Origin of the sequence: Mycobacterium arosiense ATCC BAA-1401 = DSM 45069, from assembly GCF_002086125.1 — a bacterium.
GTDB lineage: Bacteria > Actinomycetota > Actinomycetes > Mycobacteriales > Mycobacteriaceae > Mycobacterium > Mycobacterium arosiense.
The window spans coordinates 1-45,303 of the sequence record NZ_MVHG01000035.1 but is presented as its reverse complement, the minus strand read 5'-3'; the positions used below and the strand labels follow the sequence as shown (position 1 = coordinate 45,303).

39 protein-coding genes, 1 tRNA gene and 1 pseudogene are annotated in these 45,303 nt (G+C 68.2%); 24 read left to right on the top strand and 17 right to left on the bottom strand.

The window, feature by feature from the left end; all coding sequences use genetic code 11:
• The 10 genes and pseudogenes from BST14_RS15240 to BST14_RS15195 form a co-directional block, all read left to right on the top strand.
• Nucleotides 1–96 (top strand): annotated as a pseudogene (locus BST14_RS15240) (type VII secretion protein EsxI); the annotation flags it as partial.
• A gap of 292 nt (nt 97–388) precedes the next feature.
• Nucleotides 389–1,162 carry a response regulator transcription factor gene (locus BST14_RS15235; protein WP_083065186.1) on the top strand — a complete coding sequence of 258 codons (774 nt, stop codon included), beginning with the start codon at nt 389–391 and terminating at the stop codon, nt 1,160–1,162.
• Nucleotides 1,159–2,688, top strand: coding sequence for a sensor histidine kinase (locus BST14_RS15230; protein WP_083065185.1), 1,530 nt, complete (start codon nt 1,159–1,161; stop codon nt 2,686–2,688). The genes BST14_RS15235 and BST14_RS15230 overlap by 4 nt, the downstream gene beginning before the upstream one ends.
• Before the next feature lie 224 nt (nt 2,689–2,912).
• On the top strand, nt 2,913–2,996 hold the full coding sequence (locus tag BST14_RS15225; protein ID WP_083065184.1) for a potassium ABC transporter ATPase: 84 nt from the start codon (nt 2,913–2,915) through the stop codon (nt 2,994–2,996).
• On the top strand, nt 2,993–3,082 hold the full coding sequence (locus BST14_RS15220; RefSeq protein ID WP_066871739.1) for a potassium-transporting ATPase subunit F: 90 nt from the start codon (nt 2,993–2,995) through the stop codon (nt 3,080–3,082). Before BST14_RS15225 ends, BST14_RS15220 begins: the two co-directional genes overlap by 4 nt.
• Nucleotides 3,083–4,753, top strand: a complete 1,671-nt coding sequence (gene kdpA / locus BST14_RS15215; RefSeq protein WP_083065183.1) for a potassium-transporting ATPase subunit KdpA — start codon at nt 3,083–3,085, stop codon at nt 4,751–4,753.
• A complete protein-coding gene (gene kdpB, locus BST14_RS15210) occupies nt 4,753–6,906 on the top strand; it encodes a potassium-transporting ATPase subunit KdpB (protein ID WP_083065182.1) in 2,154 nt (717 codons plus the stop codon). Before kdpA ends, kdpB begins: the two co-directional genes overlap by 1 nt.
• A 1-nt stretch (nt 6,907) precedes the next feature.
• Nucleotides 6,908–7,831, top strand: coding sequence for a potassium-transporting ATPase subunit C (locus BST14_RS15205; protein WP_083065181.1), 924 nt, complete (start codon nt 6,908–6,910; stop codon nt 7,829–7,831).
• Nucleotides 7,832–7,843: 12 nt separating this feature from the next.
• Nucleotides 7,844–10,420: an ATP-binding protein gene (locus BST14_RS15200; RefSeq protein ID WP_083065180.1), complete on the top strand. Its 2,577-nt coding sequence runs from the start codon at nt 7,844–7,846 to the stop codon at nt 10,418–10,420.
• The gene (locus BST14_RS15195) at nt 10,417–11,097 is read left to right on the top strand and encodes a response regulator (protein WP_083065179.1); all 681 of its coding nucleotides are present in this window, start codon (nt 10,417–10,419) and stop codon (nt 11,095–11,097) included. Before BST14_RS15200 ends, BST14_RS15195 begins: the two co-directional genes overlap by 4 nt.
• 80 nt (nt 11,098–11,177) lie before the next feature.
• Here BST14_RS15195 and BST14_RS15190 read toward each other — a convergent pair whose 3' ends face one another.
• From BST14_RS15190 to mfd, 8 genes are all read right to left on the bottom strand, one after another.
• Nucleotides 11,178–11,483: a hypothetical protein gene (locus BST14_RS15190; protein ID WP_083065178.1), complete on the bottom strand. Its 306-nt coding sequence runs from the start codon at nt 11,481–11,483 to the stop codon at nt 11,178–11,180.
• Nucleotides 11,484–11,584: 101 nt separating this feature from the next.
• Entirely contained in the window at nt 11,585–12,541 is a 957-nt protein-coding gene (locus tag BST14_RS15185; RefSeq protein ID WP_083065177.1) for a Ppx/GppA phosphatase family protein, read from the bottom strand.
• On the bottom strand, nt 12,535–13,023 hold the full coding sequence (locus BST14_RS15180) for a DUF501 domain-containing protein (protein WP_083065176.1): 489 nt from the start codon (nt 13,021–13,023) through the stop codon (nt 12,535–12,537). Before BST14_RS15180 ends, BST14_RS15185 begins: the two co-directional genes overlap by 7 nt.
• Nucleotides 13,016–13,720 carry an FtsB family cell division protein gene (locus tag BST14_RS15175; protein WP_083065175.1) on the bottom strand — a complete coding sequence of 235 codons (705 nt, stop codon included), beginning with the start codon at nt 13,718–13,720 and terminating at the stop codon, nt 13,016–13,018. Before BST14_RS15175 ends, BST14_RS15180 begins: the two co-directional genes overlap by 8 nt.
• Before the next feature lie 20 nt (nt 13,721–13,740).
• Nucleotides 13,741–15,030, bottom strand: a complete 1,290-nt coding sequence (eno, locus tag BST14_RS15170) for a phosphopyruvate hydratase (protein ID WP_083065174.1) — start codon at nt 15,028–15,030, stop codon at nt 13,741–13,743.
• A gap of 58 nt (nt 15,031–15,088) precedes the next feature.
• A complete protein-coding gene (locus BST14_RS15165; RefSeq protein WP_142279416.1) occupies nt 15,089–15,817 on the bottom strand; it encodes a lytic transglycosylase domain-containing protein in 729 nt (242 codons plus the stop codon).
• 334 nt (nt 15,818–16,151) lie between these two features.
• On the bottom strand, nt 16,152–17,177 hold the full coding sequence (locus tag BST14_RS15160; RefSeq protein ID WP_083065172.1) for a nucleoside triphosphate pyrophosphohydrolase: 1,026 nt from the start codon (nt 17,175–17,177) through the stop codon (nt 16,152–16,154).
• A 73-nt stretch (nt 17,178–17,250) separates the two neighbouring features.
• A complete protein-coding gene (gene mfd, locus BST14_RS15155) occupies nt 17,251–20,901 on the bottom strand; it encodes a transcription-repair coupling factor (protein WP_169926093.1) in 3,651 nt (1,216 codons plus the stop codon).
• Nucleotides 20,902–21,032: 131 nt separating this feature from the next.
• Between mfd and lysA the strand changes: the two genes are divergently transcribed.
• The gene (lysA, locus tag BST14_RS15150) at nt 21,033–22,373 is read left to right on the top strand and encodes a diaminopimelate decarboxylase (RefSeq protein ID WP_083065170.1); all 1,341 of its coding nucleotides are present in this window, start codon (nt 21,033–21,035) and stop codon (nt 22,371–22,373) included.
• 88 nt (nt 22,374–22,461) lie between these two features.
• On the opposite strand, the gene BST14_RS15145 is transcribed toward lysA, so the two are convergent.
• Nucleotides 22,462–23,055: a TetR/AcrR family transcriptional regulator gene (locus BST14_RS15145; protein ID WP_142279415.1), complete on the bottom strand. Its 594-nt coding sequence runs from the start codon at nt 23,053–23,055 to the stop codon at nt 22,462–22,464.
• A gap of 168 nt (nt 23,056–23,223) precedes the next feature.
• Here BST14_RS15145 and BST14_RS15140 point away from each other — a divergent pair.
• The 8 genes from BST14_RS15140 (at nt 23,224) to pth (ending at nt 29,295) form a co-directional block, all read left to right on the top strand.
• Nucleotides 23,224–23,295, top strand: a tRNA-Gln gene (locus BST14_RS15140).
• Between the two features lie 104 nt (nt 23,296–23,399).
• On the top strand, nt 23,400–24,896 hold the full coding sequence (gene glmU / locus BST14_RS15135) for a bifunctional UDP-N-acetylglucosamine diphosphorylase/glucosamine-1-phosphate N-acetyltransferase GlmU (protein WP_083065168.1): 1,497 nt from the start codon (nt 23,400–23,402) through the stop codon (nt 24,894–24,896).
• Between the two features lie 103 nt (nt 24,897–24,999).
• The gene (locus tag BST14_RS15130) at nt 25,000–25,980 is read left to right on the top strand and encodes a ribose-phosphate diphosphokinase (RefSeq protein ID WP_083065167.1); all 981 of its coding nucleotides are present in this window, start codon (nt 25,000–25,002) and stop codon (nt 25,978–25,980) included.
• Nucleotides 25,981–26,325, top strand: coding sequence for an arsenate reductase (glutaredoxin) (arsC, locus tag BST14_RS15125; protein ID WP_083065166.1), 345 nt, complete (start codon nt 25,981–25,983; stop codon nt 26,323–26,325).
• A complete protein-coding gene (locus tag BST14_RS15120; protein WP_083065165.1) occupies nt 26,322–26,981 on the top strand; it encodes an LpqN/LpqT family lipoprotein in 660 nt (219 codons plus the stop codon). The genes arsC and BST14_RS15120 overlap by 4 nt, the downstream gene beginning before the upstream one ends.
• A gap of 51 nt (nt 26,982–27,032) precedes the next feature.
• The gene (locus BST14_RS15115; protein ID WP_083065164.1) at nt 27,033–27,902 is read left to right on the top strand and encodes an oxidoreductase; all 870 of its coding nucleotides are present in this window, start codon (nt 27,033–27,035) and stop codon (nt 27,900–27,902) included.
• 136 nt (nt 27,903–28,038) lie between these two features.
• On the top strand, nt 28,039–28,707 hold the full coding sequence (locus BST14_RS15110) for a 50S ribosomal protein L25/general stress protein Ctc (protein WP_083065163.1): 669 nt from the start codon (nt 28,039–28,041) through the stop codon (nt 28,705–28,707).
• A gap of 12 nt (nt 28,708–28,719) precedes the next feature.
• A complete protein-coding gene (gene pth, locus BST14_RS15105; protein ID WP_083065162.1) occupies nt 28,720–29,295 on the top strand; it encodes an aminoacyl-tRNA hydrolase in 576 nt (191 codons plus the stop codon).
• A gap of 7 nt (nt 29,296–29,302) precedes the next feature.
• Here pth and BST14_RS15100 read toward each other — a convergent pair whose 3' ends face one another.
• The 5 genes from BST14_RS15100 to BST14_RS15075 form a co-directional block, all read right to left on the bottom strand.
• Nucleotides 29,303–30,937: a fatty acyl-AMP ligase gene (locus BST14_RS15100; protein WP_083065161.1), complete on the bottom strand. Its 1,635-nt coding sequence runs from the start codon at nt 30,935–30,937 to the stop codon at nt 29,303–29,305.
• Between the two features lie 338 nt (nt 30,938–31,275).
• A complete protein-coding gene (locus BST14_RS15090; protein ID WP_083065160.1) occupies nt 31,276–32,232 on the bottom strand; it encodes a 4-(cytidine 5'-diphospho)-2-C-methyl-D-erythritol kinase in 957 nt (318 codons plus the stop codon).
• An 89-nt stretch (nt 32,233–32,321) separates the two neighbouring features.
• Nucleotides 32,322–33,233 carry a 16S rRNA (adenine(1518)-N(6)/adenine(1519)-N(6))-dimethyltransferase RsmA gene (gene rsmA / locus BST14_RS15085; protein WP_083065159.1) on the bottom strand — a complete coding sequence of 304 codons (912 nt, stop codon included), beginning with the start codon at nt 33,231–33,233 and terminating at the stop codon, nt 32,322–32,324.
• On the bottom strand, nt 33,197–34,324 hold the full coding sequence (locus BST14_RS15080) for a resuscitation-promoting factor (protein WP_211280726.1): 1,128 nt from the start codon (nt 34,322–34,324) through the stop codon (nt 33,197–33,199). The genes rsmA and BST14_RS15080 overlap by 37 nt, the downstream gene beginning before the upstream one ends.
• Before the next feature lie 157 nt (nt 34,325–34,481).
• Nucleotides 34,482–35,324, bottom strand: a complete 843-nt coding sequence (locus BST14_RS15075; protein ID WP_083065157.1) for a TatD family hydrolase — start codon at nt 35,322–35,324, stop codon at nt 34,482–34,484.
• 32 nt (nt 35,325–35,356) lie between these two features.
• Here BST14_RS15075 and metG point away from each other — a divergent pair, with 32 nt between their 5' ends.
• Entirely contained in the window at nt 35,357–36,901 is a 1,545-nt protein-coding gene (metG, locus tag BST14_RS15070) for a methionine--tRNA ligase (protein ID WP_083065156.1), read from the top strand.
• 187 nt (nt 36,902–37,088) lie between these two features.
• Nucleotides 37,089–37,451 (top strand): PAS domain S-box protein, encoded by a 363-nt coding sequence (locus BST14_RS15065; RefSeq protein WP_083065155.1) that lies wholly within the window; start codon nt 37,089–37,091, stop codon nt 37,449–37,451.
• Nucleotides 37,452–37,715: 264 nt separating this feature from the next.
• Here the strand turns inward: BST14_RS15065 and BST14_RS15060 are convergent, their stop codons facing one another.
• The 3 genes from BST14_RS15060 to BST14_RS15050 all read right to left on the bottom strand — a co-directional run bounded on the left by BST14_RS15060 (nt 37,716) and on the right by BST14_RS15050 (nt 41,439).
• A complete protein-coding gene (locus BST14_RS15060; protein WP_083065154.1) occupies nt 37,716–38,426 on the bottom strand; it encodes a TetR family transcriptional regulator in 711 nt (236 codons plus the stop codon).
• Nucleotides 38,427–38,548: 122 nt separating this feature from the next.
• Nucleotides 38,549–39,226 carry a TetR family transcriptional regulator gene (locus tag BST14_RS15055; RefSeq protein WP_083065153.1) on the bottom strand — a complete coding sequence of 226 codons (678 nt, stop codon included), beginning with the start codon at nt 39,224–39,226 and terminating at the stop codon, nt 38,549–38,551.
• 539 nt (nt 39,227–39,765) lie between these two features.
• Nucleotides 39,766–41,439, bottom strand: coding sequence for a hypothetical protein (locus tag BST14_RS15050; RefSeq protein ID WP_083065152.1), 1,674 nt, complete (start codon nt 41,437–41,439; stop codon nt 39,766–39,768).
• 392 nt (nt 41,440–41,831) lie between these two features.
• Between BST14_RS15050 and BST14_RS15045 the strand changes: the two genes are divergently transcribed.
• The 3 genes from BST14_RS15045 to BST14_RS15035 are packed head-to-tail and all read left to right on the top strand — an operon-like array spanning nt 41,832 to nt 45,232.
• Nucleotides 41,832–43,019, top strand: a complete 1,188-nt coding sequence (locus BST14_RS15045) for an NAD(P)/FAD-dependent oxidoreductase (protein WP_083065151.1) — start codon at nt 41,832–41,834, stop codon at nt 43,017–43,019.
• The gene (locus BST14_RS15040; protein ID WP_083065150.1) at nt 43,016–43,930 is read left to right on the top strand and encodes an RNA polymerase sigma-70 factor; all 915 of its coding nucleotides are present in this window, start codon (nt 43,016–43,018) and stop codon (nt 43,928–43,930) included. The genes BST14_RS15045 and BST14_RS15040 overlap by 4 nt, the downstream gene beginning before the upstream one ends.
• Before the next feature lie 51 nt (nt 43,931–43,981).
• A complete protein-coding gene (locus BST14_RS15035; protein WP_083065149.1) occupies nt 43,982–45,232 on the top strand; it encodes an aminodeoxychorismate synthase component I in 1,251 nt (416 codons plus the stop codon).
• Nucleotides 45,233–45,303: the final 71 nt, after the last annotated feature.

Sequence of the window (45,303 nt, the reverse complement as noted above, 5' to 3'; positions counted from 1 at the left end):
ATCTACGAGCAGGCCAACTCCCACGGACAGAAGGTCCAGTCCGCGGGCAGCAACATGGCCAGCACCGACAGCGCCGTCGGGTCCAGCTGGGCCTGACGCCTTCTCTCGATGCCGGGGCCGCGCACCGATCTGGTGTGCGGCCCCGGTTTTCGTATCCCGATGACGAATGCGCTTGTACCGCAACGGTAGTGGATACACCTGGTACTCCGGGCGCTGATGGATGCGTAATCGGCAAGGTTCTCAACGCAATCCGACGCACCGCGGCTGCGGGTTCGCCTCGCATTGCGTGCGAGCGTGGTCCGGGCCGAGGCCATCGATGGTTTGCCACATTTGAGAACCCTATGAACTCCGTGACAATTCCGTATGCGCCTTGCCAGAATGTAGGAACATGACCGTGATGTCGGGATCCTCCAGCGCGCAGCGCCCACGCCAAGCCATCCTGGGCCAGCTGCCCAGGATCTCCCGCGCCGACGGATCACCCATCAGGGTTTTGCTGGTTGACGACGAGCCGGCGCTGACCAATCTGGTGAAGATGGCGCTGCACTACGAGGGCTGGGTTGTCGACATCGCCCACAACGGGCGCGAGGCCATGGCCAAGTTCGAGCGGGTCAGCCCCGACGTCCTCGTCCTCGACATCATGCTTCCCGACGTGGACGGATTGCGGATCCTGGAACGCGTGCGCCAGTCCGACGCCTACATCCCCGCCCTCTTCCTCACCGCGCGTGATTCGGTGATGGACCGGGTCACGGGTCTGACCGCGGGCGCAGACGACTACATGACCAAGCCGTTCAGCCTCGAGGAACTGGTCGCCCGGCTGCGCGGATTGCTACGCCGTTCCGGCCAGCAACCCACGCCGACCGCCGAAACCCTCAAAGTCGGCGACCTCAAGGTCGACAGTGCCAGCCGGGAGGTCACCCGTGCCGGAGACAAAATCTCGTTGTCCTCCACCGAGTTCGAACTGCTGCGCTTCCTCATGCGCAATCCCCGCCGCGCGCTGAGCCGCACCGAGATCCTGGACCGCGTCTGGAATTACGACTTCGCCGGGCGCACCAGCATCGTGGATCTCTACATCTCGTACCTGCGAAAGAAGATCGACTCCGGGCGCGAACCGATGATTCATACCGTCCGCGGGGTGGGGTACATGCTGCGGCCGGCGGAATGACCCGAGACCGAGGCAGCACCCCCGGGAACTTTTCCCGTTGGTTTCCCCACTCGCTGCGCCGCCAGCTGTTGCTGGGTGTGTTGGCCGTGGTCAGCGTGGTGCTGGTGACGGTCGGAATCGTCTCGGTGCTGAGCCTGCGCGGCTATGTCAACATCATGAGCGATGCCGACGTCGCTGCGTCCCTGGACGCGCTGGGCCACCAGTACACGAAATACCGGCACGGCGAACATGTTTCGTCGCATCCCGGCACCCCGTCGATCGCCCAGGCGATGCTGGAGTTCACCGGGCAGACGCCGGGCAACCTCATCGCCGTGCTGCACAACGGCACCGTGATCGGGTCGGCCGTGTTCTCCGAGGACGAACCGAAACCCGCACCGGCCGACGTCGTCCGCGACCTGCAGGCGCAATCGTGGGGCGACGGACCGCCGCGCACCGAAATCCTCGGCCGGCTCGGACCGCATCGCGTCGACAGCACCGTCGTCGGGTCCGACGTCCTCGTCGTCGGGGTGTCGCAGAACCTCGCCGACCGCATCATCGCGCGCAAACAGCTCACCACCACCGTGCTCACCGCGATCGCCTTGGTGATCACCGCCGGGCTCACCGTGTGGGTGGTGGGCTACACGCTTCGCCCGCTGCGCCGGCTGGCGGCCATCGCCGCCGATGTCGCCGCCATGTCACTCACCGGCGACGACCACCAAATCAGCGTCCGGGTCCCCCCGCAGGACACCAACCCGCAAAATGAGGTCGGTATCGTCGGGCATACGTTAAACCGCTTGTTGGACAACGTCGATAGCGCTCTGGCGCACCGGGTCGAGTCCGATCTGCGGATGCGCCAGTTCATCACCGACGCCAGCCATGAATTGCGCACACCGCTGGCCGCGATTCAGGGCTATGCGGAATTGACCCGCCAGGACAGTTCGGCGCTGCCGCCCACCACGGAATACGCTTTGGCCCGCATCGAGTCCGAGGCCCGGCGGATGGCCCTGCTCGTCGACGAATTGCTGCTGCTGTCCCGACTGGGCGAAGGCCAAGACCTGCAGTCCGAGGACGTCGACCTGGCCGAGGTGGTCAGCGATGCGGTCAACGACGCGAGGGTGGCCGCGCTGACGCACCACTGGGTCAAAGAACTGCCCGACGAGCCGGTCTGGGTGCGCGGCGATCATGCCCGGTTACATCAACTGGTCAGCAACCTGCTCAACAACGCCCGCGTGCACACCCCGCCCGGCGTCACGGTGACGACCGGAATCATTTGTCGCCGTGACGGTCCCGGCGCACCGTGCGCGGAGTTGACCGTCACCGACGACGGCCCGGGCATCGACGAGGACCTGCTGCCCAGGTTGTTCGAACGGTTCGTGCGGGCCAACACATCGCGATCCAACGGCTCGGGCAACGGGCTGGGTCTGGCCATCGTCAGCTCGATCGTCAAGGCCCATCATGGTTCGGTCACGGCCGATTCCACTGAGGGGAGCACGGTTTTCCGGGTACGGCTGCCGCTGATCCCGGCCGCCGAGAACCCGGCGCGTTAGCTTCCGCTGCGTCAACATCGCGGCGGGCAGCGGCGGCCCGCTCGCGGTCCTCGGGGGCGTCAAGAAACCGTAAAGGTGCACTGCGCGCCCGTTAGGAAACCGTCAACCGAACACCCCGGCGGATGACACCGGAGTTAATTTCGAGCCGACCTTGGCTGGCGGCCGCGGCCGGCTCGTCGAGGTCCTTTCGTATGCATGCACGGGACGGAGAAGACGGAGAAGTAGTGGGCGTGGTGGTGTATGTCGTGCTGACCGTGGCGGTGTTCGCCGCACTCGGCGCGGCCCAGAAGTTGGTCGAGCGGCTGTGAATTACCAGAACGCGGTCGGCCTTGTCCTGTCCATCCTCATCGCGCTCTACCTCGGGGGCGCGCTGCTGTTCCCGGAGAGGTTCTAAGTGAACGCGACGACGGCCGGGGTCCTGTTCTTCGTCGTTCTCGTCGCGGCGCTGATAGTGGTGCACGTCCCCCTCGGCGACTACATGTTTCGCGTGTACGCGTCAAAAAAAGACCTTCACGTCGAGCGGGTGATCTACCGAATGATCGGCGTCGACGCCCGCTCCGAGCAGACGTGGGGCGCCTACGCCCGAAGCGTGTTGGCGTTCTCGTCGCTCAGCATCTTATTCCTGTTCGGATTTCAACTGGCGCAGGATATGTTGCCGTTGCATCTGCACGATCCGGCCACCAGGATGACGCCGTCACTGGCATGGAACACCGCGGTCAGCTTCGCCACCAACACGAACTGGCAGGCGTACTCCGGCGAAACGACCCAAGGCCATCTGGTGCAGATGGCCGGCCTGGCGGTGCAGAACTTCGTTTCGGCCGCCGTCGGAATGGCGGTGGCCGTCGCGTTGGTGCGCGGGTTTGCCCGCAGGCGCAGCGGCGAGCTGGGTAATTTCTGGGTTGACCTAGTGCGTGGGACGCTGCGCATACTGCTGCCCATCGCCATCGTCGGGGCGATCCTGCTGGTGGCCGGCGGGGCGATCCAAAACTTCCACCTGCACGACCAAGTGGTCACCACCCTGGGCGGCGCCCAGCAGACCGTCACCGGCGGCCCGGTGGCCAGCCAGGAGGCCATCAAGGAGCTCGGCACCAACGGCGGCGGCTTCTACAACGCGAACTCCGCGCACCCGTTCGAGAACCCGACCGCCTGGACCAACTGGCTCGAGATCTTTCTGATCCTCGTGATCGGCTTCTCGCTGCCCCGCACCTTCGGGCGCCTGGTGGGTAACACCAAGCAGGGCTTCGCGATCGCTGCCGTGGTGGCGACGCTCTACACCGTCAGCACGGCGTTCATGCTGTGGTTCCAGGTGCAGCACCACGGCACGGTGCCGGCCTCGGTCGGCGCGGCGATGGAGGGGGTCGAGCAGCGCTTCGGCGTCCCCGATTCCGGGGTGTTCGCCGCCGCGACCACGCTCACTTCCACCGGGGCCGTCGACTCCACGCACGATTCCCTCACCAGCCTCGGCGGCCTGATCGCGATGTTCAACATGCAGTTGGGCGAGGTCGCCCCCGGCGGCACCGGGTCCGGCCTGTACGGCATCCTCGTGCTGGCCGTGATCACCGTCTTCGTCGCCGGGCTAATGGTCGGGCGCACGCCGGAGTACCTCGGCAAGAAGATCACCCCGCGCGAAATCAAGCTAGCCGCAAGCTATTTCCTGGTCACCCCGTTGATCGTGCTGACCGGCACCGCGATCGCGATGGCCCTGCCAGGCGAGCGGGCCGGAATGCTCAACGGCGGACCGCACGGGCTCTCCGAAGTCCTATACGCGTTCACCTCCGCGGCCAACAACAACGGCTCGGCGTTCGCGGGCCTGAGCGCCAACACCGACTGGTACAACACGGCTCTCGGCCTGGCCATGGCCTTCGGCCGGTTTCTGCCCATCGTCCTCGTTCTGGCGTTGGCCGGGTCGCTGGCCAGGCAGGGCAGCACACCGGACTCCGCGGGCACCTTGCCCACGCACCGGCCGCAGTTCGTGGGCATGGTCGCCGGCGTCACGTTGATTGTCGTTGCCCTCACGTTCTTGCCCATGCTCGCGCTCGGGCCCCTCGCCGAAGGAATCCACTGATGACCGCGACCGCGATCCACCCCGCCGAGCAGCAAACCCAGCTGGCGGCGCCAACCGACAGAAGGCGGGTGCAGGGCGGGCTGCTCGACCCCAAGATGCTGTGGAAGTCCACCCCCGATGCGCTGCGCAAGCTCGACCCGCGCACCCTGTGGCGCAACCCCGTGATGCTCATCGTGGAAATCGGCGCCGCCTTCAGCACCGCGTTGGCGGTCATCGACCCGACGTGGTTCGCCTGGCTGACCGTGATCTGGTTGTGGCTGACGGTGTTGTTCGCCAACCTCGCCGAAGCGGTGGCCGAAGGCCGGGGCAAGGCCCAGGCCGAGACGCTGCGACGGGCCAAGACCCAAACCGTGGCCCGCCGCCTCAAGGACTGGGCACCCGGCGCGGCCGCGGTCGAGGAAGCGGTCGCCGCGCCACAGTTGCAGCAGGGCGACATCGTCGCGGTGGAGGCGGGCCAGGTGATCCCGGGCGACGGTGACGTGGTGGAAGGTATTGCGTCGGTGGATGAATCGGCCATCACCGGTGAGTCGGCCCCGGTGATCCGCGAGTCCGGCGGCGACCGGTCGGCGGTCACCGGCGGCACCACCGTGCTCAGCGACCGCATCGTCGTGCGGATCACCCAGAGGCCCGGGGAGAGCTTCATCGATCGGATGATCGCGCTCGTCGAAGGGGCCAACCGGCAGAAGACGCCGAACGAGATCGCGTTGAACATCCTGTTGGCCGCGCTGACGATCATCTTCGTCTTCGCCGTCGCGACCCTGCAGCCGTTGGCGATCTACGCGAAGGCGAACAACCCCGGTGTGCCGGATGGCCAGGCGTTGGGCGCAGGCGGCGTGACCGGCATCGTGATGGTCTCGCTGCTGGTGTGCCTGATCCCGACGACGATCGGCGCGCTGCTGTCGGCCATCGGCATCGCCGGCATGGACCGGCTGGTGCAGCGCAACGTGCTGGCCATGTCCGGGCGGGCGGTGGAGGCCGCCGGGGACGTCAACACCCTGCTGCTGGACAAGACAGGCACCATCACGCTGGGCAACCGGCAGGCCGCGGCCTTCATCCCGCTCGACGGCGTCTCTGCCGAGCGGCTGGCCGACGCCGCGCAGCTGTCCAGTCTGGCCGACGAAACACCCGAGGGCCGTTCGATTGTCGTGTTCGCCAAGCGGCACTTCGGCCTGCGTGCGCGCACGGCGGGCGAGCTGTCCCAGGCCGAATGGGTGACGTTCTCGGCCACCACCCGGATGTCGGGTGTCGACCTGGACGGTCACCGGCTGCGCAAGGGCGCGGCGAGCTCCGTCGCGGAATGGGTGCGCGCCCAAGGGGGCAAGGTTCCTCCGCAGCTCGGTCAGGTCGTCGACGGCATCTCCGCCGGCGGCGGCACACCGCTGGTCGTCGGGGAGTGCGTCAATGGCGAAGCGGCGGTGCTCGGAGTCATCCACCTCAAGGACGTCGTCAAGCAGGGCATGCGCGAGCGGTTCGACGCGATGCGGCGGATGGGCATCCGGACGGTGATGATCACCGGCGATAACCCGTTGACGGCCAAGGCAATCGCCGACGAGGCGGGTGTGGACGACTTTCTGGCCGAGGCCACTCCCGAGGACAAGCTCGACTTGATCAAACGCGAGCAGGCGGGCGGCAAGCTGGTCGCGATGACGGGCGACGGCACCAATGACGCACCCGCGTTGGCTCAAGCCGACGTGGGCGTGGCGATGAACACCGGCACGTCGGCCGCCAAAGAGGCCGGCAACATGGTGGACCTGGACTCCGATCCCACCAAGCTCATCGAGATCGTCGAGATCGGCAAGCAGCTGCTGATCACCCGGGGCGCGCTGACCACCTTCTCGATCGCCAACGACATCGCGAAGTACTTCGCGATCATCCCGGCGATGTTCGTCGCACTGTTTCCCGGCCTGGACCTGCTCAACGTGATGCGGCTGCACAGCCCGCGATCGGCGATCCTGTCCGCGGTCATCTTCAACGCGATCATCATCGTGGCACTGATCCCGCTGTCGCTGCGGGGCGTGCGATACACGCCAAGCAGTGCCTCAAAGCTGTTGAGCCGCAACCTCTATATCTACGGCCTCGGCGGCATCGTCGCCCCGTTCATCGGAATCAAGGCGATCGACCTGATCGTCCAATTCATCCCAGGGATGTCCTGACATGACGTTGTCGAATCTGGTCCGCCCGCACGGGGCGGCATTGCGCGCGCTGCTGGTGCTGACCGTGATCACCGGCCTGGCCTATCCCCTGTTCGTCTGGGTCATCGCGCAGTTTCCCGGGTTGCGCGACCAGGCCGAGGGGTCGATCCTGTCCGCCGAGGCAAAACCGGTGGGCAGCAGACTGATCGGCCAATCGTTCACCGACTCCGGTGGCAACGCGCTGCCGCAGTACTTCCAGAGTCGTCCGTCGGCGGCCGGCGACGGATATGACCCGATGTCGTCGGGCGGCAGCAACCTGGGGCCCGAAAGCGTCGTCGACACGCCCGCCGATCCGCGGAAACTGGCGGCCGGCAAGTCGGCGTCGGACGCGGGCTTCAAACCGAGCCTGTTGACGACGGTGTGCTCGCGCAGCGCCGCTGTCGGGAAACTGGAGGGGATCGACGGATCGCGACCGTTCTGCACGGGCGGCGGCGTGGGTGCGGTGCTGTCGGTGATCGGCCCGCGCGACGCGCGCGGCAACGTCATCCGCCCGACCCGGGTGGTCAGCGTCAACGAGCCGTGCGGATCGACGTCCGCCCCTTTCCTCGCCAGCTACCAGGGTGTGCGCGTCGAATGCGCCAATTACGGCGACGACTATTCGAGCGGGCAGATCGTGCCGATCCGCGGCGCCGCACCGGCCACCCCGGCGGTACCGGCCGACGCGGTGACGGCCAGCGGCAGCGGCCTGGACCCGAACATCTCGCCCGCCTACGCCGAGATCCAGGTGGCGCGGGTGGCCAAAGTCCGTCACGTCAGCCCAGATCAGATCCGTGCGGTGGTTGCGCAGAACCAGAGCGGGCGCGGACTCGGGTTCTTCGGTGAACCGTGCGTCAATGTGCTGCAACTCAACCTGCAACTCGACCACCGGTACCCGGTCACGAGTTAGCGCCGAGGGTGGATGATGGTTGACGTGAGTGACGTCAACCTCCGCGCCCGCCACCCCAGGCGGGGTGAGCTGCGCATCTATCTCGGTGCGGCGCCGGGCGTGGGTAAGACGTATTCGATGCTGGGTGAGGCGCATCGGCGGCTGGAGCGCGGCACCGATCTGGTGGCGGGCGTGGTCGAAACCCACGGTCGCGCGAAAACCGCTGAGCTGCTTAAGGCCATCGAGATCATTGCACCGCGCTATATCGAATACCGCGGCGGTCGCTTCCCCGAGCTCGACGTGCCGGCCGTTTTGGCGCGACACCCCCAGGTCGTGCTGGTCGACGAACTCGCGCACACCAACACGCCGGGCAGCAAGAACCCCAAGCGGTGGCAGGACGTCGAGGAACTGCTCGACGCCGGGATCACCGTGATCTCCACGGTCAACGTCCAGCACCTGGAAAGCCTCAATGACGTCGTCGCGCAGATCACCGGCATCGAGCAGAAGGAGACCATACCGGACTCCATCGTGCGCCAGGCGTCGCAGGTAGAGCTCATCGACATCACGCCGGAGGCGTTGCGGCGCAGGTTGTCTCACGGCAACGTCTACGCGCCCGATCGCATCGATGCCGCGTTGTCCAACTACTTCCGCCGCGGAAACCTGACCGCCTTAAGGGAATTGGCGCTGTTGTGGCTGGCCGACCAGGTCGACACGGCGCTGGCAAAATACCGGGCCGAGAACAAGATCACCGACCTGTGGGAGGCCCGCGAGCGCGTCGTCGTCGCTGTCACCGGCGGTCCCGAGTCCGAAACGCTGGTACGACGGGCGTCGCGGATCGCCTCGAAGTCGACCGCCGAGCTGATGGTGGTGCACGTCATCCGCGGTGACGGGCTGGCCGGGCTATCGGAGTCACGGATGGCCAAGATCCGGGAACTGGCCGCCAGCCTGGACGCGTCGATGCACACCGTGGTCGGTGACGAGGTGCCCACGGCCCTGCTCGAATTCGCCCGGGAGATGAACGCCACGCAGCTGGTGATCGGCACCTCCCGCCGGTCGCGCTGGGCGCGCCTGTTCGAGGAGGGAATCGGCCCGCGGATCGTCGAGCTGTCGGGAAAGATCGACGTGCACCTGGTCACCCACGAGGAGTCCAAGCGCGGCTTCCGCGCGTCCTCGCTGGCGCCCCGCGAACGGCGGGTCGCGTCGTGGCTGGCGGCCCTGATCGTGCCGTCGGCCATCTGCGCGATCACGGTGACGACGCTGGACCCGTATCTGGACACCGGCGGCGAGAGCGCGCTGTTCTTCGTCGGCGTGCTGCTGGTCGGGCTGTTGGGAGGCATTGCGCCGGCGGCGCTTTCGGCGGTGCTGTCCGGGTTGCTGCTGAATTATTTCCTGATCGCCCCGCGGCACAGCTTCACGATCGCCGAACCCAACAGCGCCATCACCGAATTGGTGTTGCTGCTCATCGCGGTCGCGGTCGCGGTGCTGGTCGACTTCGCGGCCAAACGCACCCGGGAAGCCCGTCGCGCGTCGCAGGAGGCCGAGCTGTTGACCCTGTTCGCGGGCTCGGTACTGCGTGGCGCCGATCTCGAGACGCTGCTCGAGCGGGTGCGTGAGACCTACGCCCAGCGCGCGGTCAGCATGCTGCGGGAGCCCGACGACCAAGCCCGCGCCGGCGCTAAGCACAGCGAGGTGGTCGCGTGTGTGGGCCGTGATCCTTGTGTGGCAATCGATTCCGCAGACACCGCGATCGAGGTCGGTGATGACGAGTTCTGGATGCTGCTGGCCGGCAGAAAGCTCTCCGCGCGCGACCGGCGGGTCCTCGGCGCGGTGGCCAGGCAGGCCGCGGGTTTGGTCAGGCAGCGTGAGCTGGCCGAGGAAGCCAGCCGCACCGAGGCGATCGTGCGGGCCGACGAATTGCGGCGCTCCCTGCTGTCGGCGGTCAGCCACGACCTGCGGACGCCCCTGGCGGCGGCCAAGGTCGCCGTCTCCAGCCTGCGCGCCGAAGACGTCGCCTTCTCCCCCACCGACACGGCCGAATTGCTGGCCACCATCGAGGAGTCGATCGACCAGCTGACCGCGCTGGTCGGAAACCTGCTCGACTCATCGCGGTTGGCCGCCGGGGTGATTCAGCCGGATCTGCGCCGGGTGTACTTGGAGGAGACCGTGCAGCGGGCGCTGGTCAGCATCGGCAAGGGCGCCACGGGATTCTTCCGGTCCGCTATCGACCGGGTCAAGGTCGACGTCGCCGATGCCATGGTGATGGCCGACGCGGGGCTGCTGGAACGGGTGCTGGCCAACCTGATCGACAACGCGCTGCGCTACGCGCCCCACTGCGTGGTGCGGGTCAACGCCGGGCGGGTGGGCGATCGCGTGCTGGTCAACGTCATCGACGAAGGCCCCGGAATTCCGCATGAGGCCGAGGATCGGCTCTTCGAGGCGTTTCAGCGGCTCGGCGATCAGGACAACACCACCGGCGTGGGCCTGGGGATGTCGGTGGCGCGGGGCTTCGTCGAAGCGATGGGCGGGACAATTGCGGCCACCGACACCCCGGGAGGCGGGCTGACCGTGATCGTGGATTTGCCTGCGCCACAAGCGATGGGCGCACTGTGACTCGCGTTTTGGTGATCGATGACGAGCCGCAGATCCTGCGCGCGCTGCGGATCAACCTGTCCGTGCGGGGTTATGAGGTGATCACCGCGTCCAGCGGCGCCGGCGCGTTGCGGGCAGCCGCCGAACACAAGCCCGACGTGGTGATCCTCGACCTCGGCCTGCCCGACATCTCCGGGATCGACGTGTTGGCCGGGCTGCGCGGCTGGCTCACCGCGCCGGTCATCGTGTTGTCGGCGCGCACCGATTCGTCGGACAAGGTCGAGGCGCTGGATGCCGGGGCCGATGACTATGTGACGAAACCTTTTGGCATGGACGAGTTCCTGGCGCGGCTGCGCGCGGCGGTCCGGCGCAACACCGCCGCCGCCGAACTCGAACAACCGGTCATCGAGACCGAATCATTCACCGTCGACCTGGCCGCCAAGAAGGTCACCAAGAACGGCAGCGAGGTTCACCTCACCCCGACCGAGTGGGGGATGCTCGAAGTCCTCGTCCGCAACCGCGGCAAGCTGGTCGGCCGCGAGGAGCTTCTCAAGGAGGTGTGGGGGCCGGCGTATGCCACCGAAACCCATTATCTGCGGGTGTATCTCGCGCAGCTGCGCCGCAAACTCGAGGATGACCCGTCGCATCCCAAGCACCTGCTGACCGAGTCGGGCATGGGGTATCGATTCGAGGCGTGAGACTTACGGCGCCTGTCCCGCGGCCGGCCGGGCCCCAGGAATCACACCAGCCACTTCTGGCCTCCGCGCGGGTAGGTCAGTTAATTGCCCGCCTCATAGCGACACTTGGCCGCCTCACGCAGCGCCAGCACACGCTGGTGGATCCGATGTTCGGTGCCGCGCGGCATGTACCCGGGCCCGTACCGGCCCCGCCCGAGGCGCCGCACCCGGCCGCGTTCGATCTCCCAGCGCAGGGCATCCGAGATCGCCTTCGATGGTCGGCCGCGCACCCCGAAACTGTGCCAGGTGAGCGCCTCGATCAATTCCGCGATGGTCGCCGGGCCATGCACCGCCAGCTGCATCGCCAGCACATAGCGCAGTTCGATCCCTTTGAGTGAATAGCCCATCCCCGGACGTTCGCACACGGGTATGACACCGACCGAATTGTCGCTACGAGGCGGGCAAAAGACATGTCCGCTCTTGTAGAGGCCGATGTGGCGTATGTGACTTACTCGGCGATGGACAACACGATGCCGTCCAGGATGTCGTGCTCGCTGACGGTCAGCTCGTCGATGCCGGCTCGGGCGCGCAGCTCGCGCGCCAACTCCTCGACCACGATCGCGCCCCCGCCGATCACATCGGCGCGCCCCTCATGCATCGGGCCCAGCGCCGCGCGCTGGGCCCGATGCATGCCGATCAGCCGTTCGCACACGGCCAGCAGGTCGTCGCCGGCGACCCGCGAAAGATGAATGGCCGCAGAATCATACGTGGCCAGGTTGTGGGCCAGCGCCGACAGCGTGGTCATCGTCCCGGCCAGCCCGACCCAGGTCTTCGCCCCCTCGACGGGCACCACGCTCAGCGCGAGCTCGAGTCGCTCACGCACCACCCGGCGCGCCGCCGCGACTTCCCCGGGCGTCGGGGGATCCGAATGCAAACAGCGTTCGGTCACCCGCACGCAGCCGATGTCGGCCGAGTAGCTGGCCGTCACCCCGCCCTGCGCGTCGGCGCCAACCACGATCTCGGTCGAGCCGCCACCCAGGTCGACGACGACGAAGGGCCCGGCCGCGGCGTCCAACTCGCCGACGGCGCCGCGGAACGACAGCGAGGCCTCCTCGGCGCCGGTGATCACCTCCGCCATCGCCCCGGGCGGCACCGCGCCCAGCACGTCGGCGGTCATCGCGAAGAAGGCGTCGCGGTTGGCGACGTCGCGGGCGGCCGAGGTGGCCACCATCCGCACCCGTTGCGTCCCATGCCGTTTCAGCAATCCCGCATAGTCGATGAGCGCCGCTCGGGTGCGGGCTATCGCGTCCGCCGCGAACTCACCGGTCGCGTCGACACCCTGGCCCAGTCGCACGATGCGCGTTTCCCGGTGCACGTCGTGCAGCCGACCACCGTCGACGTCGGCGATCAGCAACCGAATCGAATTGGTACCGCAGTCGATTCCCGCGAGCCTGCCGTTCACCACCGGCCGGCCTCCAGAATGCCGGCCATCGCGGGCTCGCCGGCCAGGATCGCCAGCGCCTCGTCGCCGAACGGGTTCACGCCCGGCCCCTTGGCCAGCGAATGGGCGATCAGCACGTGCAGGCACTTGACCCGGTCGGGCATCCCGCCGCCGGAGAACGTGGTGCCCAGCGATTCGATCGCGTCCCGTTCGGCCAGATACGAATCGTGGGCGCGCCGGTACGCGGCCGCCAATTCCGCGTCCTGGCCCAGCCGCTCGGTCATTTCGCGCATCAGCCCCGTCGTCTCCAGCCTGCTGGCGGCGGCCGTCAGCGCCGGATGGGTCAGGTAGTACAACGTCGGAAAAGGCGTTCCGTCGGGCAGTTTCGGCGCCGTCTTCACCACGCCCGGCTCACCATTGGGACAACGGTAGGCGATTTCGAGCACCCCGCGCGGCTCGCGCCCGAGCTGGCGCGCCACCGCTTCCAGGTCGGCACGGTCAACCACCGGGGCCCGTGGGATTCGGTGCGGGCGCCGGACCGGGTACTCCCGATTTCGGCGGGCCTTGCGGCGCAGGCGGATTGGCCGGCGGCAGGTGCGGGGCATCGGCGATGGTATGCCACAGCGACGTGTACCAGGGGTCGGTGTTGGCCGGCTTCGCCGACGGAGAGCCGGGCTGCGTCGGCTCGGCCGCCGTCGGCGGAAGCTGCACCTGGAACGGGATGTCACCGGGCTTGACGAAGCCGAGCCGCTCGCGGGCCTGCGCCGCAATATAGGCCGGGTCGTTGAGTTTGGCCTTGCGCTGCTCCAGCTCCGCGACCTGACGCCGCAGCGCCGCCTCGGTGGCGGCCAGCTGATTCATCTCGGTGCGCTGGGCAAAGTAGGTGCGCACCGGCCCGGCGATGGTCAACGTCAGCACGCAGATCACCGCGGCCAACACCGCCGCCCGGCGAGCGGTGAAACCCAGCCGTTGCTCGGAGCGCTGCTCAACCGATTCGGCGGCCTGACGGGTGATCGGCTCGACGACATGCTCTTGCTGCGTACGCGCAGTGGCGCGGGCGGCCTGGTTGGCCGTGGGCGACGTCCGCGACGACGGCTTGGAGGACGGCTTGGCCGAGCGACGGCGCCGAACCGAATCACCGGCCTTCCCCGGGCGCGATGCCGGGGAGCGCCGTTTGGAGTCGGGCCGTTTCGCGTCAGCCATGTCAACCGTTGCGCGTCAAGCTATTTCGTGTCCACGGCATACCGCGGGAAGGCCAGGTCGCCGGCGTAGCGGGCGGCGTCACCGAGGGCCTCCTCGATCCGCAGCAGCTGGTTGTACTTGGCGACGCGCTCGCTGCGGGCCGGTGCGCCGGTCTTGATCTGCCCACTGCCCACGGCCACCGCCAGGTCCGCGATGGTGGTGTCCTCGGTCTCACCGCTGCGGTGGCTCATCATCGTGCGATAGCCGCTGTGGTGGGCGAGCGCGACGGCGTCCAGCGTCTCGGTCAGCGTGCCGATCTGATTCACCTTGACCAGCAACGCGTTTGCCACACCCTTGTCGATACCCTCTTCCAGGCGCTCGGGATTGGTGACGAAGATGTCGTCACCGACCAGCTGCACCCGGTCACCGATCGACGCGGTCAACGTCGCCCAGCCGTCCCAATCGTCTTCCGACAGCGGGTCTTCGATGGACACCAACGGGTACGAGCCGAGCAGCCCGGCGTAGAAGTCCGCCATCTGCGCGGCGGTGCGGGTGCTGCCCTCGAACTTGTAGCCGGCCCCGTCGGTGAAGAATTCGGTGGCCGCCGCGTCGAGCGCCAGCGCCACGTCGGCGCCGAGTTTGAAACCGACCGACTCGATGGCCCGGCTGATCAGGTCCAGGGCCGCGGTGGTGCCCGCGACATCGGGCGCGAAACCGCCCTCGTCGCCCAGGCCCGTGCTCAAGCCCTCCTTCTTGAGCACCGACTTCAGCGCGTGATACACCTCGGCGCCCCAGCGCAGCGCCTCGGCGAAGCTGGGCGCACCGATCGGCGCCACCATGAACTCCTGGATGTCGACGGCGGTGTCGGCGTGCGCGCCGCCGTTGAGGATGTTCATCATCGGCACCGGCAGGATGTGTGCGTTCGGGCCGCCGAGATAGCGGAACAGCGGCAGCTCGGCGGAGTCGGCGGCCGCCTTGGCCACGGCCAGCGAAACGCCCAGGATCGCGTTGCCGCCCAGCCGCGACTTGTCGGGCGTGCCATCCAGGTCCAGCAGCGCCTGGTCCAGCAACCGCTGATCGTCGGCGTTCAGCCCGATCACCGCCGGCCCGATCTCGTCCAGCACGGCCTGCACCGCCTTCTGCACGCCCTTGCCGCCGTAACGCTCGCCACCGTCGCGCAGCTCGACGGCCTCATGTTCCCCCGTCGACGCGCCGGAGGGCACCGCTGCGCGGGCGAACGTTCCGTCGATCAGGGCAATCTCGACCTCGACTGTCGGGTTACCGCGGGAATCGAGGATCTCGCGGGCCCCGACCTGCTCGATAATCGGCACTGAGTTCTCCTTGCGTTCCTAGCCGGTGCGTGCTTTCGCCGGTCAGCGATACATCCTGCTACAGCGGGTGACCTTTCGCGTAGGCGGTGGCCCAATCGCGGACCGCCCGGGCGTACACCCCGGAGTTGTTGTATGCCCGCAGCGCGGTGATCCAGCCGCGCGGCGTTGCGAGATCCTTTCCGCGCCAACACAGGTAACCGGCCGCCGCGAGCGCGGCGTCGTCGATGTTGTCCGGGCTGACGCGGCCGTCGTTGTGAGCGTCGACACCATAGAGCCGCCACGTCTCCGGGATGAACTGCATCGGTCCCATGGCGCGCGTCACGCCGTCGCCGTCGGTGACGGCTTCCTCGGTGTCGACGATGCGCAGCGTGCCGCCGCTGCCGTCGAGGCGGACACCCCGAATCGGGGGGTTCACATCGCCGTTGGGGGCCAGCCGCGCCCCGCGGTAGGTGCCGTGGTGGCTCTCGACCTGGCCGATGCCGGCCAGGGTGGTCCACGCGATGTGGCATTTCGGGTTTTCGACCTCGGCGACCCGCGCCGCGTAGGCGTAGGCCTCGAGCGCGATCACCGGGATCTCGAGTCCCGCCGAGCGCTGCTGTGCCCAGTCCCGCAACTGATCCGCGGGACGGCCGCTGGCGTGGGTGTCCACCGGGGGCACCGGATCCCCGGCCGGTGGTGGCACGCCGTCCGGGATGAACAGGCTGAGCTGCCAGGTGCAGCTGGAGGCCAGAACGATCGCGGTCGCGCCGATCACGGCGGCCGCGCGCATCCAACGCCTCGGCGACACCATGCTTTCCTGAGCTCCCCTAAACTCGCCTGCACCAACTTCCGCCACACCATCGTCCCATGCGTTCGGGACCCACCCGGTTGTCCCGGGCCCCGCCGCGCCGACATTCCGCCGGTTTCAGCTAATCCTCGGTTAGCTGTTGGCCGCTTCGGCTAGCGCGACCAGACCAACGCCAACCACGGGGATTCGCAACCTCATCGGCGATATTACCGAGCCGACGCGGACAAATTGGGCAAACATTGCGACGGTCGCTCGCCGCCACGGGCGAAACCGCGAATCAGGGGCGGCGGCGCCGCGGTAGGGGCGGCGGCGCCGCGGTAAAGGCGGCGCCCCGTCAGGCGTCGTCGGCCGCGGCGTCGGCGGTGGACTCCTCGGCGGCCGGGTCGCCCTCGCCGTCGGCCTCCTGTGCCGCATCGTCGACTGGCGGTACGGCGGTCGGCCAGTGCTCGCGCCACTCCTGCTCGGAGATCTCACCGAGCGGGGCCACGTCGAACTCCTGGGGAACACCGGCGCCGCGGCGCACCGCCGCGATCGTCCGCTCGACTCCGCGGACCGTCTCCACGAAGTCCAGAACGGCGGTGCGCAACGCACTTTCGGCATCGACATCGGCCGACACCGAGACCGTGGTGATCTCGCCGGGGATCAGGTCGGCGGGAACACCCGCCTTGGCGGCACGGGCAATGACCTTGTGGGCCAGTGCCAATGCGGGCTGCCCGGTGTGCACATCGTCCATCACCGATATGCGCGGCTTCTCGGCCGCCTTGCGCTCCTCCCATTGGGTCAACTGCTCTTCAAGCGAAATCGACTGTCCGGCAAGGACTCCCGGCACCCGGTTACCCAATTTGCGCATCAGCGCAGCGGCGACATCGTCGATGGTGAAGGCGGAGTGCGGCGCATCCTCGGCGATGCGGGCGTGGAAAAGCACCTGCAGCAGCACGTCGCCGAGCTCGTCGCGCAACTGCTCGGCGTTGCCGCTGCTGACCGCGTCCAGCAGTTCGTAGGTCTCCTCCAGCAAAAACCTGCGCAGCGAATCGTGGGTCTGCTCGCTTTCCCACGGCCCGGCGGTGCGCAATTTGTCCATCATCGCCACGGCATCGACCAGCCGCTCACCGCGGGGCGTCTCGGGCGCCGATATCAGCCGCGCGCCGGCGGCCAACCGGGCGGTGACGGCGGGGTGCTCGGGGTCCGACGACAGCAATACCGGCGCGTCCTCACCGGAGTGCACCGGGCGCGCCGCCGGCAGCGACCAGGGCACCGCGACGGGCATCTCCTCGGTGTATTGCACCTCGCCGGTCAGGTGCTCGATGGCCTCGACGGGCACCAGCGACGGGCGGCGCGGGTCGAACAAGACGACGATCACGGGCGCCCCTCCTCCTGATCGCTTCGTCCCCCGCAAGCGGGTGGTACCCCGGCTTCATCGTCGCGGACGCGGATCACGCCCGTCGCTCCTCACTGGCCATCGATGCAGGTGAACCCGTTATACCAAGGTCCGTCTGCGGTTTGCCCTGCAGTGCCGTCACCAGGTTGGCCACCATCTGCACCAACTCGACGTCGCGCAGCCGCGGCGCGCCCACCCCGCCGGCGCGCGGAATCGGAACCGACACAGTGGACGTCGTGGCCCGATAGTTCGCGGCCGGATACATTCGCTTGAGCCGCACCTGCGCCGAATCGGGCAGGGTCATCGGCGAGAGCCGCACCGTGGCGGCCGACGGCGCGGATACCTCGGTGATGCCGGCGCCGCGGCACAGCAGCCGCAGTCGTGCCACTGCGACCAGCCGCAGGGCCGGTTCGGGCAGCGCCCCGTACCGGTCGACGAGCTCCTCCACGACCGCGTCGATCTCGCCATCGGATGCGGCGGCGGCCAGCCGCCGATATCCCTCGAGGCGCAGCCGGTCGCTGGCGATGTAGTCCGGCGGCAGGTGCGCGTCGACCGGCAGGTCGATCCGCACGTCCTTGGGTTCCTCGGCGGTGGTGACGGTTTGGCCGTCGGCGGCCGCCCGGTAGGCCTCCACCGCCTCGCCCACCAGCCGGACGTACAGGTCGAAGCCGACGCCGGCGACGTGCCCGGACTGCTCGACGCCCAGCACGTTGCCGGCCCCGCGGATTTCGAGGTCCTTCATCGCGACGGCCATGCCCGCGCCCAGCTCGTTGTTCTGGGCGATGGTGGCCAGCCGGTCGTAGGCGGTCTCGGTCAGCGGCGAGTGCGGCGGATACAGGAAGTAGGCGTAGCCGCGCTCACGGCTGCGGCCGACCCGGCCGCGCAGCTGGTGGAGCTGGGAAAGGCCGAAGGTGTCGGCGCGCTCGACGATCAGCGTGTTCGCGTTGGAGATGTCCAGGCCGGTCTCCACGATCGTGGTGCACACCAGGATGTCGTATTCGCGGTTCCAGAATCCCTGAACGGTGCGTTCCAGCCGCTCCTCGGGCATCTGCCCGTGCGCGACGACCACTCGCGCCTCGGGCACCAGCTCGCGGATCCGGGCCGCCGCCCGGTCGATGGAGCTGACCCGGTTGTGCACGTAGAAGGCCTGCCCGTCGCGCAGCAGCTCGCGCCGCAGGGCCGCCGCGACCTGCTTGTCGTCGTGTGGACCCACATAGGTCAGCACCGGATACCGCTCTTCGGGTGGGGTCAGGATCGTCGACATCTCGCGGATGCCGGCCAGGCTCATCTCCAGCGTCCGCGGGATCGGGGTGGCGCTCATGGTCAGCACGTCGACGTGGGTGCGCAACGACTTGATGTGCTCCTTGTGCTCGACGCCGAACCGCTGTTCCTCGTCGACCACCACCAGGCCGAGGTCCTTCCAGTGCACCCCGGTCTGCAACAGCCGGTGCGTGCCGATCACCACGTCCACCGATCCGTCGGCCAGGCCCTCGACGACGGCCTTGGACTCCGCCGCGTCGGTGAACCGGGACAGGCCCTTGACTGTGACCGGGAAGCCGGCCATCCGGTCGGTGAAGGTTTGCAGGTGCTGGTCGGCCAGCAGCGTGGTGGGCACCAGCACCGCGACCTGCTTGCCGTCCTGGACCGCCTTGAACGCCGCCCGCACCGCGATCTCGGTCTTGCCGTAGCCGACGTCGCCGCAGATCACCCGGTCCATCGGGATCGGCTTTTCCATGTCGGACTTGACCTCGGTGATCGCGGTGAGCTGGTCGACCGTCTCGGTGTAGCCGAACGCGTCCTCCATCTCGGCCTGCCACGGGGTGTCCGGCCCGAACGCGTGGCCCGCGCTGGCCTGCCGCTTGGCGTACAACGACACCAGCTCGCCGGCGATCTCGCGCACCGCGCGGCGGGCCTTGGTCTTGGTGTTGGTCCAGTCGCTGCCGCCGAGCTTGGAAAGCGCCGGCGCCTGTCCACCGACGTATCGCGACAACTGGTCCAGCGAGTCCATGGGGACGTAAAGCTTGTCGGAGCCGCCTCCCCGCTTGCTGGACGCGTACTCGAGCACCAGGTACTCGCGCCGCGCGCCGCCGACGGTGCGCTCGACCATCTCCACGAACCGGCCGATGCCGTGTTGATCGTGCACCACCAGATCACCGGCGGTGAGCGCCAGCGGGTCAACGGTGTTGCGCCGCTTGGCCGCCAGGCGCTTGCCCTCGACGGCCGCCACCCGGCTGCCCGTCAGGTCGGACTCGGTGATCACCACCAGCGTGGCGCCGGGGATGATGACGCCGTCGTGCAGCGGGCCCTTGAGCACTCCGACCACGCCGGCGTTGGGGGCCGCGCCCGATTCGAGCATGGCGGCCGGGGTCTCGCAATCGGCCAGCCGTTCCACCACCCGGTGCGCGGTCCCGACGCCCGGCGCGACGACGACGGCGTAGCCGCCGGTGCTGACGTGCGCGCGCAGCATCGCGAAGATGCCGTCGATGTCATGCTGATGCCCGCGCGCCGAGGGCGCCGACCGGATTTCCAGTTCCACGGCCGACTCGTCGGACAGCTGGCTCAGCGTCCACCACGGATGCCCGGCGCGGGCCGCCGCGGCCCGCACGTCCTCGAGTTCGGCGAATCCCGACCCGCCGAACTGGGCCACGTCGACCGGGGCGTCGGTACCCAACGCGGCCACCGACCACGACGCCTCGAGGAATTCGCTGCCGGTCTTGATCAGATCGGCGGCCCGGGTGCGGACCTTCTCCGGGTCGCACAGCAAGACCGGTGTGCCCTGCGCCAATTGGTCGGTGAGCAGCACGTGCTCGCCGGGCCGAAGCACCGGCAGCAGCGCCTCCATGCCGTCGACCGCGATACCCTCGCCGATCTTGGCCAGCATGTCGGTGACGCTGCCGGTGATGGCGGGCTCGGTGGTGCGGTGCCGTGCGGCCAGTTCGGCGGCGCGCCGGCGCACGTCCTCGGTCAGCAGCAGCTCCCGGCAGGCCACCGCGATCAGGGTGTCGACCTCGATCTCGGGGATCGAGCGCTGATCGGCGACCGAGAACATCCGCATCTCGCTGACCTCGTCGCCCCAGAACTCGATGCGCACGGGGTGCTCGGCGGTCGGCGGGAATACATCGAGAATCCCGCCGCGCACGGCGAATTCGCCGCGCCGGCCCACCATGTCGACCCGGGTGTAGGCCAGCTCGGCGAGCCGGGTGATCACGGCCTCGAATTCGACTTCGGCGCCCACGGTCAACGTGACCGGCTCCACCAGGCCCAGCTGCGGCGTCATCGGCTGCAGCAGCGAGCGCACGGCGGTAACGACCACCCGCAGGGGTGGGCCCAACCGCGCATCGTCGGGATGGGCCAGCCGGCGCAGCACCGTCAAACGGGCGCCGACGGTGTCGACGCCGGGCGAAAGCCGCTCGTGCGGCAGCGTTTCCCACGACGGGAACACCGCGACGGCGTCGCCGAAGACGCCGCGCAGTTCGGCGGTCAAGTCGTCGGCTTCGCGCCCGGTCGCGGTGACTACCAGCAGAGGACCCAACCGCGCCAGCGCACTGGCGACGAACAGCCGTGCGCTGGCTGGACCCACCAGGCTCAACTCGGCCGGCGACGCGGCCGCGCCGTCGATCAGCTGCTGGAAGGTCGGCGCGGTGAGCGCCAATTCAACGAGCCCCGCGATCGGGGTTTCTGGGCGAGCAGCCCCCGGTGCGGTCATGATGAATTCCATTCTAGGGGCCCTCGGGGACGGGGCCGGGCGCCCCGATCCGCGTCAATACTGAGCTCGCCAGCGTCAAGGGTTCGTAAGAAAAGCACCCACCGGACTACCTAGGGGCGCATGTTGGATTCATGACATTGCTGGACATCCTGCCGTCAATCGGTCACGCCGCTCCCCCGCGTTTCGATCCCGCGATCTGGCCTGTCACCGCACACCCCGACGAGGAGGGCAGGCTGTGCGTCGGCGGTGTACCACTGGCCGACATCGCCGACGAGTTCGGGACCCCGGCCTACGTCATCGACGAAACCGACTTTCGGCATCGCGCCCGGCGCTACCGACGTTCGCTGCGCGGCGTCGAGGTGGTCTACGCCGCGAAGTCGCTGCTGAGCATCGCCGTGGCCCGCTGGGCCCGCGAGGAGGGCCTCGGCATCGACGTCTGCTCGGCCGGCGAGCTGGCCGTGGCCCTCGCCGGTGGTTTCGACCCGGCCCGCATCGTCATGCACGGCAACGTGAAATCGCCCGAGGAGTTGCGCGAGGCGGGGCGCGTCGGCGTGGGGCGCATCGTGCTGGATTCGTGCATGGAGATCGCCTACCTTGCCGGGCTGGCGCGGCAGCGCCAGTCGGTGCTCATCCGGGTGACCCCGGACATCGACATCCACGGACATCGCGCCGTCACCACCGGGGTCAGCGACCAGAAGTTCGGCTTCACCCTCAACGGCGATCACGCCGCCGAGGCGGTGCAGCGGGTGCTGGCGCATCCCATCCTCGACCTGGCCGGCCTGCACTGCCACATCGGCTCACAGGTCACCGACCCCGCCCTGTACGGCGAAGCGATCCGCCGGGTGATCCCGGCGATGGCCGATATCCGGGCCCGGCACGGCGTCATCCTCACCGAGCTGAACATCGGCGGCGGTCACGCCGTCCCCTACGTCCCCGGCGATCGCGAGCTCGACCTCGACCAGCTGGCCGACGTCATCGAGAACGCCCTCGACGAGGCCTGTGCCGCCGAGCATTTCCCCCGCCCGCAGATCGTGGTGGAGCCGGGCCGGGCCATCAGCGGGCGGGCCGGCGTCACGCTGTATCGGGTGTGCTCGATCAAGACGCAATCGAACGGCCGTACGTTCGTCGCCGTCGACGGCGGCATGAGCGACAACCCGCGGGTGTCGTTGTACGGCGCGCGCTACGCGGTCGCGCTGGCGAACCGGCATCCGCTGGGCCTCAAGCAGCGCGTCACCGTGGCCGGCCGGCACTGCGAATCGGGCGACGAGATCGCCCGCGACGTCGAGCTGCCGGCCGACCTGCACCCCGGCGACCTGTTGGCCGTGGCCTGCACCGGCGCCTATCACCACAGCATGGCGTCGAACTACAACATGGTCGGGCGGCCCGCGCTGGTGGCGGTCAAAGAGGGGCGGGCCCGCGAACTGGTTCGCCGGGAGACGGTTGTCGACCTGCTGGCCCGCGACCGCGGCTAGGCCGCGGAACGTCGATCGCCGAGCGTAAGCGCACTGCGAAAAACCCCGGCGAAAGACGCAGTGCGATTACGCTCGCGGGCCGAGCGGTCTACTCGTCCTGCAGCCGGGGGTCGGCCTCCAGGTGGGTCAGCCCGTTCCACATCAGGTTGACCAGGTGCGCGGCCACCACTTCTTTCTTGGGCTCGCGTGTGTCGAGCCACCACTGCGCCGTCATCGACACCGAGCCGACCAGCGCCTGCGCGTACAGCGGCGCCAGTCCGGGGTCCAGGCCGCGGCGGGAGAAGTCGCCGGCCAGGATGGAGCTGACCTGGTTGACGGCATCGTTGAGCAGGCTGGAGTACGTGCCCGAGCTGATCGCGGCCGGCGAGTCGCGGATCATGATGCGAAAGCCGTCGGTGCGCTCTTCGACGTAGGTGAGCAGCGCCAGCGCGACCCGCTCGACGCGCACCCGGGACCGGTTGTTGGTCAGCGACGACGTGATGCCGTCCAGCAGCGCCGACATCTCCCGGTCGACGACGACGGCGTACAGGCCTTCCTTGCCGCCGAAGTGCTCGTAGACGACCGGCTTGGACACATTGGCGCGCACCGCGATCTCCTCGATCGAGGTGCCTTCGTACCCGCGCTCGGCGAACAGCGTGCGGGCGATGCCGACGAGCTGTTGGCGACGCTCGGTGCCGGTCATTCGCGCGCGCGGCGCCCGCACCTCTTTGTCCGGGTCTTTGTCGAGAACAGCCACGTCAATCAGCGTATAGCTTCGCGATGGCCAAACCGGCCGTCTTTCCCTCGGCGCCACGATCGGCCCGCGAACCGTCTAAAGTCTCTTGGTGGCGCGGGCCGCGGGGCTTTGCGATCCGTCGTGGTGTAATCGGCAGCACCTCTGATTTTGGTTCAGATAGTTCAGGTTCGAGTCCTGGCGACGGAGCTTGGCTCGTTGGGCCTTTGCCGCGAGAGTGCACAAAATGACACGCTTGACGGTGTGTCGTCGTACCAACACGCACGCTCGCGCCAGGAGGCCGAGGAGGCTTGATGACAGTCCAAGGTGACACCGCGGTCCTGGTGCTAGCGGCCGGGCCCGGCACCCGGATGCGGTCGGACACCCCGAAAGTCCTGCACACCATCGGTGGGCGCAGCATGCTGGCCCACCTGCTGCACGCGATCACCAAGGTGGCTCCCCAGCACCTGGCCGTCGTGTTGGGCCACGACCACGAACGCATCGCACCGCTGGTCGCCGACTGGGCCGACGCTCTGGGACGTCCCATCGACGTGGCGCTGCAGGACCGGCCCCGCGGCACCGGCGACGCGGTCCTGTGTGGGCTGTCCGCGCTGCCCGCCGATTACGCGGGGGTGCTCGTCGTGACCTCGGGCGACACCCCGCTGCTGGACGCCGACACCCTGGCCGACCTGATCGCCAGCCACAGGGCGGCGCCGGCTGCCGTCACGGTGCTGACCACGACGGTGAGCGACCCGAGTGGCTACGGCCGGATCCTGCGCACGCAGGACAACGAGGTGACGGCGATCGTGGAACACGCCGACGCCACCCCCTCGCAGCGCGAGATCCGTGAGGTCAACGCCGGCGTCTACGCCTTCGACAGCGCGGCGCTGCGCTCGGCGCTGAACCGGTTGAGCTCCAACAACGCCCAGCAGGAGCTCTATCTGACCGACGTCATCGCCATCCTGCGCGGCGACGGCCTGGCCATCCACGCCCGCCATGTCGACGACAGCGCGCTGGTGGCCGGCGTCAACAACCGCGTCCAGCTCGCGCAGCTGGGCGCCGAACTCAACCGCCGCATCATCGCGGCCCACCAGATGGCCGGCGTCACCGTCGTCGACCCGGCCACCACCTGGGTCGACGTCGACGTCACCATCGGTCGCGACACCGTCATCGCGCCGGGGACGCAGCTGCTGGGCCACACCCGGGTCGGTGAGCATTGCGTCGTCGGCCCGGACACCACCCTGACCGACGTCAGCGTCGGCGACGGCGCCTCGGTGGTACGCACCCACGGCACCTCGTCTTCCATCGGGGCCGGCGCGACCGTCGGCCCCTTCACCTACCTGCGGCCGGGCACCGTGCTGGGCGACGACGGCAAGCTCGGCGCGTTCGTCGAGACCAAGAACGCCACCATCGGCACCGGCTCGAAGGTGCCGCACCTGACCTACGTCGGGGACGCCGACATCGGCGAACACAGCAACATCGGCGCGTCCAGCGTGTTCGTCAACTATGACGGCGAATCGAAGCGGCGGACCACCATCGGCTCGCACGTGCGCACCGGCTCGGACACCATGTTCGTGGCGCCGGTGACGGTCGGCGACGGCGCCTACACCGGCGCGGGCACGGTGGTGCGCAACGACGTCCCGCCCGGGACGCTGGCGGTCTCCGCGGGTCCGCAGCGCAATATCGAAGGTTGGGTGCGCCGCAAGCGCCCCGGCAGCGCGGCCGCGCTCGCGGCCGAGGCCGCCGAGAAAGCCACCGGTCAGGCCGCCCCGCAGGTCTTTGAGGCGGGCCCCGCGCCGGAAGCCGACTAGACACCGTGCATTCGGTTGCTGGCAACCCGGCCACATTTCCGTACGATTCGCTTCGTACGATGGGGCCTTCCATTCCCCACCCCGATATGGCGAGGGCAGTGCGTTGAGCCACGACTGGACCGATAACCGCAAAAATTTGATGCTCTTCTCCGGCCGCGCGCATCCGGAGCTGGCCGAGCAGGTGGCCAAAGAGCTCGACGTCCACGTCACCGCTCAGACCGCACGTGAGTTCGCCAACGGCGAGATCTTCGTCCGGTTCCACGAATCCGTTCGTGGCTGCGACGCGTTCGTGCTGCAGTCGGCCCCGGATCCGGTCAACAACTGGCTGATGGAACAGCTGATCATGATCGACGCCCTCAAGCGGGGCAGCGCCAAGCGGATCACCGCCGTCATGCCGTTCTACCCCTACGCCCGGCAGGACAAGAAGCACCGCGGCCGCGAACCGATCTCGGCGCGGTTGGTCGCCGACCTACTCAAGACGGCGGGGGCGGACCGGATCGTCACGGTCGACCTGCACACCGACCAGATCCAGGGCTTCTTCGACGGACCCGTCGACCACATGCGCGCACAGAACCTGCTGACCGGCTACATCCGCGACAACTACCCCGACGGCAACATGGTGGTCGTCTCGCCCGACTCCGGCCGGGTGCGCATCGCCGAGAAGTGGGCCGACTCGCTGGGCGGCGTCCCGCTGGCCTTCATCCACAAGACCCGCGACCCGAAGGTGCCCAATCAGGTGGTTTCCAACCGGGTCGTCGGCGAGGTGGCCGGACACACCTGCGTGCTGATCGACGACATGATCGACACCGGTGGCACCATCGCCGGCGCGGTCAAGTTGCTGCGCGACGAGGGCGCCGGTGACGTGATCATCGCGGCCACCCACGGTGTGCTCTCCGATCCGGCCGCCGAGCGGCTGGCCGGCTGCGGCGCCCGGGAAGTGATCGTGACGAACACCCTGCCCATCGGCGAGGAGAAGCGTTTCCCCCAGCTGACCGTCCTGTCCATCGCGCCGCTGCTGGCCAGCACGATCCGGGCCGTCTTCGAAAACGGCTCGGTCACAGGGCTTTTCGACGGAGACGCCTAGATGGCCGATTCCGTCATCTACCACAACCCCAAATGCAGCACCTCCCGTAAGACGCTGGATTTATTGCGCGACAACGGTATTGAGCCCACCGTCGTCCAATACCTGAAAACCCCGCCGTCGCGTAGCGAGCTGGTGAAGATGATCCGCGACGCGGGCATCGACGTGCGCACCGCCGTGCGCAAGCGGGAATCCCTCTACGACGAGCTCAACCTCGCCGACGCCACCGACGACCAGTTGCTCGACGCCATGGTCGAACACCCAATCCTCATCGAACGGCCCTTCGTCATCACACCGAAGGGCACTCGGCTGGCCCGCCCGATCGACGCGGTCCGCGAGATTCTGTGATTCGGCTCGGCCCCCTCGTGGCCGCTGCCGTGATAGTTGCGGCGGCTTTCTCGTCCGGCGGCTGTGCAACGAAACCGCCTGACTACCAATCGATCCTGTCGACGACGTCGACGCCCACGACTACCAAGCCGGCGCAGAAGCCGGTTCCGCTGTCGCAGTATCTGCAGAGCATCGGGGTGACCGGGGAACCGGTGGCACCGGGATCGCTGTCCGACCTGACGGTGTCCATACCGACACCCCCGGGCTGGTCGCCGTTCACCAGCCCGAACATCAGCCCGCAGACGCTGATCATCTCCCAGGGCGGCAAATTTCCGACGGCGCGGCTGGTGGTGTTCAAGCTCAACGGGGAGTTCGACCCGGCCCAGGTCATCAAGCACGGCAACGACGACGCGCAACTGTTCGAGAACTTCAAGCAGCTGGACGCCTCGGGCGCGCCCTACAACGGCTTTCCCTCATCGATGATTCAGGGCAGCTACGACCTCGAGGGAGGCATGCGGCTGCACAGCTGGAACCGCATCGTCATCGCCACAGGCTCACCGCCCGCCCGCCAGCGTTACCTGGTGCAGCTGACCATCACCGGCTTCGCCAACCAGGCCGCCGCGCAATCGTCGGACATCAACGCGATCATCCACGGATTCGTTGTCGCGGCGAAGTAGCGGCTTAGCGGCTCTGCGCTCGGCCGCCGTCGGCCATTAGTGTTGTCAGCCATGACTGGCTGGACCGCCGCAGATCTCCCGTCGTTCGCCGAACGCACCGTCATCATCACCGGTGCCAACAGCGGGTTGGGCGCCATCACCGCCCGCGAGCTGGCGCGACGAGGGGCCACGATCATCATGGCCGTGCGCAACATCCGCAAGGGCGAGACCGCCGCCCGCCGGATGGCCGGTCAGGTCGAGGTGCGCGAGCTCGATCTGCAGGACCTGTCGTCGGTGCGCCGGTTCGCCGAAGGCGTGAGCCAGGCCGACGTGCTGATCAACAACGCCGGCATCATGGCCGCGCCCTTCGCGCTGACGGTCGACGGCTTCGAGACCCAGATCGGCACCAATCACCTCGGCCACTTCGCGCTGACCAACCTGCTGCTGCCCAAGCTGACCGATCGGGTGGTGACGGTGTCGTCCATGGCGCATTGGGCCGGCAGCATCAACCTCGATGACCTGCATTGGCAGCACCGGCGGTACTCGCCGTGGCTGGCGTATAGCCAGTCCAAGCTCGCCAACCTGCTGTTCACCAGCGAGCTGCAGCGCCGCCTCACCGCCGCCGGCTCCCCGCTGCGCGCGCTCGCGGCCCACCCCGGCTACTCGCACACCAATCTGCAGGGCGCGTCCGGGCGCAAGCTGGGTGACACGCTGATGTCGGCCGTCACGCGGGTGGCCGCCACCAACGCCGATTTCGGCGCCCGGCAGACGCTGTACGCGGCGTCCCAGGACCTGCCCGGGGACACCTTCGTCGGCCCCCGCTTCGGCCAGATCGGCCGCACCCAACCGGTGGCGCGCAGCCGACGTGCCCGGGACATGGCAACCGCCGCGGCGCTGTGGTCGCTGTCGGAGCAGCTCACCAAGACCAAATTTCCCCTCTGAGGTGCGGATGCGCTAACCTGGCCGGGCGTCACGGCGAGGGTGGCTGGCCGACCAGCACCGTTATCGACGGAGACCGACGAATCGTCGCGACCCCGGCCGTGCCCCGAAACACAGGCGAGCACACAGGAGCGACACGATGGCCAAGCAAGCACTCAACCAGTTGAAGGTCGCCGTGCGCGGCGAGACCGGCAAGGGTGCGTCCCGGCGAGCCCGCCGCGACGGCAAAATCCCGGCCGTCCTCTACGGCCACGGCACCGACCCGCAGCACCTGGAGCTGCCGGGCCACGACTTCGCCGCGGTGCTGCGCCACGCCGGCACCAACGCCGTGCTGACCCTCGACATCGAGGGCAAGCAGCAGCTGGCCCTGACCAAGTCGCTCGACATCCACCCCATCCGCCGCACCATTCAGCACGCCGACCTGCTGGTCGTGCGTCGCGGCGAGAAGGTCGTCGTCGAGGTCCGCGTGGTCATCGAGGGCGAGCCCGTGCCCGGCACCCTGGTGACCCAGGACGCCAGCACCATCGAGATCGAGGCAGACGCCCTGTCGATTCCCGAGCAGCTGGCGGTGTCCGTCGAGGGCGCCGAGCCGGGCACCCAGTTCACCGCCGGACAGATCACCCTGCCCAGCGGCGTCAACCTGATCTCCGACCCGGAGACGCTGGTGGTCAACGTGGTCACCGCGCCCACCGCCGAGGAACTCGCCGAAGAGGGCGCGGGCGAGGTCACCGAGGAGGCCGCGGCCCCCGAGGGCGAAGAAGCGGCCGAGGCCGGCGAAGCCGAGGCCGCCGAGGCCGAGTCCGAGTAGGCGGATCACGACGTGGCCGAGCCGTTACTGGTGGTCGGCCTGGGCAATCCCGGAGACAACTACGCCCGGACCCGGCACAACGTCGGGTTCATGGTCGCCGACCTGCTCGCGGCCCGGATGGGTTCGAAGTTCAAGGCGCACAAGCGGTCCGGCGCCGAGATCGTCAGCGGCCGGCTCGCCGGGCGCTCGGTCGTGGTGGCCAAGCCGCGCTGCTATATGAACGAATCCGGCCGTCAGGTCGGCCCGTTGGCGAAGTTCTACTCGGTGACACCGGGCGACCTCATCGTCATCCACGACGACCTCGACTTGGACTTCGGGCGCATCCGGCTCAAGATCGGCGGCGGCGAAGGCGGCCACAACGGACTGCGTTCGGTCGCTAATGCATTGGGCAGCAAAGACTTTCAGCGGGTCCGCATCGGCATCGGCCGTCCGCCGGGGCGCAAGGACCCGGCGGCATTCGTGTTGGAACCCTTCACCGTCGCCGAGCGCCGCGAGGTTCCCACCATCTGCGAGCAGGCCGCCGATGCCACCGAATTGCTGATCGAAGTGGGGCTAGAGCCCGCGCAGAACCGGGTGCACGCCTGGTAGACCGGGGCTAGGTGACCAGGCTGACGGACGTCGATCGGCGCAACTTGCCCGACGGCGTCTTCGGGATGGTGCCCGGCCCGAGCACCACCACGTTGCGCGGCCGCACGTCGACCTCGGCCACCACCTCCCGGGCGACCTGGTGCTCGATGCGGCGCACCTCGGCCTGGTCTTGGAAGGCGTTGGACTCCACGGCCACGGCGAACGTCTCGCGGGAGTGGCCGGCGTCCAGCCGCACCGCCACGGCGCACCCGGGCCGCACGCCCTCGACGCGGCAGGCGGCCCGCTCGATGTCGGTGGGATAGATGTTGCGGCCCGCCATGATGATGACGTCCTTGACCCGGCCGCAGACCACGACGTGGCCCTCCTCGGTCAGGTAGCCCAGGTCACCGGTGTCATACCAGCCGTTCTCGTCCTGGGCCGAGATGAAGCCGCCCATGGTGAGGTAGCCGGGCGTCAGCGACTCGCCGCGCAGCTCGATGACACCGACCCCGCGCGCCGGCATCACGTCGCCGTTCTCGTCGATGATGCGCGCCTCGAGGTCCTTCAGCAGGGGCCCCAGCGTGGCCAACCGGCGGGTGTTGCCCTTGGTGGCCGGGACGGCGCGGCGCAGGGCGGCCAGCAGGTCGGCGTCGACCTCGTCGACCACCAGGCCGGCGTTGCACTCCGAAAACGACACGGCCAGCGTGGTCTCGGCCATGCCGTAGGCGGGCAGGATCGCCGAGGGACGCAGGCCGAACGGCTTGCCGGCGTCCAGCAGGTCCTCCACGTCGGCGGGTTCGACGGGCTCGGCGCCCGACAGCGCGAACCGCAACGTGGACAGGTCGAAGTCGCCGGGCTTGGCGTTGCGGCGCAGCCGCTTGGCCAGCAGCGCGTAGGCGAAGTTGGGCGCCGCGGTCATGGTGCCCTGGTACTTGTCGATGAGCTTGGCCCACAGCAGCGTGTCGCGCAGGAAGTCCATCGGGGTGACCTTGACCAGCTCGGCACCGAAGTACATGGGGATGGTCAAAAAGCCGACCATGCCCATGTCGTGGAAACAGGGCAGCCAGCTGACCATGACGTCCGTGGTGACGTCGTACTGGGCGCCGATGAACATCGCCTCGGCGTTGGAGTAGATGTTGCGGTGGGTGATCTGCACCGCCTTGGGAGATCCGGTGGACCCCGACGTCAGCTGCATCAGCGCGAGCGCGTCCTCGCCGACATCGACGGGGTCGATCGGCTCCGCGGCGAGCAGGTCGGCGACGGTGACGACCAAGATGCCTTTTTCCTGCAGCACCGGGATGGCCACGTCGAAGGGCTCCGAGACGACGACGGCCTTCGCCTCGATCATGCCGATGACGTTCATGGTGTCCTCGGCCCACACGGCCAGGTCGGTGCGCGGCGTGGGCTGGTGCAGCATGGTCAGGCTCGCCCCGCGCATCCACAGGCCCTGCGCCGTCGGCGCGATCTCCACGGGGTAACCGGCGAGCACGCCGACGGCGTCGCCGGGCCCGATGCCCGCGGCGGCCAGGCCGCCCGCAATGCGGCGCGCGCGCTCGTGAACCTCGCCCCAGGTGTGGCGGACCGGCTCGCGGGGTTCACCGGTGACCATGCCCGTCGTCGCGGACCGGGCATTGCGGTACATCTTCTCGGTAAACCTGCTCACAGAGTCCTCCTCGGTTCCAGCCCTCGCACCAACGCCCGGGATCTCATGTTCCGCCCGCTGGGTAACACTTCGCCGCAAGCACGCAAATACGGTTGAGCGGCGGTTAGGTCTCGGATCGGTGATGCGTCCCCACCCGCCGCACTGCGGCGGCGGTCGCCGGTCCGATGAGCGCGAAACGGGCCCGGGAAGACTCGTCCGGACCCATGAAGCAATCGTCCGCCGGAGCACCCGGCGGACGATGCAATTAAGTGATCTTGCTCAACGCTTCCCGTCACCGCGGATCATCTTAAACTCCTCTTAGGGACGCGCCAAACCCGTGCGCAGAATGGGGAAAAGAGTCACACCTCGGTGGGTGTGGGAACCACCCGGGCGCCGGCCACCGGCCCGCTGGCGACCCGCACCGTGCGGCACACACCGGCCCCCGACACCTCGGTGCCGACGTCGACCGCAGCGGCCGCCGACGAGCACAGGAAGGCACACGTTGGGCCCGACCCGGACACCACGCCCGCCAGCGCCCCGGCCTCCACCCCCGCGCGCAACGTCCGGCGCAGGCCGGGGTTGAGACTCACCGCCGCCGCCTGCATCTCGTTGCCCAGCAGCGGGGCCAACTGCTCGGCGTCCCCGGCGGCCAGCGCGGCCAGCACCGGCCCGGGGGCGGGTAGCCGGGGCGGATCCCCCGCCTTGCGGAGCCGGTCCAGTTCGCTGAACACCGCCGGCGTCAGCAGCTCGTCGTCGGCGAACGCCAACACCCAGTGAAAGGTGTTGCGGGACAACACCGTCGCCAATTCCTCGCCGCGGCCGGTGCCCAGCGCGGTACCGCCGTGCAGCGCGAACGGCACGTCGCTGCCCAACCGCGCGGCCAGCATGCGCAGGTCGCGGCGGGGCACGTTGAGTTCCCACAGCGAGTTCATCGCGACCAGGACGGCCGCCGCGTCGGCGCTGCCACCGGCCATGCCGCCGGCCACCGGAATGGATTTGTCGATCTTGATGGACACGTCCGGCGCCCGGCCGACGTGTTCGGCCATCATCTCGGCGGCCTGCCAGGCCAGATTGCGTTCGTCCGTCGGCAGCGTCCCGGCGCCTTCGCCGACGATGTCGAGCGAGAGCACGTCGGCGTTGCGGACCGTCACCTCGTCGAGCAGCGAAACGGCCTGGAAGATCGTGTTCAGCTCGTGGTAGCCGTCCGCGCGGCGATCACCCACCGCCAAGTAGAGGTTGACTTTTCCGGGCACCCGAACGGTGACCGACCCGGTGGGCACCCACTGCGCGGCGGTATTGCCGTCAGACGCGGACACGGCAGCAGACTATCGCTGCTGGGTCCCAACCACACGCAACGGCGCCCCGGTCGCCGTCGACCGGCGGAGGCGCCCCGCCCGGCGGTCGCCTAGGGCGTGGCGTGGGATCGATCGGCGGAGCGCTGCAACAGGCGTACGAAGTCGTCGATCGACAGCGTCTCCCCGCGGCGTGCCGGGTCGATGCTGGCGGCCAGCAGCCGATCCGCCGACTCGTTGCCCGAGCCGGCCCAGTCCACGAACACGTTGCGGCACGTCTTGCGCCGCTGCCCGAACGCGATGTCGATCAGTTCGAAGACCTGGCGCCGGAACGCCTCGTCGGTGGGCCACGGCGAGGTCGCGTACCGGTCGATGCGCAGCAGCCCCGAGTAGACCCGCGGAATCGGCCAGAAAACCGTCGGCGACACCATGCCGCAACGACGGATCCGGCCGAAGAAGCGCACCTTGGCGCTGGGCACGCCGTACTCCTTGCCGCCGGGCTCGGCGGCCAGCCGCTCGGCGACCTCGGCCTGCACCATTACCGTCACTATGTGAATGGACGGGAACTCCGCGAGCAGGTGCAGCAACGCCGGGACGGCGACGTTGTACGGCAGGTTGGCGACCACGGCGGTCGGCAGGACGGCCACCTCGTCGCGGCGAAGGGTCAGGACGTCGCGGTTAACCACCGTCAGGCGCTGACTCTCGCTGTCGGAATGCTCGGCGACGGTCCGGGGCAGCCGTTCGGCAAGCACCGGGTCGATTTCCACGGCGGTCACGGCGGCGCCCCGGTCGAGCAATGCCAACGTCAGCGACCCCAGACCCGGCCCGACTTCCAGGACGTGGTCAGACCTGCTCACCCCGGAGGTCGAAACTATCCGGCGCAACGTGTTGGCGTCGTGGACGAAGTTCTGGCCGAGCGATTTCCGTGGCCGGAATTCGAGTTCTTTGGCCAGCCGCTTGATCTCGGTGCGCCCGAGTAGCCGGATGGTCAGTGTGCACCAGCTCTTCCGCTGCACACTGGCCATGCACCCCAACCCTGGCGCTCCCGGGTCACCTCGGCGACGGTGATCTGCTCCTCGCGAGTGGCGAGGTCGGCCCGGGCGGCGAACCGCAATCCGCCGTTTCGCTCCCACGTGCCCTGATCGAACTGCACACCGCCGTAGTACCCGTTTCCGGTGTTGATCGCCCAGTTTCCGCCGGCCTCGCAGCTCGCGATCGCATCCCAGATGGAGCCGTCGGTGACCGGAGGCACCTCGGTGCCGGGCTTGGTGCCGATGCGGACCACGGAGTCGCGGGCGGGCGTGATCACCTTGTTGGCGATCGGCAGCCGGCCGGTCTCGACGCCGTTGACGGTGGCCACCGAGAAGGTGACGTCCTGCGTGCCCGGGCTGCCCGGATCCTCAACGACCTGGCGGCTCATGTTCATGCCCGGATCATCGATGCGACGGGCGTTGGGCGGCAGCGGGATTCGCTCGGTCACCTGCTGGATCCGGTTACGCGTCACCTGAACTTCCATGCCGTCGACGATCGGCGCCGACGCGGCGGGCACCACCTGGTCGCTGTCGAGCAGCGGCGCGCCGGCGGCGCTGAGCAGGCCGGCGACGTTCGGTGCCGCCAGGTGCACCGTGCGGATCGCACCCGCGTCGTTGATGCGAACGGTCTTGGCACTGACCACGGGCAGCGCCATCCCGGCAAGCGGTACGCGGCTGCCGCGGTTGGCCGCGGCCGGGGCGGTGTCGGTCATCGCCAGCTGGGCCAGCGCCTCGTCGACGGTCGATGCGGTGGTCCACACCTGCTTGGTGTCGTGGCCGTCCAGCGAGATCTGCAACGGGCGGCTGCGCCGCAGCACGATCTTGCCTGCGTCGTGCACCGCGACATCACCGGCGGGATACAGGTCGTCGCGCTCGTCGATGGCGAAACCGTTCTCTTCGACCACGTCGATGACCCGGGATTTCATGGTGGTGACCTTCATGGCGACCCCGTCGACGGTCAGCGTCACCGTCTTGCACACCGAAACCGCGTATCCGCCCGCGAATGCCAGGACTACCAGCAGCCCTCCGACCACGAGCCGCAACATCGGCGAAGGATTCTGATGAAGTTTCGTCAATACACTCAACGCGCGTTACCCAACCCTCAACAACCCACTCATTCAGCAGCAAGTCACAAATTAAGGGCCCTTAGGCCCCATCGTTCGATCACAAGACGGTAACGAACCGGTCAATGTCGGGCAACTCCGACGCGACGATATTCAACGAATCGCCTGGTCGTTTGCGTCACACTGTGACCAATCCGTACACCCGCTGGGCATTGGCAGTTGTTATCTCGGCCAGCTCTTCCGGGCGGCGATCCACCAGTCCGGCGATCGCCCGAACAGTATAAGGAAGGCAATACGGCTCATTCGCCATCCCCCGATAGGGATGCGGCGTCAAGAATGGCGCATCGGTCTCCACCAACAGCTGCTCCGGCGGTATCAGCGGAACGGCTTCGCGCAGGGCGTGCGCGTTGCGAAAGCTCGCGGTGCCGGACAGGCTGAGCAGCCACCCGGCGTCCACGCAGCGGCGGGCCATGGCAGCGTCCGAAGAAAAGCAGTGGAAGATCACGGTGTCCGGGGCGCCCTCGGCCGCGAGCACGTCGAGCACTTCGGAATCGGCGTCCCGGTTGTGGATCATCAGCGGTTTGCCGCAGCGCTTCGCCAGGTCGATGTGCCAGGCGAAGGCCTCCCGTTGCAAGGCCGGCTCGGCGCAACCGTCCAGCCGCCCGGGCCAATACAGGTCCAGGCCGGTCTCGCCGACGGCCACCGCCCGGGGATGGCCCACCAGTCGTTCGATTTCGGCGCGGGCGGCGTCGTTGAGCGCGTCGGCGCGGGTGGGGTGCAACGCCACCGCCGCGTAGACCCGCGGGTCCCACTCGGCCGCGCGCGCGACCCAGCGCGCCGAGTCCAGGTCATCGGCGACGGTGACGACCGCGCCCACCCCCACCGCCGCGGCACGGTCCGCGATGGCCCGCACCCCGTCGGCGTCGGCGGCGCCGCACGCATCCAGGTGCGTGTGCGCATCGACGAGCGGGCGCAACGGCTCGGGGGACGGGGGCGGCTGACGTTTGGAGCTCACGCGCACACAATATGGGTCCCCAAATAAGGTTGAGGGCGATGAGGCCCTATTACGTCACCACCGCGATCACTTACCCCAATGGCGATCCGCACATCGGGCACGCGTACGAGTACATCGCGACCGACGCGATCGCCCGGTTCAAACGGCTCGACGGGTTCGATGTGCGGTTTCTCACCGGCACCGACGAACACGGCCTGAAGATGGTCGAAACCGCGGCGGCCGAGGGCATCCCGACCGCCGAGCTGGCCCGGCGCAACTCCGATGTGTTCCAGCGGCTGCAGGAGCGGTTGAACATCTCCTTCGACCGCTTCATCCGCACCACCGATCCCGACCATCACGAGGCGTCTAAAGAGATCTGGCGGCGCATGTCGGCCGCCGGTGACATCTACCTGGACACCTACTCGGGCTGGTATTCGGTGCGCGACGAACGGTTCTTCGTCGAATCGGAAACCACACTGCTGGACGACGGGACCCGGCTGGCCACCGAGACCGGCGCCCCGGTGACGTGGACCGAGGAGCAGACCTATTTCTTCCGGCTCTCGGCCTACACGGACAAGCTGCTGGCCCACTACGAGGCGAACCCGGACTTCATCGCGCCCGAAGCGCGACGCAACGAGGTGGTCAGCTTCGTCTCGGGCGGCTTGCGCGATCTGTCCATTTCGCGCACTTCATTCGACTGGGGCGTGCAGGTGCCCGAGCATCCCGACCACGTGATGTACGTCTGGGTCGACGCCCTGACCAATTACCTGACCGGGGTCGGCTATCCGGACACCGAATCCGAGCGGTTCCGGCGCTATTGGCCGGCCGACTTGCACATGATCGGCAAGGACATCATCCGGTTCCACACCGTGTACTGGCCGGCGTTTCTGATGTCGGCCGGAATCGAGCTGCCGCGAAGGGTTTTCGCGCACGGGTTCCTGCTGAACCGCGGCGAGAAGATGAGCAAGTCGGTGGGCAACGTGGTGGACCCGATAAATCTGATCGAGGAGTTCGGCGTCGATCAGGTGCGCTATTTCCTGTTGCGCGAAGTTCCGTTCGGCCAGGACGGCAGCTTCAGCGAAGCGGCCATCATCACCCGGATCAACTCCGACCTGGCCAACGAGCTCGGCAACCTGGCCCAGCGGTCGTTGTCGATGATCGCCAAGAACCTCGACGGGGTCGTTCCCGAACCCGGTGAGCTGATGGCCGCCGACGCCGAATTGCTCGCGACGGCCGACGGCTTGTTGGAACGCGTCCGGGCCGGCTTCGACTCGCAGGCGATGCACCTGGCGCTGGAAGCGATCTGGCTGATGCTCGGCGAGGCCAACAGGTACTTTTCGGCGCAGCAGCCCTGGGTGTTGCGCAAGAGCGAGTCCGAGGCCGATCAGCAGCGGTTCCGCACCGTCTTGTACATCACCTGCGAGGTGGTGCGCGTCGCCGCGCTGCTGGTCCAGCCCGTCATGCCCGAATCGGCCGGCAAGCTGCTGGATCTGCTCGGGCAGGCCGAAGACCAACGAGCGTTTGCCGCGGTCGGCACGCGCCTGGCGCCCGGCACGGCGCTGCCCGCTCCCACCGGCGTGTTCCCCCGCTATCAGGTCGAGTGAGCGGACCGTCCAAAGTCCTTCTGACCGGCGGTCGAAGCCTGGACAATTCGGTTGAAGAGCAAGCGTGTTCGTGGGGACGGCCAATACATCTGTGCGCTTTGAACAAATGTGTCCAACATAACTTCTGGCATAGACCATAATCTTGGGTGTGGAACGACGCCAGCACAGGCAACAGGGCCAATCGCCGATGACGACTTTGAGGGAGCTGCCCGCACTGGTCGTGCTGGAGCGGATCCCGGTTCCGGTGCTGGCGATCGGAGACGACGGCAGTATCTTATTCGCCAACACCGCATTTGCCGACATGATGGGCTACGAGCCGGAAGAGACGCTGTCGCTGCGATTCGAACAGATCTTCCATCAGGCCCCCGCCTCGGATTCGCTGTTGGCGACGGTGCACGCGCTGGCGAACATGGTCGTCGAATTGGCGCACAAGGACGGCTCGGTCGTGCGGGCGATGATGAGCAAGTCCGCCGTGCGACGGGTGGACGATCAGTTCGCCCTCGCGGCGTTCCAGGACCTGACCGAACAGCTCTGGGAAGAAGCGCGCTAGCCAGGGCCTCCTCGAGCGCGAGCACGTTGAAGTGCTTACGCGGGTACTGCATTTGGTGTCGGTACATCGCCCCGTCGCTGACATGCCAGCTGGGCGGCGACAGCGGCAGCACGCAGCGCTGCCGCGATGTTCTTCATGACGGGGCGGATCCCACCGTGATGTCCAGCGCGCGCACGGGACTGCTCTCAATCATGCTCTCGCCCTTAATGTATCTCGCAACACCTCGTCGAAAGTCGCCGGCGCCTCGGCACCGGCCATTGACATCTAATCGGTTTCCGATTGGGCCGCGGCCTGCTCGCGGGATGCCCTGGCCGCGGCATGGCGCATCTCTTCGCGCCGGAGAAATTGCTGGAAATAGGGCAACGACGCTTCGGAGACGACGCCGGGAAGCAGCAGGTTCCATATCTGATGCAGGCGCGCGGTGGGGTCGCCGATGATGTTGCCCATCCTGCCGTGGCTGGATATCGCATTGGCCACCAACCGCGCCCCGAAGATGGTGCCAATGACCGACGCGCTCAATACGTCGGGGTCGATTTCGTTGCGGAGGTCTCCCTCTTTGATCGCCCGCCGAGCCTCCTGTGCCGTCTCCAGTATCAGGTTGGCGTAGAAGCGCGAGGCCGCTGCGTTGAATCCGCTTAACGCCGTTGCCAATTGCGTGGCGGCACGCGCCATTTTGTTCGAGCTCATTACCTCGACAATCGTGAACGTGCCGTGCAGCAGGTTCTCCAGCCCGGGCGACGACGATCCACAGACATTGCGGAAAGCGCTGAGCAGGGAGTCGGAGCCTTCCTCGATGATGTTGGAGGCCAACGATTCTTTCGAATCGAAATGGTGATAGAGGGCGCCCTTGGTCATTCCCGTCCGCTCGATGATGGTGCTCCATCCGGCGGCGGCATACCCGACGTCGCTGAACACTTCGATCGCGGAGTCGAGGATTTTCCGACGAGTGGCTTCAGAGCGAACTTGGCGCGCCACGGTGCACGCACCTCCGGGGTCTCATCGGATGCGCAGAACGCTCATCTCGTTTCACATTGCCCGCAAGAGGGCCCACAGTATCAGCCACTACAGCCCTCCGACCGTGCAAGCTGCTCGCGACGTTACCGATAGTCGGCATCCGCTGAGCTGGTGTTGATGGCGAGCGCCGCACGCCGCCTGAGGAATTGGCGGAAGTACTCGGTTCGATCCGCCTGCAGAATGCCGGTCAGCAGCAAAGACCAGCACTTCTCCAGATCGCGCAGGAACCGCTCGGGGTCGTCCAGGTCGCTGGTTTTGCGCAGCCCCATGTGCAGCGAAACCATCAGGCGGCCGATGTCCTGCGGGTCGCACTCGGCGTTGATGTCGCCCTCGGCCTTGGCCTGCTCGGCGACCCTGCCGAGGCCTTTGATCCACTGATCGAACAACTTCGCCTGCAGCCCGTCCGCCAGGCCGACCGACTCCATCAGATTCAATCCCGACCTGACGGCATCGCTCTTGATGTCCCTGATGGCGATCAGATACGAGAAGTCGATCAGGGTCTCAAGGCCCGAGAGGCCACGCGTCATCAGTTCTTGCACCGCAACGGCGCCGGCCTCGGTCTGGCTGTCGATGATCGCAACGGCCAGCGCATGCTTCGACTTGAAGTGGAAGTACATCGCGCCCTTGGTCAGTTCGGCCTCGGCGAGAATGTCGTCGAGGCCGACATCGTGGTAGGGGCGCCGGGCGAACTGGTGCGATGCGGCCCGCAGGATCTGTTGCCGGGTCGCGTCCGCTCGTCCGTCAGTCGAATGGGTCGTCATAGGCACTCTTAAGCTCGATTACCCCACGGCGCGAGTTTGGGCGTCGCTTTTGCGGCCGAGGTTGGCGCTAGGGGCCGCATCGCCCGCCGCCACGTCGGCAAACGCCTTGCTCAAGCAGGGCACAACTACCTCGGTCCTTCAGGGGGCGGGAGCGAACACGCGCCGCGTCGCTCGAGATTTCTAGCCACTCCTGAGGTTAGCAGTCATACGGCTGTCCCGGTTGACGCCTGCGTAAATACTTGCAGTCTACAATGCCGGCTGCTGTCAAACCATTAGTATGATTAGCGGGGGGCTGATATGCCTGGACGGGTTTGCGCACGATCCGAACGTTGTCCGGACGTCTGCACCGCCTGAAGGGAAACACACGCCATACGTCACGGCGAATCACAGGTCACACGCCTCACGCGACCGGCACTACACTGCTGACCTGCAATCTCCGACACATCGACGGTCCGGTGGTTCACCCGGTTGTTTGCTGGTTGTATTTCGAAGCGCGGCGTTCGCGTGGACAAGGCGCCCGCCCGCGGCGCCGGGAGGGGTCACTGACCGTTTGCTGAGGCCGCGTCGCTCGGGATGTCAAGTGTGGCAATCGGGTACAGCCCGGCGCCGTCGCGCCCGTCACGGGCCAGGGCCATGGGCGCGTAGTTCACCACGTGTGAGGCGCCGGGCGTGTGCTGTTGCCATTCGACGCAGGCGCGCAGCGTGTAATGCCCGGGCGCCAGGCCGGTCACGTCCACATGCACCGACTCGGTGGCCGACTCCGGAACCGGTTCCTCACGGGATTGGCTCGACTCGTCGTGCACCAGCGTCTTGAGATTGACCGTGGCCGGCAGGCTGCGGACCACGGCGCCGGAGAAGTCGACCAGCTTGTAGCCGGGCACCCAGCGTTCGGTGGCCGCCGCCGAGCCGTAGTTGGTCCACGCCACCGAGATGGTCGCCACCTTGCCCTGGATCGATTGCGATCCCGGCTTCGCCTCGACCGAATACCGGTAGCCCGCAGCGACATTGGCCCGGGCCCATACCTCGAACAGCTTGGGATCCATCGCCGACGTCGCATCGCGGTCGGGGAAATCCGCGCTCGACGTCATCGACACGTGATACCGGATGACGTCGTGCAGACCCTTCTCGTAATACGACCGGGCGTCGGCTCCGCTCGGCAATCGGCACCACCGGCTTTCCACCAGCGCCGTCATCAGCCGCTGCTTGATCGCGTTGACGACCGCATCGTTGGTGCGGACGTAGTGCGAGTCGGTGGCCTCGGCCCATTCCGGCAGGGGCGCCCGCACGCCGAGGCAGTCCGCGCGGATCCCGACCGGCGCGACCAATTTCTTGGTGACGTCGTCGGCGAACAGTTCGCGCACGATCTCCGGATTCTGCGGGGCGACGACCAGTTGGGTGTGCGGGAAGGCGTTGACGTTGGCCGCGACCAACTGCGCGATGGAGGTTTTGGTGATGCTCTGGTCGCGGAATTGGCTGTAATAGCCCAGCTGGGTGGTGCTCTCGTCGGGGTTGGGCCCCGGCGCGCTCAGCGAGTCGCGCAAATACCCGAGTTGGTTCTCCCCGAAGTCGCCATACCCGGAGAATTCGAACACGGACAGGCGCTCGTCGCCGTCGTAGCGACGGCCGAGCGCGGCCAGCAGCTGGGCGAGGCCGCTGAGGTAGTCGGGGTCGTTGAAGTTCGGCACCACATGGGCGACGCCCGGGGCCGAACCATTCGACGGCGCGGGATAACTGGCGGCCGCGGGCCGCAGCCAGTCCGGAATCGCGATGTTGGTGTTGTTCGGATAAGAGTCGTTGCAGCAGGACCTGTAGACGTACACGCCCAGGGTCAGGCGCATGTTCCGGTTGCCCAGCTTGGCCAGCGCGTCGTCGATCGCGCTGAAATCGAATTTGCGGTCGTCGGGCGCATCGGGGGGCAACGTGCGCGGATCGACGGGCTGCAACTGCCGCCACGAGACGCGCAGGCTAGCGTCGTACGACGCCGGCCACGCCGAGTATCGCTGCTGAGCCGAATTACCTTGCGGGAAAAGCGGATTCAGCATCTCTTCGTACTGGCCGCGCAGCGGGTTGGGGATCTCCTGCGCGGTGAGCGGGATGGCCGGACTGACCATCGCCGACAGCGGTCCGGGGTCAGTCTTGTCGCCGCAACCGCCGAGCACCACCGCGGCGCACGCAACAGCGGCCAGCGCGCGTTTCCTCAATGAGCACACGATGGCACCGGCGTCAGATCGCGCCCGACGACAACGGCCCGCGAGGGCTGCGCGACTGTGCCGATGCCGGCGCGGCGCCGTACCCAGTCACAGCAAAGGCCGTCGTCAAGGTTGCTTCTCCCAATACACACCGATGCGCGGGTAACCGTGCCCCATATTTCGCACGTTCCAGTGGACATGCATCCGGCCCGGGGCGGGCCGCGAGTTGGCGTAGCGCAGCGTATCACGCGCGTTCCGGCGTGGCGTCGTCGCAGCTCAGCGGCCTGCGACCGCCCGTTCACCCGTGGCGTTGACGGTTGGGCAGTGAGACGGGTCACAATGGCGGGCGAGGCTGTCACGCTCCCGGGGTCTGCGGTGTCTCAAGGGCACACGTCCGCACGAAATAGGAGACAGCCATGACCGCCTCGGCCCCCGAAAGAACCCATGTCGTCGTTGTCGGCGCCGGATACGCCGGCACCCTAGCCGCCAACCACCTGCGCCAGCGCCCGGACATCGACATCACCGTGGTCAACCCCCGACCGGTCTTCGTCGAGCGGATCCGGTTGCACCAGCTGGTCGCCGACACCGGCACGGCGACCGCCGACTACGCGACGCTGCTCGGCGAGGGAATCCGGTTGATCGTCGACAGTGTCGAGGTCATCGAGGCCGCTGACCGGCGGGTGCTGCTGACCTCGGGCGCCGAGCTGACCTACGACTACCTGATCTACGCCGTGGGCAGCACGGGCGCGGCCGCATCGACGGTGCCCGGATTCGCCGAATACACGCACTCCGTCGCCGACCTGGAAAGCGCGCAGCGATTCCACTATGCCCTCACCGATCTGCCGCTGCCCGCGCCCATCACCGTGGTCGGTGGCGGGTTGACCGGCATCGAGACCGCGTCCGAGCTGGCCGAGGGCGGGCGCCCGGTGACCCTGGTGTGCGGCCCCGTCCTCGGTCCGTCGCTGAGCAAGCGGGGCCGGCGCTCGGTGGCCAAGCGGCTGCAGAGCCTGGGCGTCAACGTGCTGGAATCGGTGGCGGTCGAAGAGGTGCGCTGGGACGCCGTGGCGCTCACCGACGGCGTCGTGCTGCCCAGCGCGGCGACCATCTGGACGGCCGGATTCGCCGTGCCCGACCTGGCCACGCGCAGCGGCCTGCGCACCGACCCGATGGGCCGGCTGCTCACCGACGAGACGCTCACCAGCATCGACGACGAGCGCATCGTCGCCGCGGGTGACGCCGCCGCGCCGTCGGGTCAGCCGCTGCGGATGAGCTGCCAGGCCGCCGGTCCGCTGGGTGCCCAGGCCGCCAGAACGGTGCTCAGCCGCATCGCCGGCGACGCCCCCGCGGCGCTGAGCCAGGCGTTCGTCGGCCAGTGCATCAGCCTGGGCCGCACCCACGCCACGTTCCAGATGGCCCGCACCGATGACACCCCGGTGAACATGTTCCTCGGTGGCCGGGCGGCGGCATCGCTCAAGGAAGCGATTTGCAAGGGCACGCTGTGGTCGATCCGGCGCGAGGCCGCCAAGCCCGGCTCGTATCGCTGGATCAAGGGCGGCAAGCGGCCTGCGCAGTCACCGGCCGACGAGGAGGTCGCCGCGCGATGACGCAGGCACCGACCGGCAGCGAGCACGCCGAACGGTTCACGGTGCTGCGGCCACTGCTGTTCACCATCGCCTACGAGATGCTGGGCTCGGCGACCGAGGCCGACGACGTCTTGCAGGACAGCTATCTGCGGTGGGCGGCGGTCGACTTGGCGACGGTGCGCGACACCAAGTCGTACCTGGCCCAGCTGGTCACCCGCCAGGCGCTGAACTCGCTGCGGGCCGGTGCACGCCGGCGTGAGGACTATGTGGGGCCGTGGCTGCCCGAGCCGCTGCTGCTTCAGAAGCAGGATCCGGCAGCCGATGTCGTTCTGGCGGAGTCGATTTCGATGGCGATGCTGGTATTGCTGGAGACGTTGAGTCCCGACGAGCGGGCCGTGTTCGTGCTGCGCGAGGTGTTCGGTTTCGACTACGGCGAGATCGCCAAGGCGGTGGGCAGGCCGGCGCCCACCGTCCGGCAGGTCGCCCACCGGGCACGCGAACACGTGCGCGCCCGGCGGAAGCGTTTCGACACAGTGGACCCGGAACGCAACGCCGAGATCACCGCGCAGTTCTTGGCCACGGCTGCCGGCGGTGACGTGGACGCGCTGATGACGATGCTCGCCCCGGACGCCACCTGGACGGCCGACAGCGGCGGCAAGGTGAGCGCCGCGCGCCGACCGGTGGTCGGCGCCGAGCGGGTCGCTAGGGCCATCACCGGGCTCATGCGCAAGGTGCGCGAGATATGGGCGACGCTGCGCGTGGAGATGGTGACCTGCAACAGCGCTCCGGCGGTGATGATCTACCAGGACGATCGACTCGAGATGGTGATCACGCTCGAGATCGCCGGGGACAAGATCACCAACTTCTATGTGATGCGCAACCCGCAGAAGCTGGCGGCGGTGGCCACCGCCCGCGACATCAGCCGCGGCTGAGCGCGTTGACACCGGAGGCGCGGCACGCCGCCGCTCTGACAAGCTAGGGCTGTGCGCATCGACCGGCTCGGCGATCTTGGCGCCGCACCGCAGGTGCTGCGCGCGGTGGGTGACGCCACCGGCCGGCTCGGTCTGCCCCCGCCCGCCGCGCTGACCGGTGAGTGGTTCGGCGCGCTGGCGGTGATCGCGCCGAGCCTGTCGGTGCGCCCGGTGCATGTCGACGACGTCTTCGCGGTCCCGGTGGCGCGGACGCCGGAGCCGCAGGCGGTAGGTGGCGGCTGGATCGGTTACCTGTCGTATCCCGACCCGGGCGCCGCCGCCCGGCCCGCCCGGATTCCCGAGGCCGCCGGCGGCTGGACCGACTGTGTGTTGCGCCGCGACCGCGACGGCCACTGGTGGTACGAGAGCCTCTCCGGTGCGCCGATGCCGGATTGGCTGGCCGGCGCGCTGACCACACCGCGGACCGCCGGCCGCGAGTGCCAGATCGAGTGGGGCATCGCCGACCGCGCGGCGCATCGCGACGGGGTGCTGGCCTGCCTGGAGGCGATCGGGGCCGGCGAGGTGTACCAGGCCTGCGTGTGCACGCAGTTCACCGGCACCGTCAGCGGCGCCCCGCTGGACTTCTTCAGCGACGCCGTCGCGCGCACCTCCCCGGCGCGGGCGGCCTACCTCGCCGGCGCCTGGGGTGCGGTGGCGTCGCTGTCCCCGGAGCTGTTCTTGCGGCGGCGCGGGACGATCGTGACGTCCAGCCCGATCAAGGGCACCCTGCCGCTGGAAGCGTGGCCGTCGGCGCTGCGCGCGTCGGCCAAAGAGGTCGCCGAGAACATCATGATCGTGGACCTGGTCCGCAACGACCTTGGCCGGGTGGCGATCGTCGGCACGGTGACCGTGCCCGAGTTGTTGGTGGTGCGCCGCGCCCCGGGCGTGTGGCACCTGGTCTCGACGGTGTCAGCGCAGGTCCCCACCGAGCTGCCGACGTCGGCGCTGCTGGACGCCACCTTCCCCCCCGCCTCGGTCACCGGCACCCCCAAACACCGTGCCCGCCAACTGCTCTCGCAGTGGGAGCCTAACCGTCGTGGAATATATTGCGGCACAATAGGTTTAGCCTCACCCGTGGCCGGGTGCGAGCTTAACGTCGCGATCCGCACGGTCGAGTTCGACGCCGCGGGCGGTGCGATGCTAGGCGTCGGCGGCGGGATCACCGCCGACTCCGACCCGGACGCCGAATGGGCCGAATGCCTGCACAAGGCCTCCCCCGTCGTCGGGCTGCCGTCGATCGCAGCGGCGAGTGCGGCGGGCTAGGGCGTGTCTGACAAATGGGGTAGCCAGAGGGTGATGGCGCGTAGGACTGCTGCGCCGCGGTAGACGACGGC

Excerpts from the sequence above, each read along its gene's own strand:
- BST14_RS15235 (WP_083065186.1), top strand. The coding sequence starts at position 389 with ATGACCGTGATGTCGGGATCCTCCAGCGCGCAGCGCCCACGCCAAGCC.
- BST14_RS15230 (WP_083065185.1), top strand. The coding sequence starts at position 1,159 with ATGACCCGAGACCGAGGCAGCACCCCCGGGAACTTTTCCCGTTGGTTT.
- kdpB (WP_083065182.1), top strand. The coding sequence starts at position 4,753 with ATGACCGCGACCGCGATCCACCCCGCCGAGCAGCAAACCCAGCTGGCG.
- BST14_RS15205 (WP_083065181.1), top strand. The coding sequence starts at position 6,908 with ATGACGTTGTCGAATCTGGTCCGCCCGCACGGGGCGGCATTGCGCGCG.
- BST14_RS15200 (WP_083065180.1), top strand. The coding sequence starts at position 7,844 with ATGATGGTTGACGTGAGTGACGTCAACCTCCGCGCCCGCCACCCCAGG.
- BST14_RS15190 (WP_083065178.1), bottom strand. The coding sequence starts at position 11,483 with ATGGGCTATTCACTCAAAGGGATCGAACTGCGCTATGTGCTGGCGATG.
- BST14_RS15175 (WP_083065175.1), bottom strand. The coding sequence starts at position 13,720 with ATGGCTGACGCGAAACGGCCCGACTCCAAACGGCGCTCCCCGGCATCG.
- mfd (WP_169926093.1), bottom strand. The coding sequence starts at position 20,901 with ATGACCGCACCGGGGGCTGCTCGCCCAGAAACCCCGATCGCGGGGCTC.
- lysA (WP_083065170.1), top strand. The coding sequence starts at position 21,033 with ATGACATTGCTGGACATCCTGCCGTCAATCGGTCACGCCGCTCCCCCG.
- BST14_RS15145 (WP_142279415.1), bottom strand. The coding sequence starts at position 23,055 with ATGACCGGCACCGAGCGTCGCCAACAGCTCGTCGGCATCGCCCGCACG.
- glmU (WP_083065168.1), top strand. The coding sequence starts at position 23,400 with ATGACAGTCCAAGGTGACACCGCGGTCCTGGTGCTAGCGGCCGGGCCC.
- arsC (WP_083065166.1), top strand. The coding sequence starts at position 25,981 with ATGGCCGATTCCGTCATCTACCACAACCCCAAATGCAGCACCTCCCGT.
- BST14_RS15115 (WP_083065164.1), top strand. The coding sequence starts at position 27,033 with ATGACTGGCTGGACCGCCGCAGATCTCCCGTCGTTCGCCGAACGCACC.
- BST14_RS15110 (WP_083065163.1), top strand. The coding sequence starts at position 28,039 with ATGGCCAAGCAAGCACTCAACCAGTTGAAGGTCGCCGTGCGCGGCGAG.
- rsmA (WP_083065159.1), bottom strand. The coding sequence starts at position 33,233 with ATGGCCAGTGTGCAGCGGAAGAGCTGGTGCACACTGACCATCCGGCTA.
- metG (WP_083065156.1), top strand. The coding sequence starts at position 35,357 with ATGAGGCCCTATTACGTCACCACCGCGATCACTTACCCCAATGGCGAT.
- BST14_RS15065 (WP_083065155.1), top strand. The coding sequence starts at position 37,089 with ATGACGACTTTGAGGGAGCTGCCCGCACTGGTCGTGCTGGAGCGGATC.
- BST14_RS15055 (WP_083065153.1), bottom strand. The coding sequence starts at position 39,226 with ATGACGACCCATTCGACTGACGGACGAGCGGACGCGACCCGGCAACAG.
- BST14_RS15045 (WP_083065151.1), top strand. The coding sequence starts at position 41,832 with ATGACCGCCTCGGCCCCCGAAAGAACCCATGTCGTCGTTGTCGGCGCC.
- BST14_RS15040 (WP_083065150.1), top strand. The coding sequence starts at position 43,016 with ATGACGCAGGCACCGACCGGCAGCGAGCACGCCGAACGGTTCACGGTG.